Source organism: Pseudomonas sp. FP2294 (assembly GCF_030687625.1).
GTDB lineage: Bacteria > Pseudomonadota > Gammaproteobacteria > Pseudomonadales > Pseudomonadaceae > Aquipseudomonas > Aquipseudomonas shahriarae.
This window is the reverse complement of the sequence record NZ_CP117441.1, coordinates 4,402,589-4,459,147: the sequence shown is the minus strand read 5'-3', so window position 1 is coordinate 4,459,147 and position 56,559 is coordinate 4,402,589. Positions and strand designations below refer to the sequence as shown.

The window sequence follows — 56,559 nt, the reverse complement described above, 5'->3', positions numbered from 1 at the left end:
CCGTTTGCCCGCCGACTACCTGATCACCCCAGGCGAACTGGAAGCCCCGGTGCTGTTGCGCGGTATCCAGAAAGCCGTTGCCGGTGGTATCAAACTGATCCAGTTGCGTGCGCCCAATGGCTACGACCCCAAATACCGCGACCTGGCGGTGGACGCCGTAGGCCTGTGTGCTGGCAAGGCGCAATTGATGCTCAAGGGGCCGTTTGAATGGCTCGGTGATTTCCCGGCTGCTGGCTGGCACATGACCTCGGCGCAACTGCGCAAATACGCGAGCAAGGGCCGACCGTTGCCCAAGGACCGCTGGTTGGCGGCGTCTTGCCACAATGCCGAGGAACTGGCATTGGCCGAACTGATGGACGTGGATTTTGTCACTCTGTCGCCGGTGCAGCCGACCCAGACTCACCCTGATGCGCAGCCTCTGGGTTGGGAAGAGGCGGCGCAGTTGATCAAGGGCTTCAGCAAGCCGGTGTTTCTGTTGGGCGGGGTTGGGCCTGACGAGCGGGAGAAGGCCTGGGAGAGCGGGGCGCAGGGTGTGGCGGGGATTCGGGCGTTCTGGCCTGAGGTGTGAGTTGTCATTGCTGGCCCCATCGCAGGCAAGCCAGCTCCCACATTTGAATGTATTCACAAATCAAAATGTGGGAGCGGGCTTGCCCGCGATGAGGCCCAGTCAAACAATACAAAACCCGCAGAATTTCAGTGCGGCTTAGCCGCCTGCCACAAAATCCCCACATTTGAATGTATTCACAAATCAAAATGTGGGAGCGGGCTTGCCCGCGATGAGGCCCAGTCAAACAATACAAAACCCGCAGAATTTCAGTGCGGCTTAGCGGCCTGCCACAAAATCCCCACATTTGAATGTATTCACAAATCAAAATGTGGGAGCGGGCTTGCCCGCGATGAGGCCCTGCCAAACAATACAAAACCCCGCAGAGTCTCAGTGCGGCTTAGCCGCCGCCTGCCACAAAATCTCCGCAATCCCTTGCCTCCGGGCAATCACCCTTGCTGCCACAAACAGCAAATCCGATAGCCGATTGATATACGCCAATCCCACCCCTTCCAACGGCTCCAGCGCATTCAGTTGCTGGCAGCGCCGCTCGGCGCTACGGGCCAGGCTGCGGCACACGTGGGCCTGGGCAATCAGCGCCGAACCGCCGGGCAGGATGAAGTTCTCCAAAGGCCCGACTTCTTCATTCCAGCGATCAATCGCGGCTTCCAGGCGGTCCACCTCGCCCGCGTTGAGTGCCTTGTAGACCGGCATTGCCAACTCGCCACCGAGGTCAAACAATCGATGCTGGCAGGGTGTCAGTACCTCGATCACATCCTTCAGCGCGGGATGCTGGCCGCTTTGCTCCTCAAGGCCGGCCAACAGCAGGCCCAGTTGGCTGTTGAGGCTGTCCACTTCACCGATCGCCTCCACCCGGGGGTGATCCTTGGGCACGCGGCGGCCGTCACCCAGGCCGGTTTCGCCCTTGTCGCCGGTACGGGTGTAAATTTTCGACAGGCGAAAGCCCATGGTCAGTGCTCCAGTTGAGTCAGTTCGTGGTGGGCAAGCTGGCTACCGGCCAGTGGCAGGCGCAAGGTGAAACAGGTGCCCTGGCCCAGGGTGGAGTGAACCTCCATCTGGCCCTTGTGGTTGTTGGTGATGATGAAGTACGAGACCGACAGGCCCAGCCCCGTGCCCTGGCCGATTTCCTTGGTGGTGAAGAACGGTTCGAACGTGCGTTTGCGCACGTTCTCACTCATGCCGATGCCATTGTCTTCCACCTGGATCTCGGCCCAGGGTGGGTTGAGCCGGGTGCGCAGGATGATGCGCCCCGGCTCGCTGTCGTCTTCGCGCAGGTGGATGGCCTGGGCGGCGTTTTTCAGCAGGTTGAGCAGGACCTGCTCCAATTCGTTGGCGGTGCCCGGCACGGGGCCCAGCAAAGGGTCGAACTGGCGGATGATCGCCTGGCCCTTGAAGTCGAAGCCGATGGTCAGGTCGAAGTCGTTACCGGCAATTTCCACGGCCTGGTCAATCAGGGCCGGCAGGTCGCAAGGCGCCATCTGCCGGTTGCTGCGGCGGCTGAAACTGAGCATATGGGTGACGATTTTCGCTGCACGGGCCCCGGCTTGCTGGATGCCGTCGAGCAGCTGCGGCACTTCGCGGCTTTGCAGGTAGCGGTTGACCGTTTCCAGTTCCACGCCCACCTGCTCGGCATGCTCCTGGTTTTTCGGCAGGTCCGCCGACAGGCGTCGCCGAATGTTCTGCACGTTGTGCAGGATTGCCCCCAACGGGTTGTTGATTTCGTGGGCCATGCCTGCGGCGAGCCCTCCGACTGACAGCATTTTCTCCGATTGCACCATCATTTCTTCCAGGGACAGGCGCTGGGTGATGTCGTCGATACGGATCACCACCCCGCGCCCGGCGCCACCCATCAGCGGGTAAAAGGTCAGGGCATAGTGCTTGGGTTCGTCGTCCTTGATCCAGGTAACGCGCTCGATGCGCTCCACCGTGTGCTGCTCCACCGTGGCCTTGAGCTGGGGCAGATAGGGCTTGAGCGGTTCGAAGGCGAGGAAGATCGGCTGGTTCAGGGCTTCATCCAGGCGCGTGCCGGACAGGGCGCTGGCTTCCTGGTTCCATTGGGTGACGTAGAGCTGCTCGTCCAGGGCAATCAGGGCGGAGGGCATGGAGTCGATGATGCTGTTGAGATAGTTCTGAAAGCCGGTGAGTTTTTTCTCGATCTTGCTGCGAACCTGCACTTCCAGTTCCAGCTTGCGGTTGGTATGCCGGGTTTCCTCGGCCAGACCCTGGGCCTGGTCGTAGGCGGCCTGGGAGTCGTCCCGTGCGCGCTTGAGTTGCTGCTCCCGGGCTTCGATACGCGACAGCATGGTATTGAACGCTTCGGCCAGGCTGCCGATTTCGTCATGGTTGCCGCGACCGGCCCGCAGGGCGTAGTTCTCCTCGCGGGTGACCTGGCGCGACAACTCTTCCAACTCGTGGATGGGCCGGGTAATCAGGCGTTTGATCTGCCGGGCAATCACCATCCACAGCAGGATGCTGAAAATCAGGATGCCAAGGCTGGCGGTCAGGGTGCCGGTGTAGAAAGCGACTGGCAGTTCGCTGCTGGCCACCAGCAGCAGATGCCCTGAGGGCAGGCCGGGGCGGGGCAGGGTGATGACTTGATTGCTGCGAAACTCGGTAACCCGCCACGCCTCGATGTCGCGATAGTGCGCCGGCAGTTGCAGGCGATCACCGTGTTGCAGTTGCGCCAGGCGGCTGCCTTCGCCGTCATACAGGGCCGCCGCCCGCAGTGGCGAATAGCTGGTCAGCTCGTTGAGCAAGGCATCGGCGTTGGCGGGAGAGTCCAGGGCTTGCGCGGCGAGGGCGGGGTTGGAAACCAGCCGGCCAATTGCCTGCAAGGCTTGCGGGGCCATGCTTTCCTGGGAGATCCAATAGGCGGCGCTGATAAAGGTCAGGTTGGCCACCAGCAGCACGGTGGTCAGCAGTACCAGCAGGGCCGCCAGCAGTTTCTGCCCGACGGGGAGGTTTTCGAGACGCTGGCGCAGTGGCATCAGGTGGTTCGCAGGCAAGGATCCAGTTGGCAGGGTAGCGCGTGCCTCAGTCGCTGGGCAATCCGTGTGCGTCCAGGTAGGCGGCCAGGCGTACCTGCAGTTGTTGCAGATGCGGCAGGCTCAAACGATGGCGCAAGGCCGCCTGGCAGGCATGGCCGAGCAGATAGCTGATCTCGGTGCGCCGCCCGTTGGCCACATCCTGGTACATCGACGAGAAGTTGGCCGCTGTCGCCTGGATCACCCGCTCCACTTCGGCCTGCAGATTCTCGGCCGCCGCGGGCTGGCCGCAGCACGTCAGCAGCTCGCCGAGCTCGGCACACAAGGTCGCCACCTCACAGTGATGCGCCTGCAATCCGCCATTGCGGCATTGATAGAGCACCGTCAGTGGATTGATCGCACAGTTGAGTGCCAGTTTTCGCCAGAGCCGCGTGAGGATGTCGGTGCTCCACTGGTGGGGAATGCCGGCAGCGTGCAGGTCGTCCAGCCACAGCGGCGCCGTGGGATGGCTGGCGTCACCGAGCCAGGTGAAGCCCTGGCCGGCAAATACCACGCTGCCATCACTTTGCCGAAACGCACCCTCGGTGCTGGAGGCGAAGATACAGCGTGCCTGGGGCAATAGGGCGGCAACCGCATCCTGGCTGCCCAAGCCGTTCTGCAGCAGGATTACCTCGGCATTGGGTGTCAGGCGTCGTGCCAGCTGTGCGACAGCGCCAGGAGCATCGTAGGCTTTACACGCGACCAGCAGGCGATCAATTGGCTCGGGGCTGTCGGATGTTTGTGCAACCACCGGATAAGTCTGGGCATGCCCTTGTTCGACCAGGGTCAGCCCGGGAGATGCCTGATAGCGGGTCAGGCGCGCCTGATCGCGCAGGATCAGCGTGACGGGCAGGCCCGCGCGGGCCAGGCGTGTGGCCCATAATGTGCCGAGACTGCCTGCGCCGAGGACATGCCAGGTGGTGGACATCAATTTTGCTCCGTAAGCCGCTGGGTGAGCCAAGCAGCTCAGGGTAAAGAGTCGTTATAATGCCCCGGCATTTTACCCGCAAGCCAGGCGCGCTCCATCTTTACTGAGCCGCGCCCCTTTTTTATTGGAGAAACTACATGCCGTCGTTCGACGTGGTATCTGAACTGGACAAGCACGAAGTCACCAACGCCGTCGAGAACGCCGTCAAGGAGCTGGACCGTCGTTATGACTTGAAAGGCAAAGGCAGCTTTGAGTTCAAGGAAAAAGAACTGACGGTCAACCTGACCGCTGAAGCCGATTTCCAGCTGGAAGCGATGATCGAGATCCTCAAGCTGGCCCTGGTCAAGCGCAAGATTGATGTGCAGTGCCTCGAAGTCAAGGATGCCTACGCTTCGGGCAAGTTGATGAAGCAGGAAGCCGTGCTCAAGGAAGGTATCGACAAGGAGCTGGCGAAGAAAATCGTCGCTCACGTCAAGGACGCCAAGCTCAAGGTCCAGGCCGCGATCCAGGGCGAGCAGGTGCGTATCACCGGCAAGAAGCGTGACGATTTGCAGGATGCGATTGCCGCCCTGCGCGCCAAGACCTTTGATATGCCGCTGCAGTTCAACAACTTCCGCGACTGACCCGGTTCTCGGGAACCCGTGAGGGATTTCGACGTCCCACGCCACAGAACCTGCAGAAACGATTGAGCCCTACGGGGCTCAATTGCTGTGGCGACCTTTATATGCAGTGCTAAACAGGAGAATCTAGATGGACTTGAATGCTGAAGTGGATCAATTGATCAAGGCTTCCCAAGCCTGGGTCCCGATGATCATGGAGTACGGCAGCCGGGTATTGCTGGCGGTGCTGACCCTGGCCATTGGCTGGTGGTTGATCAACAAGTTGACCCACAAGGTAGGGCGCCTGCTGGCCCTGCGCAATGCCGACCTGGCGCTGCAGGGCTTTGTGACCAGCCTGGCGAACATCGTGCTCAAAGTGATGCTGATCGTCAGCGTCGCCTCGATGATCGGTGTCGAAACCACCTCGTTCGTCGCCGCGATCGGTGCCGCGACCCTGGCTATTGGCCTGGCGTTGCAAGGCAGCCTGGCTAACTTTGCCGGTGGCGTGCTGATCCTGCTGTTCCGCCCGTTCCGCATCGGTGACTGGATCGAAGCCCAGGGCACAGCGGGTACCGTCGATAGCATCCAGATCTTCCACACGGTGATCCGCACCGGCGACAACAAGACGGTCATCGTGCCTAACGGCATCTTGTCCAACGGCATCATCACCAACACCAACCGCCAACCGACCCGCAAGGTGGTGTTTGACGTAGGTGTCGACTACGAAGCCGACCTGCAAAAGGCCCGTGAAGTGCTGCTGGAACTGGCCAAGGACCCACGGGTTCTGGCGGACCCGGAGCCGGTTGCCGTGATTTCGACCCTGGGCGACAGTTCGATCACTGTTTCCCTGCGCGTATGGACCAAGACTGCAGATTATTGGGATGTGATGTTCATGTTTAATGAACTGGCGCGGGATCGTTTGAAAGCTGTAGGGATAGATATCCCATTCCCGCAGCGCGTTATTCGCATGATGCAGGAAGCACCTGCCAAGTAATAACGGGAGCAGGGATCGAACTTGGCTGAATGGTCAGGTTTAATCGCAGTAACAAACTAGATAGCTAGCTTGCTAGTTATTTAAGCAGTAGAAATATTAGTGCAATAAAAAGCCGCTCACTGATTAACAGTGAGCGGCTTTTTAATGAGGGGCCGAAGCCCCTGGGCATCTTCGATTACAAGATGTTCAGCGGGTATTGCGCGATCAGACGCAGTTCGTCGATCGACGAAGAACCGTAGTAAACGCCATCAGACGAGCGATAAGTCGCTTGGCGAATACGCAGGCTCAGGTCTTTGGCCGGGCCGCTCTGGATCACGTATTTGGCTTCGAGGTCGCGTTCCCACTCTTTGCCGTTCGAGGTCAGGGCGGTGTTGGCGCCGCTACCGGTGACGTACGAAGCCAGGAAGCTCAGGCCAGGTACACCGAAGGTGGCCATGTCGAGGTCGTAACGGGCCTTGAAGGATTTCTCGCCTTCGGCGTTGAAGTCGGAACGGGCGACGGAGTTGGCCAGGAACACTGTGCCGCCACCGTCAATGCCGTAGCCGTAGTCGCCGTCACCGGTAACCTTCTGGGCAGCCAGGGTGAAGGTGTGTGCACCGATGGTGTAGGCACCCTGCAAGCTGAACGCACGGTTGTCGAGTTTGGTCACGTCGTCTTTGAAAGCGCGTTGCAGGCCGGCACCGTCGCTCTTGGTGTCGTAGATGTTGAAGTCTACAGCCACCGACTGGTCGTCGCTCAGGGCATGGGTCCAGTTGACGTTGGCGTAGTATTTGCGCCAGTAGTCTTCGACTTTCGAGTAGTAGAGGCTGGTGGTGAACTCAGGCGTCCAACCGTAGGTACCACCCACGAAATTGGCTTGCTTGATGCCCCGGGAGGTTTCAGGGAAGTCGATGATACTGTCCCTGTAGGTTTGCGCCTGGGCAACGCTGGAAGTGAAGTGACCGGCTTCAAGCTTGAGGTCTTTGATCTCGTTGCTGACGATCGAGATACCTTGCGGCAGCTCCGGCAGCAAGCGACTGTCGTCGGACGCGAAGACCGGCGCAGTGGTGTACTGGTCGCCGACTTTCAGCACGGTATTGGAGAGACGGAACTTGATGGCGCCGCCGCCCTTGGAGTACTCATCCTCTGAGCGGCCATCCGAGCCTTCCGGGAACAAACCAGTGCCATTCCGGCCTCTGCCGCTGTCCAGTTTCACGCCCAGCAGGCCGATTACGTCAACACCCACACCGATGGTGCCCTGGGTGAAACCCGACTGGTACAAACCGTTGAAGCCCAGGCCGCTTTCCCGGGTGTAGCTTTTACCCGACGTGTTGTTGCGGTTATCCCGGCTGAAGTACAGGGCACGGGTGTTGATGCTGAAGGTGCTGTCTTCGACAAAACCTTTGGCATCATCTTGGGCGGACGCCATTGCGAACTGTGAGGTGCCTGCTGAGACAGCGAGGGCGATCATGCTCCACTTCATCACGCGCATCGTGATTTGCTCCTTTGGTTTTAGGAAGAGTACTGCCGTCCCACCTGTATTTTTGTCTGGGCGGCTCTTTCTTTTTTGTGACAACGCAAACTTATAGCACGCTGGCAATAGTTGGCGATACTTGCACATCTGTCCTTTCAGCTTCTTTACGAGGCTGTCGTAAATTGCTAGATCCATGTCGCAAATCTACAGTCTGTTTGTCACCAGACTGACAACTTCAATACTGTCTTTAATACCCTGAGCAGGGGTGCAAAGTACCCTGTTCAAAGTTTTAAAACTTCCTGTAGGTGTATTGACTCACTGTTGTTTTTATCGTGAAACACTGCCTTCCTGGCAAGTGCCGTTGTCGACGATATGGGAGTGAATGCAACAAGCGTGCTCAAACTGCCGGGCGGATGTCATTTTTTCGTGAAAAATGTGTTGGATCTGTGAAAAGCGCCTGGAAACGGGGCTTTTGCGTGGTTTTTTTTGGAATTCGTGGCGCCAGTTGTGCGGGATTTCGAACGCGCAATAATACGTTTCTGTCAGAAATGTTACCGGTCCACCCTGTGGGGTGGGTAATCGGCGGATAAGCCCTGCCCGATGTAGGGCATAAAAGACTCATTTTGGTGCATCTGCCGATTGCCGCAGGTGTCGCGCGGATTGCCCCGTGAAGCAGTCGCCATTCGCAGGTATGCTGGGCGCCTGAAACTGACTAGCCGAACGGAGTGACTGCGGTGTTCGCCTTGGATCCACGTCTGCAAAACGACACCTTGCCCATCGGGGAATTCCCCCTGTGCCGGCTGCTGCTGTCCAATGACTCTAACTACCTCTGGCTTATCCTGGTGCCGCGCATTGCCGGCATCAGCGAAGTGTTCCAGCTCGACGCTGGCGACCAGTCCCGGTTGTGGCGCGAAACCACCACGTTGGCACAGTTGCTCAATGACGGGTTCGGCGCCGATAAAATGAACATCGGTGCGCTGGGTAACGTGGTCAACCAGTTACATGTGCACGTGATTGTGCGCAAACGCGACGATGCGGCTTGGCCTGCACCGGTCTGGGGCAAGCATCCGGCAGTGCCTTATAGCGACGATCAGGTGGCGCTGATTCGTACCCGCCTGCGGGAGCTGCTGCCGCCCGAATTCATTTTTGCCCAGGACTGAACCATGGACCTGCAAGACCGCGTGATGGACCTTGAGAGCCGCCTGGCTTTCCAGGACGACACCATCGAGACATTGAATGACATCCTGGTCGCCCAGCAGCGGGCGGTAGAGCGTCTGCAATTGCAGATGGCGGCCTTGCTCAAGCGTCAGGAAGAAATGGGCGGGCAGTTCGAGTCTTCCGAGGAAGAAGCGCCACCGCCTCATTATTGAGGGCTCGGGAAAAGTCCCGGCGATAAAAAACCGCGATGCAGTGTCAGCTGCATCGCGGTTTTTTTTGGGGCGTGCTCTGGGTTCAGCGACGCGGCAGGGCGGCGATCACGTCTTCAGCTTGCAGGCCTTTGTCGCGGTTCATCACGGAGAACTCCACGCGCTGGCCTTCCACCAGGACGCGATGGCCTTCGCCGCGGATGGCCCGGAAGTGGACGAAGATATCGTCGCCCGAGTCCCGGGAAATAAAGCCGAAGCCTTTGGATGTGTTGAACCACTTGACGGTCCCGGTATCCCGGTTGGTCATGTCGTAGTTTTGCGAGCTGGCCGGGGCAGACGAACGGTAGAAGCTGATGGCCAGGTGAAGAACGATCGCGACCACCGCAATGGCCAGGCTGAGCAGGATGGCTGGATGGCCGCCGACTTCAGGCATAGGGGCCAGGAGGGTGAGGGTTTGTACCACGACAGCCAGCACCAGCAGGGCGCTGACCAGGTTTTGCAGTTGATGGCGTGTGCCTTTGTTCCAGTAGGGAATCACTGGCGCCAGCGTCAGGTTGAGAAGGCCGAACAGAGCCAGGTACAGCGCGTCGTGTTGTTGCAGGTACGGCAGGCTTTCTGGTTGCAGGCTCGGGATAAAGGACAGCAGCAAAGCTGCAGCGCCCGTTAGCAGGTGGACGATTTTCAACATTTTGATTAACTCACGTTAAGACGGATCACGAAGGAAGAGCTGACTGGCACGGTTCGCTTCTGAACAATGGGAGGCGTTGGGCACGTGCGCGATTATTCAGCCTATGCCGCTTGCCGCAGGAAATAGCGGCGGCGACACGCAGCCTATTTAACAGCAAAGCCTGTGCCTTCTCAAATCAAGCGTTTCAGGGCGTTGCAAAGATCATCGCATTTGTGCGGCAAACCCTTGTCCTAGACAGGTGTGGGTGTTTTTAACCGTGCCAGGCCTTGCCGCCCGTGGTCGAGCGCGATGCAAAGGGGCGATTTGCCGCAGGCCACCTGCGGCAGTAGGGCTGCGCAAGGCGAGGACTCTTGCTAGAGTGGGTAAGCACCTGATCAATGAATTTTCATCAATTGAAGGGAATAGACATGGCAATCGATATCGGTATCAGCGAAGAAGATCGTAAATCCATTGTTGACGGACTTTCACGGCTGCTTTCAGATACCTATGTACTTTATCTGAAAACCCATAACTTTCATTGGAACGTCACGGGGCCACAGTTTCGTACATTGCACTTGATGTTTGAAGAGCAATATAACGAACTGGCGCTGGCGGTTGACTCCATTGCCGAACGTATTCGTGCCCTGGGCTTTCCTGCGCCGGGTGCCTACTCTATCTATGCCCGTCTGTCTTCGATCAAGGAAGAAGAAGGCGTGCCCAGTGCTGAAAACATGATCAAGCAACTTGTCGATGGGCAGGAAGCTGTTACCCGCACCGCACGTGGGATCTTCCCGTTACTTGATAAAGTCAGCGATGAGCCGACTGCGGACTTGCTGACCCAGCGTATGCACATCCACGAAAAGACCGCCTGGATGCTGCGTTCGCTGCTCGAAGGCAAATAAGCACCGCAGGCCAGTGGTGCCTGGCAGGCGCCACTGGCTTCAGCTGATTGCTTCCTGATACCTGCGTTGGCTTGTCCTACGCACAACAACTCTCCGTCTTCTGGCTGCACTTGCCTGCTTGATGTTTTATAGGCTCAACGGCCAATAACAGCCGTTTGTTCAAGAGCCGTTTGGCAAGGGAGTGTCAGGTGTATGTCGCGTAGTACGGGTAAAGGTGTGCTGGAAACTTCCGGCGTCTACAAGATAAAGATCGACCCTTTCGTCAAAGGGTTCGATATGGCATTGGCACGGCCACTGTCGCGCTCTGTCCGGTTGAATGGTTTTTCAACATGCCTGCGGCTTGAAGAAGTGTATTGGAATATTCTTGGCGAAATCGCCAGGATCAATACCTGTTCGGTCAGTGCGTTGCTGTCCTACGTGGATCGCGAGGTGCACTTGCGTTATGGCGGGGTGAAGAATTTCAGCGGTCTGGTCCGGGTCGTGTGTGTGGTTCATGCGTTGAAAGGGCAGGCTTCAGCCGTCAATCAGGCGGGCCTTATATAGCCGGGTTAGCCGAGACCGGAGCCGCAGGGGTGTTTCTATATAGTGCGTTGCACGTTGCCACGGCTGCACAGCCTCGATTTAACGGATATAATCTCGCCCTTTGCTGCGCAACCGGCTCTACCCGGGCGCAGCGCAGCAATGACGTGATCGCCGAGACATCCCATGCCCATGTACGATTACCAATGCGCTTCCTGTGGTCACCAGTTGGAAGCCATTCAGAAGATCAGCGACGCGCCGTTGGTCGATTGCCCTGCTTGCCAGGCGCCAGAGCTGAAAAAGATGCTGTCCATGCCGGGTTTTCGCCTGAGCGGTAGCGGCTGGTACGAGACCGACTTCAAGACCGGCGCCAAGAAGAATCTGGCGGGCGGCGACAAAGCAGACTGAGTTGAACTCTACGCGCGAGCTCCTGCATTATCCGTGGCCTGACTTAAAAGGTGCGGTGTCCGAGCAGGAACTCCACCGAATTTCGAATTACGAGAAGTGAAACCACTACCATGATGCGCAGCCACTATTGCGGCCAACTGAACGAGACCCTGGAAGGTCAGGAAATCACCCTTTGCGGATGGGTTCACCGTCGCCGCGACCATGGCGGGGTGATTTTCCTCGATATCCGTGATCGTGATGGTCTGGCCCAGGTGGTATTCGACCCGGATCGCGCCGAGAGCTTCGCCGCCGCCGACCGCGTGCGCAGCGAGTACGTCGTGAAAATCACCGGCAAGGTCCGCCTGCGTCCGGCCGGTGCCACCAACGCCAACATGGCGTCGGGCATGATCGAAGTCCTGGGCTACGAGCTGGAAGTGCTGAACGAGTCGGAAACCCCGCCGTTCCCACTCAACGAGTTCTCTGACGTTGGCGAAGAAACCCGCCTGCGTTATCGCTTCCTCGACCTGCGTCGCCCGGAAATGGCCGAGAAGCTGCGCCTGCGTTCGCGCATGACCACCAGCATCCGTCGCTTCCTGGACGAGAACGGCTTCCTCGACGTCGAGACGCCGATCCTGACCCGCGCTACGCCAGAAGGCGCACGTGACTACCTGGTGCCAAGCCGTACCCACGCCGGTAGCTTCTTCGCCTTGCCGCAATCGCCACAGTTGTTCAAGCAACTGCTGATGGTCGCCGGCTTCGACCGTTACTACCAGATCGCCAAGTGCTTCCGCGACGAAGACCTGCGCGCCGACCGCCAGCCGGAATTCACCCAGATCGACATCGAGACCAGTTTCCTCGATGAAAAAGAGATCATGGGCCTGACCGAAGAAATGATCCGCAACCTGTTCAAGGAAGTGCTGGGTCTGGAATTCGGCGAGTTCCCGCACATGACCTTCGAAGAGGCCATGCGCCGCTACGGTTCCGACAAGCCAGACCTGCGTAACCCGCTGGAACTGGTTGACGTTGCCGACCAGCTCAAGGAAGTCGACTTCAAGGTGTTCAGCGGCCCGGCCAACGACCCGAAATGCCGCATCGCCGCACTGCGTGTGCCAGGCGGCGCGAGCATGCCGCGCAAGCAGATCGACGACTACACCAAGTTCGTGGGTATCTACGGTGCCAAGGGCCTGGCGTACATCAAGGTCAACGAGCGCGCCAAGGGTGTTGAAGGCCTGCAGTCGCCAATCGTCAAGAACATCCCGGAAGACAAGCTCAATGTGATCCTCGATCGCGTTGGCGCAGTCGATGGCGATATCGTGTTCTTCGGTGCCGACAAGGCCAAGATCGTCAGCGAAGCCCTGGGCGCGCTGCGGATCAAGCTGGGTCACGACCTCGACCTGCTGACCTGCAAGTGGGCCCCGATGTGGGTTGTCGACTTCCCGATGTTCGAAGAAAACGACGACGGCAGCTTCAGCGCCCTGCACCACCCGTTCACCGCACCCAAGTGCACGCCACAGGAGCTGGAAGCCAACCCGGCCGGCGCGTTGTCCCGTGCCTACGACATGGTGCTCAACGGTACTGAGTTGGGCGGCGGTTCGATCCGTATCCACCGCAAGGAGATGCAACAGTCGGTGTTCCGCCTGCTGGGCATCAACGAAGCGGAACAGGAGGAGAAGTTCGGCTTCCTGCTCGATGCCCTGAAATACGGTGCTCCACCCCACGGTGGCCTGGCCTTCGGCCTTGACCGCCTGGTGATGCTGATGACCGGTGCCCAGTCGATCCGTGAAGTGATTGCCTTCCCGAAAACCCAGAGTGCTGCGGACGTCATGACCCAGGCTCCAGGTGTGGTGGATGCCAAGGCACTGCGCGAGCTGCACATCCGTCTGCGCGAGGCGCCGAAGGCTGAGTAAGGCTGCGGCGTGAAAGCGCGATAACGTTGTACGCAGTCAAAAAGGCGCATCTTCGGATGCGCCTTTGCGTTTAAAAGAGGGAAATCTCGCCTGGGGCGGGATTGAAAGGTTTCTAGAGAATTTCGGAGTTGTGTTATGGCTGGCCATTCCAAGTGGGCGAACATCAAGCACCGCAAAGAGCGTCAGGATGCCAAAAAAGGCAAGATCTTCACCAAGTGGATTCGTGAACTGACGGTTGCTGCCCGCCAGGGTGGCGGTGATCCGGGCTCCAACCCGCGCCTGCGCCTGGCGCTGGACAAGGCCCTGGGCGCCAACATGAGTCGCGACATCATCGACCGTGCCGTGGCCCGTGGCGCCGGTGCGGCGGATACCGACGACATGGTCGAGCTGACCTACGAAGGCTACGGCCCGGGCGGCGTCGCGGTGATGGTCGAGTGCATGACCGACAACCGCAACCGTACTGCGGCAGCCGTGCGCCATGCGTTCAGCAAGTGTGGCGGTAACCTCGGCACGGATGGCTCGGTGGCCTATCTGTTCGAGCGCAAGGGGCAGATTACCTTTGCGCCGGGTACGGATGAAGATGCGCTGATGGAAGCCGCGATGGAGGCGGATGCCGACGACGTGGTGACCAACGAAGACGGCTCCATCGACGTGTTTACCTCGTTTGCCGGCTTCTACGCGGTGCGTAACGCCCTGGAAGCCGCTGGTTTCAAGGGCACCGACGCGGAAATCGTCATGCTGCCGACCACCAGTGCCGAACTGGACCTGGACGGCGCGCAGAAGGTGCTCAAGATGCTGGATATGCTTGAAGACCTGGATGATGTGCAGAACGTCTACTCCAACGCCGACATTCCAGAAGACGTGGCCGCACAGCTAGTCTGAAGGCTGGTGTAGACCAAAATGTGGGAGCGGGTTTGCTCGCGAAAGCGGTCTGTCAGTCAGTCCATGCGTTGACTGAAACACCGCTTCCGCGAGCAAGCCCGCTCCCACATTGGATCTTCGCTGTATCAAAAAATGTGTTTACCCAACCTGCAGGCGTTATGACTTTAATCCTAGGTATCGACCCCGGTTCACGCATCACCGGCTTTGGCGTGGTGCAGCAGACCCCGCGTGGCTGCGTCTACGTGGCGTCGGGTTGTATCCGCACCGGCGCCGGCGAGTTGGCCGAGCGTTTGCAAATCGTCTATCGCGGCGTGCGTGAAGTGATCCAGACCTACGGGCCGGTGACCATGGGCATTGAAAAGGTGTTCATGGCCAAAAATGCCGACTCGGCCTTGAAGCTGGGCCAGGCGCGGGGCGCAGCCATTGTTGCCGGGGCGGAGGAGGGCATGGAAATCGCCGAATACACTGCGACCCAGGTCAAGCAGGCGGTGGTCGGTACCGGCGCGGCGAATAAAGAGCAGGTGCAGATGATGGTCATGCATATGCTCAAACTCACCTCCAAGCCACAGATCGACGCCTCTGACGCCCTGGCCATTGCCATTTGCCATGCCCATACCCGTTCCAGCCTGCTGCCCCATGGCCTTGGCACGGCACGCAGTCGTGGCGGGCGCCTGCGTCTCTGATAGCATCAGCGCAATCGTTATGGTCGGGCCTCGATCTGACCTCAAGCTTTAAGGATCTGAACCGTGATTGGACGCTTGCGCGGCACCCTGGCTGAGAAACAGCCGCCGCACCTGATTCTGGATGTAAACGGGCTGGGGTATGAGCTGGAAGTGCCCATGACCACCCTGTACCGCCTACCGTCGGTCGGTGAGCCGATAACCTTGCACACCCATCTGGTGGTGCGCGAAGACGCGCAACTACTCTATGGTTTCATCGGCAAGCGTGACCGTGACTTCTTCCGTGAGCTGATCCGCCTCAATGGTGTGGGCCCGAAACTGGCCCTGGCCTTGATGTCGAGCCTGGAAGTGGACGAACTGGTACGTGCCGTTTCGGCCCAGGACACCTCGGCGCTGACCAAGGTGCCAGGGGTCGGTAAGAAAACCGCTGAGCGCCTGTTGGTGGAGCTCAAGGACCGCTTCAAAGCCTGGGAAGTGGCGCCCAGCATGTTTGCCCTGGTGCCGAACCAGCCGGATATGCCGGCGGCCCAGGTCGCCAGTGCCGAAAGCGATGCCGTCAATGCGCTGATCTCCCTGGGCTACAAGCCGCAGGAAGCCAGCAAGGCAGTGTCGGCCATCAAGGACAAGAACCTGAGCGCTGAAGACATGATCCGCCGAGCCCTGAAGGGAATGATTTAAGTGATTGAAGCTGATCGTCTGATTGCGGCCACCGGCCCTCGCGACCGTGAAGAGGTCCAGGACCGGGCCATCCGCCCCCTGAGCCTTGCCGACTACATCGGCCAGCCCACTGTGCGTGAGCAGATGGAGCTGTTCATCCAGGCGGCGCGCGGGCGTGCCGAATCCCTGGACCATACGTTGATCTTCGGTCCGCCGGGGCTGGGCAAGACCACCCTGGCCAATATCATCGCCCAGGAAATGGGGGTGTCGATCAAGAGCACCTCCGGTCCGGTGCTGGAGCGCCCCGGCGACCTGGCTGCGTTGCTGACCAACCTTGAACCCCATGATGTGCTGTTCATCGACGAAATCCACCGGCTGTCGCCCATCGTCGAAGAAGTGCTGTACCCGGCCATGGAAGATTTCCAGCTGGATATCATGATTGGCGAAGGGCCGGCGGCGCGCTCGATCAAGCTCGACCTGCCGCCCTTCACTCTGGTCGGCGCCACCACCCGTGCCGGCATGCTGACCAATCCGTTACGAGACCGTTTCGGCATTGTTCAACGTCTAGAGTTTTATAGCACTGCCGATCTGGCGACGATTGTCAGTCGTTCGGCAGGGATTCTCGGCTTGCCGCTGGACCCTGAGGGTGCCTTCGAGATTGCCCGTCGGGCGCGTGGCACGCCGCGGATCGCCAACCGCTTACTGCGGCGGGTGCGCGATTTTGCCGAAGTGCGGGCCAAGGGGCATATCACCAAGGCCGTGGCCGACCTGGCGCTGAACCTGCTGGATGTCGATGAACATGGCTTTGACCACCAGGACCGGCGCCTGCTGTTGACCATGATCGAGAAGTTCGATGGCGGGCCAGTGGGCGTGGACAGCCTGGCGGCGGCGATCAGTGAGGAGCGCCATACCATCGAAGATGTGCTGGAGCCGTACCTGATTCAACAGGGTTACATCATGCGCACGCCGAGGGGCCGCGTGGTCACGCGCCATGCGTATTTGCACTTTGGGTTAAACATTCCGTCACGATTGGGGGAGATGCCTGTGGTAGACGAATTCCTCGATGCAGTGGACGATTAAAAAGGTATGGCGGGTCGATTTATTCGACGTTTGTGCTGTCCTAGTGGCTGGCGTCGTCATTCTTTCGTTAGAAATGCTGCAGAGAATGAAAAACAGTTGCCTGGCCGGATTGGCAACCTGAGGAGTAAGCACTAGAGTATGCGCGCGCAAAACGGGGATCAGTCGTTCGCACATCGCTGTCGCGTTTATTACGAGGACACCGATGCGGGCGGCATCGTGTATTACGTCAATTATCTAAAGTTCATGGAGCGGGCTCGAACCGAGCGGCTACGGGAGCTGGGCTTTGCCCAATCCCAGCTGGCAGGGGAGGACCTGTTATTTGTCGTGCATTCCAGCGAGGCCCGTTACTACGCGCCGGCGCGACTGGACGATGAATTGCTGGTCAGCGCGGAAGTAATCGAATTGAACCGTGTCAGCCTGCGCTTTAAACAGCAGGTCAGGCGGGCAACGGATGCAACGCTGCTCTGTGAGGGGCAGTTCCTGGTGGCGTGTGTGCGCACCAACAGTTTGAAACCCAGGGCCATTCCCGAAACTCTACGTGCGGCCTTTGCCAACGTGAGCGGCGCGGGTCAACAATCAAAGCAGGAGATTTAGCGTGGAACCTACCGTCGTCGACCATTCCTCCATGTGGAGCCTGGTCAGCAATGCCAGTGTCGTGGTTCAACTGGTCATGCTGACCCTGGTAGCCGCATCGGTTACCTCATGGGTCATGATTTTTCAGCGCAGCAACCTGCTGCGTGCCGGTCGACGTGCCCTGGAGAGCTTCGAAGAGCGCTTCTGGTCGGGTATCGACCTGTCCAAGCTGTATCGCCAGGCGGGCAGCAACCCGGACCCGGATTCGGGCGTCGAGCAGATCTTCCGCGCTGGCTTCAAGGAATTCTCCCGCCTGCGCCAGCAGTCCGGCGTTGACCCGGAAGCCGTCATGGAAGGCGTGGCCCGTGCGATGCGCGTAGCGATCTCCCGTGAGGAAGAAAAACTCGAGCAGAGCCTGCCATTTCTGGCCACCGTCGGTTCGGTCAGCCCGTATATCGGCCTGTTCGGTACCGTATGGGGCATCATGAACTCCTTCCGTGGCCTGGCAACGGCCCAGCAAGCGACCCTGGCCACCGTGGCCCCGGGTATCGCCGAAGCGCTGATCGCCACTGCCATCGGCCTGTTCGCTGCAATCCCCGCAGTAATCGCCTACAACCGTTTCGCCGCCACCAGCGAAACCCTGATTGGCCGTTACTACACCTTCGCCGATGAATTCCAGGCGATCCTGCACCGTAAAGTGCACACCAGCGAAGAATAAGCAGGTAATTCCCAATGGCTTTAATCGCTCGAGCTCGCAAAAAGCGCAAGCCGGTCGCCGAGATGAACGTAGTGCCTTACATCGACGTGATGCTGGTGCTGCTGGTGATCTTCATGGTGACCGCGCCGATGCTCAATCAGGGGGTGAAAGTTGATCTGCCCAAGGTTTCCAGCGAAGCCTTGCCGCAGGACAACAACACCCAGGTCCTGACCATTTCGATCAAGGCTGACAAGACCTATTACTGGAACCTTGGCAGCGAAGTCGATACCCAGAAGCAGCAGGACAAGGCCATGACCTTGCCGCAAATGACCGACGCCGTGACCAAAATCATCCGCGCCGGCAACGAAGGCGGCAAGCACACCCAGGTGTTCATCCGCGGTGACAAGTCGGTCGACTATGGCTCCGTCATGGGCGCCATGGGCGGGCTGCAGAAAGCCGGGGTCGGTAATGTTGGCTTGATTACCGAGGCGCCCTGATGCAGCAACAGCGAGAGCCGTCCGCCTCGGAAAGCTTCTTCTGGCCTAGCGTCTGGGCAATAGCCCTGCACGTTCTGGTGTTTGGCATGCTGTTTGTCAGCTTTGCCATGACCCCGGAGCTGCCGCCAGCCAAGCCGATCGTGCAGGCGACCCTGTATCAGCTGAAATCGAAAAGTCAGGCCACCACCCAGACCAATCAGAAGATTGCGGGTGAGGCCCAGAAGTCGGCTGCGCGCCAGACTGAAGTCGAACAGATGGAACAGAAGAAGGTCGAGCAGGAAGCGGTGAAGGCTGCTGCGGAACAAAAGAAAGACGAGGCGGCTCAAAAGGCCGAGGAATCGAAAAAGGCTGACGAAGCGAAGAAGGCCGACGAGGCGAAAAAGGCTGATGAAGCCAAGAAAGCCGAGAAAGCTGCCGAAGCCAAAAAAGCCGAAGAGAAACAATTGGCTGATATAGCCAAGAAGAAATCTGAAGAAGAAGCCAAGAAAGCGGCTGAAGAAGAGGCCAAGAAAAAGGCCGCTGAAGAAGCCAAGAAGAAGATAGTCGAAGACGCGAAGAAGAAAGCCGCCGAAGACGCCAAGAAAAAAGCTGCAGCAGACGAGGCGAAGAAGAAAATCGCCGACGACGCGAAGAAGAAAGCTGCCGCCGACGCCTCCAAGAAAAAGGCCCAGGAAGCAGCGCGCAAATCCGCCGAAGATAAAAAGGCCCAGGCCCTGGCAGATTTGCTTTCCGACACGCCGCAACGTCAACAGGCCTTGGCCGATGAACGTGGTGATGAAGTCGCAGGCAGTTTCGACGATCTGATTCGCGCGCGCGCAGCGGAAGGCTGGACACGTCCACCTTCGGCACGCAAAGGCATGACAGTCGTGCTGCAGATCGGCATGTTGCCGGACGGTACGGTGACTTCGGTCAGCGTGGCCAAGTCCAGTGGCGATGGTTCGTTCGACAGTTCGGCGGTTGCAGCGGTCAAGAATATTGGCCGGCTGACCGAGATGCAGGGAATGAAACCAAGCGACTTCGCTCCCTATCGTTCATTCAAGATGACATTCACACCTGAGGATCTAGCCTTGTGAGAAACCTTCTTCGAGGAATGCTTGTCGTTATTTGCTGCATGGCAGGGATAGCGGCGGCGGATGAAAAGAACATCCTGGTAACCAGCGGTAGCGATCGGGCCACTCCGATTGCGGTTGTACCGTTTGGCTGGCAGGGCGGCAGCGTGCTGCCGGACGATATGGCGGAAATCATTGGTAATGACCTGCGCAACTCGGGTTACTACGCGCCAATTCCGAAACAGAACATGATCAGCCAGCCGACCCAAGGTAGCGAAGTGATCTACCGTGACTGGAAAGCCCTGGGCGCCCAGTACCTGATGGTCGGTAGCATTGTTCCAGCAGGCGGTCGCTTGCAGGTGCAATACGCCCTGTTCAACGTGGCCACCGAGCAGCAAGTGCTGACCGGTAGCGTATCGGGCAGCGTCGACCAACTGCGGGACATGGCGCACTACATCGCCGACCAATCGTTCGAGAAACTGGTCGGTATCAAAGGTGCGTTCTCCACCCGCATCCTGTACGTGACGGCTGAGCGTTTCTCGGTGAACAACACCCGCTACACCCTGCAACGTTCGGACTACGACGGTGCCCGTGCAGTGACTCTGTTGCAATCGCGCGAGCCAATCCTGTCGCCGCGTTTTGCCCCGGATGGCAAGCGTATCGCCTACGTGTCGTTTGAACAGAAGCGTCCGCGCATCTTCGTTCAGCACATTGATACCGGTCGCCGTGAGCAGATCACCAACTTCGAGGGCCTGAACGGCGCGCCAGCCTGGTCGCCGGATGGCAATCGCCTGGCATTCGTGCTGTCCAAGGACGGTAACCCGGATATCTACGTGATGAACCTCGGTTCGCGCCAGATCACCCGCGTCACTTCCGGTCCTGGCATCAACACCGAACCGTTCTGGGGCAAGGATGGTTCGACCATCTACTTCACTTCAGACCGTGGCGGCAAACCGCAGATCTATAAGAGCAGTGTTGGCGGTGGCGGTGCGGAGCGTGTGACCTTTATCGGTAACTACAACGCCAATCCGAAGCTTTCGGCTGATGAAAAGACCCTGGTAATGATCCATCGCCAGGATGGTTTCACTAATTTCAAGGTGGCGGCCCAGGATTTGCAGCGCGGAAGCGTAAAAATCCTCACAGATAGCACTCTTGATGAGTCGCCTACTGTTGCGCCCAACGGCACCATGGTAATCTACGCCACCCGCCAGCAGGGCCGGGGAGTCTTGATGCTCGTGTCCATTAATGGACGCGTAAGGCTCCCGCTTCCTACCGCACAAGGCGAAGTCAGAGAACCATCCTGGTCCCCTTACCTGAACTGACGCGGCGCTACAAAAAGAAGTACTTAACACACTGGGGTTCATTAGGAGTTTCACGATGGAAATGCTGAAGTTTGGTAAGTTTGCTGCTCTGGCTCTGGCTCTGTCCGTAGCCGTTGGTTGCTCGTCTAAAGGCGGCGACAATGCCGGTGAAGGCGCAGCTGTTGATCCAAACGCTGGTTACGGCGCTAACACTGGTGCAGTTGACGGCTCCCTGAGCGAAGAAGCTGCTCTGCGCGCAATCACCACTTTCTACTTCGAATACGACAGTTCGGACCTGAAGCCAGAAGCCATGCGCGCTCTGGACGTTCACGCGAAAGACCTGAAAGGTAACGGCGCTCGCGTTGTTCTGGAAGGCAACACCGACGAACGTGGTACTCGTGAGTACAACATGGCACTGGGCGAGCGTCGTGCGAAAGCCGTTCAGCGCTACCTGGTACTGCAAGGTGTTTCCCCAGCTCAGCTGGAACTGGTTTCCTACGGTGAAGAGCGTCCAGTTGCTACCGGCAACGACGAGCAATCCTGGGCTCAAAACCGTCGCGTCGAACTGCGTAAGTAATTCGTCATGCGAACGTGCCGTCGTGTAGTAACCGTATTGGCTCTCAGCCTCGCACCGCTTGCGGTGTGGGCTGCGGTTCCCGTGGAAGATAGCAACTCTGGCTATAACAATAGTGGGAGTAGTTATCCACCAGCAGGTTATGGCACGAACGGCGCCTATGCAGGGGGAGCGGTTACTGCCGCTCCCTCGGCACAGGGCGAGCTGTTCAACCAGCTGCAACGCATGCAGGATCAATTGGCACAGCAACAAGGTGCGATTGAGGTTCTGCAAAATGAAGTGAACCGCCTGAAGCAAGAAGGCCTGGAGCGATACCAGGATCTTGATCGGCGTATAGGAACCGGCGTTACACCTGCCGCGACTCCTGAGAATTCTTCTGCCGGTGGCGCTGCAAGCGCCGCCGGTGGTGCAGCCGCCCAGGCCCCAGCGGCCAGCAGTGAACCGGCTGATCCGGCCAAGGAAAAGCTGTATTACGATGCAGCCTTCGACCTGATCAAAGCCAAGGATTTCGACAGGGCCAGCAAAGCGTTCACCGCTTTCCTGGGACGTTATCCAAACAGCCAGTACGCGGGCAACGCCCAGTACTGGTTGGGTGAGGTCAACCTGGCCAAGGGTGATTTGCAAGGTGCAGGCCAGGCGTTTGCCAAGGTCAGCCAGCTTTACCCCAAGCATGCCAAGGTGCCTGATTCGTTGTACAAACTGGCTGACGTAGAGCGCCGCCTGGGTCATACCGACAAGGTCAAAGGCATTCTGCAGCAAGTAGTGGCCCAATATCCTGGGACCTCTGCTGCCCAGTTGGCTCAGCGCGATTTGCAGCGTTTGTAAGCAGTGCTGTCCCGCTTGGAAGAAACCCGCGCCTGTCGCGGGTTTTTTCGTTAGAATCCACGCCCTTTTATGAAATACGCTTTTTGGGGTTCACGCTTTGCCGGGATCCCATGAAGTGCCTGACGGAGGCGGACAGCCTGTTTAGCTGTTACGCCCGTGGCGACTATGCAAGACACATTACGCATCACCGAAGTTTTTTACTCGTTACAGGGTGAAACGCGCACTGCCGGCCTGCCCACAGTATTTGTGCGCCTCACTGGCTGCCCGCTGCGCTGCCAGTACTGTGACAGCGCCTACGCCTTCAGCGGCGGCACCATTCGTACCCTCGACGACATCCTGGAGCAGGTTGCAGGCTTCCGGCCGCGCTACGTCTGCGTGACAGGCGGCGAGCCCCTGGCCCAGCCCAATGCCATTCCTTTGCTCAAGCAACTGTGTGACGCCGGTTACGAAGTGTCGCTGGAAACCAGTGGTGCCCTGGACATTTCCGCGGTCGATCCTCGCGTCAGCCGAGTGGTTGACTTGAAAACCCCGGACTCCAAGGAGGCGCATCGCAACCGTTATGAGAACATCGAGCTGCTGACGGCCAACGACCAGGTCAAGTTCGTCATTTGTTCGCGGGACGACTATGACTGGGCCAACTCCAAGCTGATCCAGTACGGCCTGGACCGACGCGCCGGCGAGGTGTTGTTCTCTCCAAGCCACCATGACTTGAACGCTCGCGACCTCGCTGATTGGGTGGTTGCGGACAACCTGCCGGTGCGCCTGCAATTGCAGCTGCATAAATACCTTTGGAATGACGAGCCGGGACGCTGAAATGACTGAACAAACGACTGATCAAAAACGTGCGGTAATCCTGCTGTCCGGCGGCCTTGACTCCGCCACCGTGGTGGCGATGGCCCGTGCCGAGGGTTACAGCTGCTACACCATGAGCTTCGACTACGGCCAGCGTTCCCATGCCGAGTTGCACGCCGCCGCCCGGGTTGCCCGCGACCTCGGTGTGGTGGAGCACAAGGTAATCGGCCTGAACCTCAATGGCATTGGCGGCTCGGCCTTGACCGACAACACCATCGACGTGCCTGAGGCGCCCACAGAGGGCATTCCGGTCACCTATGTGCCGGCCCGTAACACCGTGTTCCTCTCGCTGGCCCTGGGCTGGGCAGAAGTGCTCAACGCCCGTGACATCTTTATCGGCGTCAACGCCGTGGACTACTCCGGCTACCCGGACTGCCGCCCAGAGTTCGTCGAATCGTTCGAGCGTATGGCCAACCTGGCGACCAAGGCCGGCGTAGAAGGCCACGGCTTCCGTATCCAGGCGCCGCTGCAAAACCTGAGCAAGGCGGATATCGTGAAGGCGGGTGTAAGGCTGGGTGTCGACTACTCGCTGACTGTTTCCTGCTACCAGGCGGACAATGATGGTCGTGCCTGTAGGAAATGTGACAGCTGCCGCCTGCGCGCTGAAGGCTTCCAAGCGGCCGGAATTACTGACCCAACGCGTTATTTCTGATTTATTTAAAATAAGGTGTTGAATAATCCTTAGAAATCAGTATTATACGCGCCACCACACAGCGGGTCGTTAGCTCAGTTGGTAGAGCAGTTGGCTTTTAACCAATTGGTCGTAGGTTCGAATCCCACACGACCCACCATTTTTGGCGGTTTAGAAAATCCGGAAGGCCCACGCAAGTGAGGATTTCCGGGTTTTTTTTTTGCCTGGTGCAAAAGCACGCGCAGGGCTCTCTGGCAGCGTGACGTGCTGCTTGCCGGTTAGACAGGCAGCCGTCTGCGGCGACCATTCATTTCGTGGGTGGGTTGATGTCGATCGGCTGAAGATGGGCTTCGGCTGCCCCTGAACCGCGCCGCAACCCTAGGCTCAAAGCTGCTTGGCTCCATTCATCCAAGGGCTGTAGTCCACCTCCACGTAACCCTGGGGCAGGCCTTGAGGGTAGTTGGCAAACCCCTGCATCTGTCGCAAGTCCAGTCGTTTGCACTGCGTGACAAGGCGCTGCTGCAACGCGCTATCTACCTTGAAGCCTTGTGAGCGGTACGGGCTTTGATTCAGGTTGACCATGCACTCACTCACTTTGCCCTGGGCATCGGCGATGAAGTGGAAGCTCGCGACGCCAATACTCTGGGGGTCATGCCCGACAAACAATTGTTCACGGAAGAAGCGGATCTGCCGGTAGAGGTCGATGCGCTTTTTCTGCAGTTGTTGCTGTTCTTCCGAAAGCCCAATCAGAGGGGTGAACACCATGGGGGCGATAATCTTTTGGGTGTCCTTGGCATCGGCGAAGACCTTGGGCGAGACTTCGGGAAACAAGGTGGTCCAGCACAGTTCGGTGACCAGTTTGGCCAGCTTTGCCTGGCGCAGGTTGTTCTGGCCCTCGTTGGGCAGCAGGGTTCCGCGTTGGGCTGAGCAGTCCACTACGTGGTTCTGCGCATCGACGGTCAGGATCATATTCATCACCCCCGTCAGTTCCTGTTCATTGGCGGCCAGGGCATAGCCGCGCAATATCGTTTGGAACGTAGTGACGAATTTTTCGTCTTTTTGTTGCAGCTGTGCTGCCGCTGAGGCTGCCGCCTGTTCGGGGGTGTGGCTCTGGCAGCCGGACAGTGACAGCAGGCTTGCACCGAACAAGGCCAGGAGCCAGCGGGACGAAGAAGGCGCGTTGAATTCCATTTCTTGGGGGCTCGTGCACAAAGAGATTGGGAAGAGGTAGACGGGAACCATTCTCACCCATCAGGCGGTAAAGTGCGATTCGAAATACAAAAACCACACTGCTGATGGTTTTGGTTGTAATCGCTGACGTTTATCCAGCGCTGGTTTGCTCTGCAGACTCATGTTGTCTATATTTGAATCTATAGATTAATTCCGAGGTGGCAACCATGAGCCTAGCCCTTCAAGCACAGCCCTTCACCCGGGAGCAATGTGTCGCCGGACTCCGGGCGGCCGTGGGCATCCTGGAAAAATGGCAGGCCAGCAGCGACCAGGCCTGTCGCATCCTGCGTATCTCGCGCAGCACTTATACCCGTGCGCGGCAGCGCGATGCCGCGTGGTCGGTGAGCCTGGATGCCGACCAGATGCAGCGCATCAGCTTTGTGCTGAACATCCACGCCACGCTGCGCATGGTGTTCGATAACCCCGAGAACGTGTACGGCTTTGCGGCGATGGCCAACGACAACGCGTTTTTCAACGGGCGCTCGCCCCTCGAGGTTATGGCCCAGGGCGATATGATTTCCCTGTACGAGACCTTCCGCCGTATTGACGTGTTGCGTGGTGCGCAATGGTGAAGGTGAGCCAGTTGGGCGATTTGCCCAGCGGGCTGTTGCACGCCCATCGCCTGGTCAATTCCAAATTCCCGCCGATTGCGTTGTTTGACGATGTGGCGGATGCCGACGAGTTTGAGGCGCTCTATCAGATCCAGGCCCTGACCAACCCACGACTGGGTAATGAGGTCGGTCGGATCGAGCTGATACCCCGTAGGGAAATCCCCTTCGGGATCGTGGGATGTTCCTACGCCATTGCCCCGTTCACCCACGTCAATCCGGGCGGATCGCGTTTCAGCGCGGGTGATTTTGGCGTGCTGTACCTGGCGGCCACGGTCGAGACGGCACTGGCAGAAGTGCGTTATCACCAGAACCAGTATTGGTCCGGAGTTCATGGCCTTAACTATGAGCGCTTTGTTTTTCGTGGGCTGTCTTGCACCTTTGCCGGCGACGCCATGAAGGATGCGACGTCGGTGCCGATGAGCGATCCGATCTACGACCCTGACGACTACAGCCACGCCCAGCGCTTGGGGGGCGCGCTAAAGAAGGCCGGTTGTCCCGGCCTTCGTTACCTGTCGGTGCGCTCAGAAGGCGATCACTGCTGGGCGTTGCTGACACCCAGGCCGGTGTCGTCGATTGTCCAGGCCGCCCATTACGAGATGGTCTGGAATGGACAGATCACCAGTGTCAGCAAAATCAGCGAAGCCTGAGGCTGGCGGGTCAGATCTGCCCGCGCACCAGGATTGACTCATCAATCTGCGCAATCGACGTAACCCCGGTCAGGGTCATGGCCACGCGCATTTCCTTGGCAAAGATATCCAGCAGATTCTCTACACCGCGCTGGCCATCGGCAGCCAGCGCATAGGCAGGCGCTCGTCCCAGCAATACGCCACGGGCGCCGAGGGCGAGCATGCGCACCACGTCCAGCCCCGAACGCACCCCGGAGTCCACCAGCACCGTGAGGTCGCTGCCAACCGCCTGGGCAATCTCAGGCAGAGCCTTGGCGGTGGACAACACGCCATCGAGCTGGCGGCCGCCGTGGTTGGACACGACGATGCCGTCGGCGCCGAAACTCACCGCGTCCTTGGCGTCCTGTGGGTCGAGGATGCCCTTGATGATCATCGGGCCCTTCCAGAACTCGCGGATCCACTCCAGGTCTTTCCAGCTGATGGAAGGGTCGAAGTTGGTAGCGAGCCAGCCGATGTAGTCTTCAAGGTGGGTCGGTTTGCCCAGGTATTTGGAGATATTGCCCAGGTCGTGGGGGCGGCCCATCAGCCCTACATCAAGAGCCCAGGCCGGTTTGGTCACGGCCTGCAACATGCGCCGCTGGGCGGCGTACGGGCCGGACATGCCGGAATGGGCATCACGGTAGCGGGCGCCGGGGGTGGGCATGTCGACGGTAAACACCAGGGTTTTCACCCCGGCGGCTTGCGCACGCTCCAGGGCGTTTTTCATGAAGCCGCGGTCTTTCAGCACATACAGTTGAAACCAGATCGACTGCGCCGTCTGCGACGCTACTTCCTCGATCGGGCACACCGACACGGTCGACAGGCAAAACGGCACCCCTTTATTGGCCGCCGCGTTGGCCACCTGGACTTCCCCGCGTCGGGCAAACATGCCGGTCAGGCCTACCGGGCTCATGACCACCGGCATCGCCAGCGGTTGGTCGAACAGCGTGGTCTCCAGGCTCAGGCTCTCGACGTTGCGCAGGACACGCTGGCGCAGGCTGATGTCTGCCAGGTCCGAACTGTTGGCCTTGAGGGTGTGCTCGGCGTACGCGCCACCGTCAATATAGTCGAACAGGAAACGCGGCAGTTTGCGGCGTGCGGCTTCGCGGTAATCCGATGCGGACGAAATGATCATGAACAGTGAGGCCCCGGAATAAAGAAAACGGTGGGTGGAGGATAGTCAAAGGCATTTCATGGTAAAAACAACTTTTACAACTTCATTCAAGTCGCAAATGGAATAGTCATGAACCTGCGAACGCTGCGAGCCTTTGTCGAAGTGGTGCGCCAAGGCAGTTTCTCACAGGCGGCCGAGATGGTTTCGCTTACCCAATCGAGCGTCAGCAAAGCGGTCAAGACCCTTGAAGAAGAGTTGGGCACGCCGTTGTTCAGTCGTATCGGCCATAAGAGCGAACTGACAGCAGCCGGTGAAATTGCCTACCGCCGCGCCCTGGTGTTGCTCGCCGAGCGCAGTGACTTGGTCGCCGAGATCAACGACCTGCTGGGGCTCAAGCGTGGCGTATTGCGCATTGGCTTGCCGCCGGTGGGCAGTGGTGAATTGTTTGCGGCGATGTTTGCAGTGTACCGCCAGCGTTACCCACAGATAGAGATTGAGCTGATCGAGCACGGCAGCAAGAAGCTGGGCGAGTGCCTGCAAGCGGGGGAGGTGGATGTGGCTGCGCTACTGGTGCCGGTGGAGGGCGAGTTTGAGTATCAGGACGTGCGCGTCGAGCCGCTGATGGTCGTCCTGCCCAGCAGCCATCCATTGGCCGGGCGTGAGAGTGTGGATTTTTCCGACCTGTCCGACTCGCCATTCATACTGTTCGAAGCCGGTTTTGCCTTGAACCGCATCATTCTTTCCGCCTGCGAGCGTCGCGGTGTATCGCCGAAGGTTTCGGTGCGCAGCGCCCAGATCGACTTTATCGTCGACCTGGTGGGCGCGGGCCTGGGAGTCGCCTTCCTGCCGCGCATGCTGGCCTACAAACACTTGCATGCCGGCATTGCCCTGATTGCCCTGGATGAGCCTCAGACCGACTGGCATATTGCTTTGACCTGGCGGCGCAATGCTCATCTGCCGCCGGCTGCACGAGCCTGGTTGGACCTGGCCAGGGAAATGGGCAATGTCCCTGCGCCCTAAACGATGCCAATGTCGCGGGATATCACCCGTATGCTCCCGCCGGGTAGGCGTTTTGCGGCATATTAGGCTTTTGAATCCATTCGATATTCTGTAGCCTTGCGCAGCTTCACCTTAACCCGTGCTTGATGAACACAATCACTTCGTCCGGCGGCGCCCGAAGGGCTCCGGAGCCGGTGGTACACTCGACTTTCGCGCAACTGCGCCTGCAGGTCTTGCGAACATGACGCAAATTTCCGAACGCCTTCTGGTCCAAGCCCACCTCGATGCCAAGCAGCCCAAGGTGCTCAGTGCCGAGCAAGAGGCAAGCTTACGTTCTGCCATTGCTGCCGAGCTCAAGGCTCAAGACGCGGTGCTGGTGGCGCACTTCTATTGTGACCCGGTGATTCAGGCCCTGGCCGAAGAAACCGGTGGCTGTGTTTCCGACTCCTTGGAAATGGCCCGCTTCGGCGCCGCCCACCCGGCCAAGACCGTACTGGTCGCCGGCGTGCGCTTTATGGGCGAGACAGCGAAAATCCTCACCCCCGAAAAGCGCATCCTGATGCCGACCCTGGAAGCCACATGCTCTCTGGACCTGGGTTGCCCGGTGGAAGAGTTCTCGGCGTTCTGTGATCAGCATCCGGAACGCACCGTGGTGGTGTATGCCAACACCTCGGCGGCGGTCAAGGCCCGTGCCGATTGGGTGGTGACCTCCAGTTGCGCCCTGGAAATCGTCGAAAGCCTGATGGATAACGGCGAGACCATTATCTGGGGCCCGGACAAGCACCTGGGCACCTATATCCAGCGCCAGACCGGTGCCGACATGCTGCTGTGGGACGGTGCCTGCATCGTCCACGAGGAGTTCAAGTCCAAGCAGTTGGAAGACATGAAGGCGCTGTACCCGGACGCAGCGATCCTGGTACACCCGGAGTCACCGACCTCGGTCATCGAGTTGGCCGATGCGGTGGGTTCCACCAGCCAGTTGATTGCGGCGGCGCAGCGCTTGCCGAACAAGACGTTTATCGTCGCCACTGACCGCGGCATTTTCTACAAGATGCAGCAGTTGTGCCCGGACAAGGTGTTTGTCGAAGCGCCAACCGCCGGCAACGGCGCGGCGTGCCGCAGTTGTGCGCACTGCCCGTGGATGGCGATGAATACCCTGGAGCGCACGTTGCAATGCCTGCGGGAAGGCAGCAACGAGATCTTTGTCGAGCCGTCCTTGATCCCCCATGCCGTGCGCCCACTCAAGCGCATGCTGGACTTTACCCAGGCGGCCCGCCTGAAGCTGGCGGGCAACGCCTGATCCACGGCTGATGCAGCAAAAAATGTGGGAGCGGGCTTGCCCGCGATAGCGGTGGATCAGTCTGCACATGTAGTGACTGACACACCGCCATCGCGGGCAAGCCCGCTCCCACATTTAGATTTCATTGGCCTGGGGCTATTTCTTTTTCTTCGGGATCCGCACCAATTGCGTGTCCGAATAGATGTCATGCCAGGCCCGCTGTTTCTTGTCCACCAGCGACCAGATAAACCCCAGCCCCGCGCACAACCACGACGCAATCGACACCACAAAACGCAACAGCGCCTGCCACAGGCTGATGCGCGAGCCGTCCGCATTCTGCACACGTACGCCCCACACCTGCATGCCCAGGGTCTGTCCGGAATGGGTCCAGAACTTGGCGAAGAAGCCAAACAGCACAAAAAACAGAATCGTCGACAGCAACGGATCACCGTCCAGGGCGCCGGACTCCGAGAGCGTGCGCATCTTCGCTTCACCGACAAAGGCAATCCACACCAGCTTATAGAGGAAGGCGGTGACGATCAGCAGGGCGGTACACAACAGGAAGTCATAGAACATCGCTGCCAGACGACGGCCCAGGCCAACGGCGGGGAATTCGCCTTGGGGGCTTAGCAGGTGTTTCGACATGGCTCGGCTCTCTGGAGGAAAAAAGCCATTTTACGGACAAACGCACATAAAAAAGCCTCTGATGTCACCATCAGAGGCTTTTTGTCGCAGTAAGGATCAGGCTTCTGCTTGTACTTCGTCAGCCTGCATGCCTTTCTGGCCCTGCACGGCGATGAAGGTCACTTTCTGGCCTTCTTTCAGGCTCTTGAAACCGTTGCCCTGGATAGCGCGGAAATGCACGAACAGATCCGCACCGCTTTCTGGAGTGATAAAACCAAAACCTTTCTCGTCGTTAAACCACTTGACGGTACCGCTCTGACGTTCAGCCATTTTCTTATTTCCTTGACGCTAAAAATTAATGACAGCCCCTTTCACCTGAAAGAGTACTGGGCTGGGTTGCAGGAAAGTAAGAGACGTCGAACGGGTTGTAGCAAACTTTGGCTACTGCCCAGGTCCAGGTTCAAAGCGACCCATGCAAACACAGTGGGCAAACTCTACGACAACTAACACAGAAAAAACAAGCCCTCTGCAAGCCACGTATTTACTCGCCTTCATGACACTTCGGTCAACATTGCGGCACTGTGTTATTCGATAGCGTGGGTCACTTGTTATAGGTTAATCGATATAATATTGACTATCGTCAGTGCACTATTTTATGGCGGTTGCGTTACAGATTAGTGCAAATGAACACAACCGCGTTACTTATAGGAACAGTCGATCAGCCACGGTAGTAACGTTGTGGCACGAATGGCATTTTACTTACACGAAGTGGCACCTTTTTCCCACGCACTAATGCAGAGACTTCGCTCTCCAGCGCGGTAAAGGCCGTGTCGAGGTAGCCCATGGCGAGCGGGCCGCCGAGGCTCGGGCCAAAGCCGCCGCTGCACACACGGCCGATCACGGTGCCGTGTTCATCGACAATCTCGGCGCCTTCACGGACCGGGGTGCGTTCCTGGGGCAGCAGGCCAACGCGTTTGCGGCTGACGCCGGTTTGCTGCTGGGTGAAAATCCGATCTGCCCCCGGGAAGCCCCCGGCACGCGCGCCATCGGCGCGACGGGCCTTGGAAATCGCCCACAGCAGGCTGGCTTCAATCGGCGTGGTCTCGGTGTTCATATCGTGGCCATAGAGGCACAGCCCGGCTTCCAGGCGCAGGGAGTCGCGGGCGCCGAGGCCGATAGCTTCGACTTCAGTTTCGGCCAGCAGGCTACGGGCCAGGCTTTCGGCACTGGCCGCAGGCACCGAGATCTCAAAACCGTCTTCGCCGGTATAGCCGGAACGGCTGACGTAGCACTCGACCCCCAGCAGGCGCAGGGGCGCGAACTGCATAAAGGTCATCTTGGTCACTTCCGGCGCCAGGCGCGCCAGTACTTTCACCGCTGCCGGGCCTTGCAGGGCCAGCAGGGCGCGCTCTTCAAACAGTGGCTCGATCTGGCATTGCTCGCCCAGATGCTGGCGCAGGTGCGCCAGGTCCTGATCCTTGCAGGCGGCGTTGACCACCAGAAACAGCTCGTCGTTACCCAGGTTGGCGACCATCAGGTCATCGAGGATGCCGCCCTGGTCGTTAGTGAACATGGCGTAGCGCTGCATGCCCACGGGCAGGTCGATGATATCCACCGGCACCAGGGTTTCCAGGGCCTTGGCGGCGTTGGACCCGGTCAGGCGGATCTGGCCCATGTGCGACACATCAAACAACCCGGCCTGTTCACGGGTGTGCTGGTGTTCTTTCATCACGCCCAGGGGGTATTGCACCGGCATGTCATAACCGGCGAACGGCACCATGCGTGCGCCCAGTTCAAGGTGCAGGGCGTGCAGCGGGGTTTTCAACAGGGTTTCGGTGGACATATTCAGCTCCTGAAAAACGTGCTGGCGCGTTTATAAGCATCAGCACTCGATAATGTTGACGGCCAAACCGCCACGGGCGGTTTCCTTGTATTTGCTTTTCATATCGGCGCCGGTCTGGCGCATGGTGCGGATCACCTTGTCGAGGGACACGAAGTGCTGCCCATCACCGCGCAAGGCCATGCGCACCGCATTGATCGCCTTCACCGAACCCATGGCATTGCGCTCGATGCAGGGCACCTGCACCAGGCCGCCAATCGGGTCGCAGGTCAGGCCGAGGTTATGCTCCATGCCGATTTCGGCGGCGTTCTCCACCTGGGAGACGGTGCCGCCCAGCACTTCACACAAGGCTCCGGCGGCCATGGAACAGGCCACGCCCACTTCGCCCTGGCAGCCGACCTCAGCCCCGGAGATCGAGGCGTTTTCTTTGTAGAGGATGCCGATGGCCGCGGCGGTCAGCAGGAAGCGCACCACCCCGTCCTCATTGGCGCCGGGGATAAAGCGCATGTAGTAATGCAACACCGCCGGCACAATCCCGGCGGCACCGTTGGTGGGCGCCGTGACCACGCGCCCGCCGTTGGCGTTTTCTTCGTTGACCGCCAGGGCATACAGGTTGACCCAATCCAGCACCGACAGCGGGTCGCGCAGCGCCGATTCCGGGTTCTTGCACAACTGGCGATGCAGCGCGGCCGCACGGCGCTTGACCTTCAAGCCACCGGGTAGGATGCCTTCATTGCGACAGCCGGCCGCCACGCAGTCCTGCATGACCTGCCAGATCTTCAGCAGGCCGCTGCGGGTCTCGGCTTCCGGGCGCCAGGCGCTTTCGTTGGTCAGCATCACCTGGCTGATGGACAGCCCGTAGGTGGTGCAATGGCCAAGCAAATCCTTGGCGTGCTTGAAAGGGAAGGTCAGGGGCGTGGCGTCTTCGACGATCCGGTCGGCGCCGGCCGCGTCTTCATCCACCACAAAACCACCGCCCACCGAGTAGTACTCACGGCTGCGGATCTGGATGCCGGCTGCGTCAAACGCACGAAAGATCATGCCGTTGGGGTGGTAGGCGAGGGGTTTGCGAATCATCGCCAGGTGTTCTTTCTCGTTGAACGCAATGCTGTGTTCACCGAGCAGGTTCAAGCGAGCGTCGCCGCGCATCTGCACCAGGCGCGCGGCCACGGTTTCGGTGTCGACGGTGTCCGGGTGTTCGCCTTCCAGGCCCAGCAGCACGGCCTTGTCACTGCCGTGGCCTTTGCCGGTGGCGCCGAGTGAACCGTAGAGTTCCACCTTGACGCAGGTGGTGGCGTGCAACAGGTCGTCCCGCTTGAGGCCCTCGGCGAAGCGGGCGGCGGCACGCATCGGGCCAACGGTGTGGGAACTGGAGGGGCCGATGCCAATCTTGAACAGGTCGAACACGCTTAAAGACATGAGTTGTTCTCCGGTTTCTTATTATTGGAAGCAAGCTGTTCTGCGCAATGCGATCACTGTGGGAGCCGGGCTTGTGTAGGCGCTGGCTTGCCTGCGATGCAGACACCTCGGTCTATCAGTAGCTCCGAGGTGAGGCTATCGCAGGCAAGCCAGCTCCTACACTGACTGCGTCTCTTCAGTCAGATCACGCGTAGCTCTCGATCGACGGGCACGCACACACCAGATTGCGATCGCCAAACACGTTGTCGACCCGGCCGACCGGCGGCCAGTACTTGCCTTCGATCAACGACGCTACCGGATACACCGCCTGTTCACGGCTGTACGGGTGGCTCCATTCACCGACGATTTCAGCTGCCGTGTGCGGCGCGTTTTTCAGCGGGTTGTCGTCCTTGTCCAGCGTGCCGTTTTCCACCGCGCGGATTTCCTCGCGGATAGCGATCATGGCGTCGCAGAAGCGGTCCAGTTCTTCCTTGGATTCGCTTTCGGTCGGCTCGATCATCAAGGTGCCGGCCACCGGGAACGACATGGTCGGGGCATGGAAACCAAAGTCGATCAGGCGCTTGGCCACGTCATCCACGCTGATGCCGCTGCTGTCCTTGAGCGGGCGCAGGTCTAGGATGCACTCGTGCGCCACCAGGCCGTTGCTGCCGGTGTACAGCACCGGGTAGTGCTCTTCCAGGCGACGGGAAATGTAGTTGGCATTGAGGATCGCCAGCTGCGAAGCGCGCTTGAGGCCTGCACCGCCCATCATGCTGATGTACATCCAGGTGATCGGCAGGATGCTCGCACTGCCAAATGGCGCCGCGCAGACTGCGCCTTCCTTGCGCTGCATGGCCGCGTGGCCGGGCAGGAATGGCGTGAGGTGCGACTTGACGCCAATCGGGCCAACGCCCGGGCCGCCACCGCCGTGGGGGATGCAGAAGGTCTTGTGCAGGTTCAGGTGCGACACGTCGCCGCCGAACTTGCCCGGGGCGCACAGGCCGACCATGGCGTTCATGTTGGCGCCATCGATATACACCTGGCCGCCGTTGTCATGGATGATCCCGCAGATTTCGCGGATGCCTTCCTCGAACACGCCATGGGTCGACGGGTAGGTGATCATCAGCGCGGCGAGGTGCTCGCGGTGCTCGATGGCCTTGGCGCGCAGGTCTTCGATGTCCACGTTGCCACGGGCATCGCACGCGGTGACGACTACGCGCATGCCGGCCATGTTGGCGGTGGCCGGGTTGGTGCCGTGGGCCGACGAAGGAATCAGGCAGATATCGCGGCGTTCTTCACCACGGCTCTGGTGATAGGCACGGATCGCCAAGAGGCCCGCGTACTCGCCCTGGGAACCGGCGTTCGGCTGCAGGGAGATGGCGTCGTAGCCGGTGGCCGCGCAGAGCATGGCTTCCAGTTCAGTGGTCAGTTGCAGGTAGCCGGCGCTTTGCTCGGCCGGGGCGAACGGGTGCAGGGCCCCGAACTCGGCCCAGGTCACCGGGATCATTTCACTGGCGGCGTTGAGCTTCATGGTGCACGAGCCCAGCGGGATCATGGTGCGGTCCAGCGCCAGGTCCTTGTCGGCCAGCTTGCGCAGGTAGCGCATCAGCTCGGTTTCCGAGTGATAGCGGTTGAACACCGGGTGGCTGAGGATCGGCGATTGGCGCAGCAGCGCGGCCGGCAGAGTGCTGTCGACGCTGGCGGCGAGGGCGGCGAAGTCCGGCAGGGCTTTACCGCCTGCGAACACGCTCCACAGGGTTTCGATATCGGCCTGGGTGGTGGTTTCATCCACCGACAGGCCCAGGCGTGCCGCGTCCACGACGCGCAGGTTGATGCGCTGGGCACGGGCCTGGTCGTGCAGGGCCGCAGTGTTGGCGCCGGTGGCCAGGGTCAGGGTGTCGAAGAACGTCTCTTGTTCAACCTTGAAGCCCAGGGCACCCAGGCCTTTGGCGAGGATTGCGGCCAGGTGATGAATGCGCGTGGCGATCTGCACCAGGCCTTTGGGGCCGTGGTACACCGCGTACATGCTGGCAATGTTGGCCAGCAGTACCTGGGCGGTGCAGATGTTGCTGGTGGCCTTTTCGCGGCGGATATGTTGCTCGCGGGTCTGCATGGCCAGGCGCAGGGCCGGCTTGCCGAAACGGTCTACGGACACACCGACCAGACGCCCCGGCATGTCACGCTTGAACGCGTCCTTGGTGGAGAAGTAAGCGGCGTGCGGGCCACCAAAGCCCAGCGGCACGCCGAAGCGCTGCGCACTGCCGATGGCCACGTCGGCACCGAACTCACCCGGTGGGGTCAGCAGGGTCAGGGCCAGCAGGTCGGCGGCCACGGCCACCAGTGCGTTGGCGGCGTGGAAGCGCTCGGTCAATTCACGGTAGTCGAACACATCACCGTTGCTGGCCGGGTATTGCAGCAGGGCGCCGAAGAACGGGCTGACATCCGTCAGTTCACGCTCGTCGCCCACTACCACCTCGATGCCCAGCGGCTCGGCACGGGTGCGCAGCACGTCGAGGGTCTGCGGGTGGCTGTGCACGGAGGCAAAGAACTGGTTGCTGCCCTTGTTCTTGCTCAGACGCTTGCAGAAGGTCATGGCCTCGGCGGCGGCAGTGGCTTCGTCGAGCAGGGATGCGTTGGCGATCGGCAGGCCGGTAAGGTCACTGATCAGGGTCTGGAAGTTCAGCAGCGCTTCCAGGCGGCCTTGGGAGATCTCGGGCTGGTAAGGCGTGTAGGCGGTGTACCAGGCCGGGTTTTCCAGGAGGTTGCGCAGGATCGGCGACGGCGTGTGGCAGTTGTAATAGCCCTGGCCGATGTAGGTCTTGAACAGTTGGTTCTTGGCGGCGATGGCCTTGATCGAGGCCAGTGCATCGGCCTCGCTCAGGCCGTCGCTCAGGCCCAGCACGGCGGTGCCCTTGATGCTTTCCGGGATCACGCTGGCGCTCAAGGCTTCCAGGGAGTCAAAACCCAGGGTCGCGAGCATCTGTTGCTCGTCGTCCTGGCGCGGGCCGATGTGGCGGGCGATAAATTCGTTGGCGGTGCTCAGGTTGATACTCATGGCGCGCTCCTCAAGCTTCAGCGTTGGCTTTGATCAGGCGGTCGTACGCATCCTGATCCAACAGCTTAGCTACTGCATCGGCGTCAGCCGGTTTAAAGCGGAAGAACCAGCCTTCGCCCGTCGGGTCTTCGTTGACCAGTTCCGGGCTTTCGCTGAGCTGGTCGTTGACTTCCAGCACTTCGCCGGTCAGGGGCATGTACACGCCGCTGGCGGCCTTGACCGATTCCACAGTGGAGGCTTCGGCGCCCTGCTCGTAGGCCTGCAGCTCCGGCAGTTGCACGTAAACCACATCACCCAGGGCGTTTTGCGCGAACGCGGTAATACCTACGGTGACGCTGCCGTCAGCTTCGGCACGCAGCCATTCGTGATCTTCAGTAAAACGCAATTCGCTCATGGAAACTCCTCAGGGCCAGAATCGTCTGGTGGACGGGATTGGAATGGGAGAGTCCTTAGCAAAAATGCGGCCAATATAAATTTATTGTTATTAATCAACTGTTTATAGATATGTGGTGGTGAGTGAGGGACGCGCGCTGTAGCGAAATCGCTACGGATCGACAGTGGAAAAAAAGCCTATTTGGATCAAAGCCTTGCATGGCGAAGGCGGGCCAGACGTGTATTGAAAACGTTCCGCTGTAGCGTTTTCGATACGGCTGCGCGAGATGTATGTAGCGCACGGGCCGGCAGGGGGCGGCTTATTTTGCCGTTATCCAATGATTAGGACGCGCGGCATGAGCCATTCAATAGCGGCATTTCAGGGCACTTCCCAGCTAAACGCATCCCGCGACTTTCTCCGGCGCCTGTTTGCCCAGCGCCCGACGTTGACGCAAGTGGCCGAGTCCATGGTCCAGGACTGGATCGCCGACGGGTTCGCGGCCTCCCGTTTACGGGCCAACATCACCTGGATCGGCGTGAGGCAGCCCGCTCAAGCCGGCGCTGACAGCTATACCCAGCTCACGACCCTGGGTGATGCCTTGATCAGGCGCTGCATGAGCAGCGAAGTGCTGAACTACGTGGCCGGTCATCACTACCTGTTGGTCAGTTCCATAAGCCATGGCCTCGTGCCGATAACCGATGTGGTGTCGGTCGATGATATTGAGTTCATGCTCAACGCCCTGGCCCCCCAGTTGCTCGCCGGTTTTAACGCAAGGCTGGTGGCCTACTGGAACGCGCCTGCCCCCGGCGATGCAGGGCTTAGTCGCTGGGGCGCAGTCGGCACGCAGTTGCGTGAGTGTTTGCTCAGCGCCCGGCAGACTCCGCCCCTGACACCGCAGCAAGCAAGCGCGCTGCTGGGGCTGGGGGACGGGCCGCAGGAACTGTGGGGCCATCAGGTGGACCGGCAAGCGCTGGGCGGGGCCGATGTGCTGCGGATCTATCAAGTCTATGCCGGCCAGGAGGGGCGGCCCGGCGAGTGGCTGCCGTTGTTGGTCTTGCAGCGTCAGGTCGCGCAGCAACAGGTCAACCTGGTTTATGTTCCCGCGATAAGCCTGCTCAAACTGACTGCGTTGGACGAGTTGGGCAGCCTGCTGCCACGCTACATGAGCCACTACACCCCTGGACTGCTCGTCAATTGGGTGCTCAAGGAGCCGCAAGGTGATGTGTTCGATGCACAGGCCCAGACCTTGCTGGAGCGCCAGTTAAGGGCGTTGCAGCAGCTCAATTGGTCGGCCCTGCCCGGCGTCGACAGCTACAAGCGCCTGTTCAGCCAACTCACCGCACCCGAGGTGTGGTTCGAGGGCGACTATCTCCAGCAGCCCCACGAAGAGCAGTTGCCGCTGTGGTTGCAGGTCGCCAGCGGGGCCGACCGGAACACCTACGGCCAATGGCTGGAGCGTCTGGCAGACCTGCAAAAACGCACGGGCGGTGCATCGTTTCTCGACGGGCTGGAGCCGATTGACGTGTATGCCCGCCATGCGCTGCAACGCCAGATGCACCTGGATTTCCCGCAAGAAGCCGCGATCAATCCGGATGATTACCTGCTGACGTTTGAACGCACCCAAGGCGCCACGGTGGGCTGGACGCAGCGCACCACCAAGTCCTTGACCTCATGGTCGTTGGAAAACCCCTTTGCAACCCCCTATGCCAGTGTGCAGATCGCCCATCAGGCGGCGCCGGGGCAGGAGGTTGCCGGGTGGATCAGGCCGGCGTACCTGGAAAAACTGATTGAGACGGTCGATGTGGGGCGGCATTACCCCGCGCTACTCAAGCGGGCGCTGGTGTCGGACCCGGCAGAGTCTGCACGGCGCCGACGCTTGTTTGTCGAGCAGATGGCCTTGCAGCTTCCATTGCGCGCCCTTGAGAACAGCCTGCGCCAACGCAACGGGTTTACCCCGCCCGGCGCAGAGGTGGTGCAAGCCTTGCTGCAGAGCGACCCGCTCAAGCGGGCGGTCGGTAACCAGGTGATCATCGCCCGGCCCTTGGCTTTTCTGACGCATGCCGGGGGAACGGTGCATAAAGCCAGCAACCTGTTTGTCATCGGTCCGCGGGATAACAGCCCGTTGCCCCATATTCTGTACCGGCCTGATCAGGCCGAGGTGCTGCTCCAGCAGTTCGCCAGCCGCCAGGCGCTGCTCGACGAGATCACTCGAACGGGCAGTGACCTGCAGGCGGTGGTGCTTGAGCAACTGTCTGAAAACAGCCGCGCATTGTTTGCCAACGGCGGGTTTTCAAGCCCCCATGTCCAGCGCTTTCTACAGGGGGACGAATACAGCGAGCACGCTGCGGCGAGCCCTGCATTGCTCAGCGACGAGCCAGTACCTGGGGTGTTTCTTGAGACGGTATTTGATGAAAACGCCAGGAGCCTTTGGCAGTCCGCCGAAAAACGCGCCACCTCTATCGAGGCGCTGCGTTGGACGCTGTTCAAGAATAATCTCTGGCAGATCTTCAATGCCCTGCTGCCCCTGCTCAGGGGATCGGTGTCAGTGGCGGGGTGGTTGTCCCAGGTGTATGTCAGCTTTCGCACGGTGCTGGCTTTGCCGGCCGCAGCCAGTCAGGAAGACACCGCCGGTGCCCTGGTCGATTTGCTCGGCAGCCTGGCCGGCCTGCTGTTGAGCCCGGTGGTCAGTCTTGATCAGCGTTTGCGGTTGAGTGAGACCCGGTCACTGTCTACTGGCGCGATCGAAACCACGGCGGTCAGGCATGTCCAGCAGACGCCCTCGACCTTTGCCTGGCAGCGTTCACTGGCCGATGTCACGGGCATGGACTTTTCCTGGGCCAACGCGCGGTTGCGCCTTGATCCCGCGCAACAGGCACAGCTTGAGACCTTCCGCTGGTCCCCGGGGCCGGGCGAGCAGTGGCCGGGAACGCCCACGGTCAGCTCGCCAGACAGCCCTATACGCGGCCGGGTCGCGGTGCGGCGCCCCGGCGGCACGGTCAGCCATGAAGATTACCTGTTGATTGACAGCCAGCTGTATGGGGGCAAGCAGGTGGATGGGCGTTGGCGCATCGTGGACCTGAGAACCCCCCTGCGCGCCGGTCCCTGGCTCAGGAAAGATTCACGCGGGGTGTGGAAAGTCGACCTGGGCCTGCAATTGCTCGGTGGCCATCCCAAGCTGTCGGCTGCCAGCCGCCGCGCCAATATCCAGCGTCAGAACCAGATGTTTGAACGTCATTATCAAGAGATGACGGAACGCCTGATGGAGGCTGAAAAAGCCGCAGCGGCCGCTGAAGAGCGCTTTGAACACGCCCGCGGCGGCGATCAGCAAAAACTCTTTGATCCATCCCTGCAAGCGCTGCGGGCCAGCTATCTGGCCGCCCTGGAGAAACAAAGCCGGGCGCAGTTCAACCGGCTGGACGCGTTGATCGCAAAAAATGCCAACAAACCCGTGGAGCGGTTCGAGCCGGAAAAGATTCTGCAGTTGGAGGACCTTGTCCAGACCCTGCGTGTGCAGATGGTGATGCTGATCGCAAACCGCTCGAACGAGGTGTTTCCCGGTGAGCGTCGCAGCCAGTTGGGTGAGCAGTTGGAGCATGAAGACGTAGCCGTTGTTCAGGCTGCGCACCACACGCTCGTCGAGTCGATGCAGACAATTATTGGCTACAACGAGCAACTGATCGACTTGAGCATCCTGGAGCGAAACAACTATGCCAGGCTGGCCCAAGTACCCGGGTATGACTCGCGGCCTGAAGCCTTGCTTCCCTCCACACTTGGCACGCCGCTGGACTGGAAGTCGCTGCAGTTGAAGGCATTGGGCGGGGTGATAGTGCGCAGGCCGCCGAAGCCCGAGGAATATGAGGATTTCATCCGGATCGGCTCGTTGGTCGATGAGGCGACCCAATCGGTGCAGTCACAAAAAAACCTGCAGGAGGCAGGCCCCCTGAGTGTGCAACAGCGCATCGACGGCTATGACGCGATTTTGCTCGACTATGACAACACCCAAGCGTCCCTGCGTGAGTACGGCGACATGGATTCCGACCTGCTCTATGAGGGCAGCATCGAGCGCTTGAATCGCATGCTCAACGCCTTGGAGCATGAAGCGCGCGGTTCCCTGGCGGCGCTGCTGCGTGAGCGCGAGCAGACTCCTGCACGCGCGCCCGGGCCCGCGCTTGGCTCTGGCAAGCGCCTGATCCGTGACCGCAAGAGCCGCTATCTGGTGGGCCAGGTTCGGGCGCGTACGCCGCAGATGAACGAGCACATTGTCGATGTCATCAACCCGGTCGATCAGAGTGTGGTGGCGAGCTTTCGGCAGGCACCTGGCAGTGATGAGTTTGAGGCAATCACCCAGGCCAGTACGCCGCCAGTGCGCCCGGTGCGTTCCCTGGAAAGGCTCAGGGACGATGGGCGCAAGCTGCTGGCGCGCCAGTCGACTGTGCTTGAGCAGACGCGTAACGAAGCGCGCCTCTCCAGCCAGCCCGCCAGCGTCGAGGCCCGGTTGTTACGGCATGCCGGGAAAATCAATGGGGTGGCCGATAAGATCCGCAAGGCCCTGGGGCAGGAGCAAAGCCAAACGCAGGAGCCCCTGCTCAAGGAACTGGGTCAGGCCTCCAGCCGCCTGGCGGAGCACGGCAGGCTGATCCGTATCGAGATGGTCAAGCGCCTGGCGCCTGATGAAGAGGGGATTGCTTACCTCAAGAGCCAGAATGAGGTGCAAATCCTACCGATAGAGGGGCGCATAGCGCTTAAACGGGAGAATGATTTCCTGCAGGAATACCTGGTCAAGGACACTGGCGGCAAGGTATTGGCCTACGCCCATTTTCATTACCGCACACGCGAGGCGGCCAACGCGCCATACAGCGCCGGCCATTTGAAACGGCCGGAACAACGCTTTATGAGCTTTCGCAGTCTGGCCGACAAGACCGACAGCGATGTGATTGCGATCTACTATTCGCGGATCAGTCCAGCCATGGCCCAGCAGCTGTTTTTCAGCGCGACGGGGGCGGTGATCCAGCGTGGACGCAGGGTCCTGTGGTGATCAGGGTTTGCCGGGGATGCCGTATTTGCGCAACCGATGGGCGATAGCGGTGTGAGACGTCTGTAGACGGTTGGCCAACTGACGTGTCGAGGGGTAGGTGCTGTAGAGCTTTTCGAGCAGGCTGCGCTCAAAGTCCTCGACGGCCTGCTCCAGGCTGTTCACTTCGCCGTCGCTCTGGCGGGCGACCGAGGTGCCGGCAATATCCAGGTCGCCAATGTCCACCAGGTTGCTTTCGCAAATGGCGGCGGCGCGGAAGATCACGTTCTGCAACTGGCGCACATTACCCGGCCAGCGGTTGCCCAGCAGCGCCGGGTAGGTGCCCGGTGCCAGGCGGCAGACCGGGCGCTGGATCTGCGCGCAGGCCTGCTGCATGAAGTAGCGGGCCAGCAGCAGGATGTCCTGGCCACGTTCGCGCAGGGGCGGCACTTCCACATTCAGCACATTGAGGCGGTAGAACAGGTCTTCGCGGAAGGTGCCTTCGCTGACCATCTTTTCCAGGTCGCGGTGGGTGGCGCTGAGGATGCGCACATTGACCTTGACCTCGCGGTCGCCGCCGACCCGGCGAAAGCTGCCGTCATTGAGAAAACGCAGCAGCTTGGCCTGCAAGTACGGCGACATCTCGCCGATCTCATCGAGAAACACCGTGCCCTGGTTGGCCAGTTCCATCAGCCCTGGCTTGCCGCCGCGCTGGGCGCCGGTAAAGGCGCCGGGGGCGTAGCCGAACAGCTCGCTTTCGGCGAGGTTTTCCGGCAGCGCCGCGCAGTTCAGCGCCAGGAACGGTGAGCTGTGGCGTGCGCTGATGGCATGGCAGGCGCGGGCCACCAGCTCTTTGCCGGTGCCGGTCTCGCCCTGGATCAACAGCGGGGCGTCGAGGGCCGCCACCCGTTGCGCACGGGTCTTGAGGGTGCGGATGGCCACGGACTCGCCCAGCAACGCATCGAAGCCTTCGGCATGGTCATGGTGCAGCGCCGAGAGCCGCTCGCCGATGCGATTGGGTTGGTACAACGTCAGCAGCGCGCCGGCATCGGTAATCGGCGTGGCATCCAGCAGCAAGGTCTGGCCGTTGACGCTGATCTCGCGCAGGGGCAGGCGAAAGCCATGTTCGAGCAAGGCCTCCAGCAGCGCCGGATCGTCAAACAGCTCGGCGATACTTTCGCCAGCCGGCTCGCGGCCATAGAGGGCGATCAGCGCCGGGTTGGCCAGCAGCACCTTGCCGGCGCTGTCCAGGGCCAGGACCGGGTCGGTCATGGCCGCCAGCAGGGCGTCGAGTTGCAGGTGGCGGCGCTGGCCGGGAAGGATATCCACCACCGTCACCGCCTGTACGCCATGGACGCTGAACAGCGCGTCGCGCAACTCTTCCAGCACCTCCACGCTCAGGGTCGGTGCGTCGATGTAGACGTTGGGCGGGATCATCTCCACCGCATCCAGGTTGAGATTGCGCCCACCGAGCAGGGCCAGGACTTCCTGGGTAATGCCGACGCGGTCGATGAAGCTGACGTGGATACGCATGGGGCGGACTTTGATTCTGCAATGCGGAGGGTGGCCAGTATGCCTGAGCGACGGTGGAGATCAAAAATGTGGGAGTTGGCTTGCCTGCGATAGCCTCATCGAGGTGTGACTGATACATCGAGGTGCCTTCATCGCAGGCAAGCCAGCTCCCACACAAGCTGGCTCCCACATTTGATCTGTTTTGGCCGTGGAGCAGGGGTTATTCCAGGTGTTCAGGCTTGATCGGATCGCCCGGCTTTACATCCAGCTGGTGGCGCACATCCTCGAACATCAAGTCGTACTGTTTATGCATGCCTCCGTTGAGGACCGCGGTTTTCGGCATGCCGTATTTCTGCGCAATGTTCATGGCATGGCGGGCAAAGTCGAAGGCCTGGTCCTTGGGCAGGAAGAATTCTTCCTTGAGCTCTTTGCCCTGCACCGAACCATGCATCTTGAAGAGCATTCCCTTGCCTTCCTTTGGATCCTGGCTGACTTCATAGTCGATGCACAGGTCGTAGCTGTGGTCCTGGGCATTCAAGGCGTGGCGTTCAACATGCAAGTGACCGGGTTCAAAAATGGCCATAGGCGTCTCTCCCTAACAAGGCATTGGAGAAGGGCGGCTGCAACAGCCGCCCGGGGTGTATTTATAAGTAGGTGATGCCAGGTTTTGCCGTGCTGATACGGGTACCGGCGGTGCCCTGGACGATCGCTTCGATGTCCGAGAGTGAACCGATCACTGCGGTTTTGCCAGTGTTGCGGGCGAACTCGCAGGCGGCCTGGACCTTGGGCCCCATGGAGCCGGCGGCGAAGCCGAGTGTTTCCATGTCGTCGGGGTGGGCCTGGGCGATAGCCTTTTGCGTCGGCTTGCCGAAGTCGATAAAGGCGGCGTTGACGTCGGTGGCGATCACCAGCAGGTCGGCTTCCAGTTGCTGGGCCAGCAGCGAGGAGCACAGGTCTTTGTCGATCACGGCCTCGATGCCCTTGAGCTTGCCGTTCTCGTCATACATGGTCGGGATGCCGCCGCCGCCGGCACAGATCACGATGCTGCTCTTTTCCAGCAGCCACTTGATCGGGCGGATCTCAAAGATGCGTTTGGGCCGTGGGCTGGCCACCACCCGGCGGTATTTATCGCCATCGGGGGCAATCGCCCAGCCTTTTTCGGCGGCCAGTTTTTCCGCTTCGGCTTTGGAGTAGACCGGGCCGATCGGCTTGGTCGGGTTCTGGAAGGCCGGGTCGTTGGCGTCCACTTCAACCTGGGTCAGCAGGGTGGCGAATGGCACCTCAAAGTCCAGCAGGTTGCCCAGTTCCTGTTCGATGATGTAGCCGATCATGCCTTCGGTTTCGGCACCCAGCACGTCCAGCGGGTAGGGCGAAACCTGGGTGTAGGCGGCGGCTTGCAGGGACAGCAGGCCGACTTGCGGCCCATTGCCGTGGGCGATCACCAACTCGTTGCCGGGATGGATCTTGGCAATCTGTTCGGTGGCGATCCGGATATTGGCGCGTTGGTTGTCCGCAGTCATGGGTTCACCACGGCGGAGCAGGGCGTTACCGCCCAGAGCAACGACGATACGCATAGCGGTTGTCCTTTTAGAGTGCGGCTTTGTGAACACCGGACAAAATGTCGGAGTTGGCTTTATGTGGGAGCTGGCTTGCCTGCGATGGCATCACCTCAATATGCCTGGCAGACCGAGGTGACTGCATCGCGGGCAAGGCCGCATAAAGCCCGCTCCCACATTGACCGTGTTACATCAGTGGGAGCGGTGTTGGGTTACAAGTCAGCCAGCGTCGAAACCAGGATCGCCTTGATGGTGTGCATGCGGTTTTCCGCTTGCTCGAAGGCGATGCAGGCTGGGGACTCGAACACGTCGTCGGTCACTTCGATGCCGTTGGCCAGGTGCGGATACTGCTCGGCAATCTGTTTGCCGATCTTGGTATCGCTGTTATGGAACGCCGGCAGGCAGTGCATGAACTTGGTGCGTGGGTTGCCGGTGGCTTTCATCAGTTGGGCATTGACCTGGTACGGCAGCAGTTGCTCGATACGCTCGGCCCAGGCTTCCACTGGCTCGCCCATGGAGACCCAGACGTCAGTGTGGATAAAGTCCACGCCCTTGACCGCCGCTTTCGGGTCTTCGGTGAGGGTAATGCGTGCACCGCTTTCTTCCGCGTATTTTTTGCAGCGACCGACCAGGTCATCGTGGGGCCACAGGGCTTTGGGTGCGCAGATGCGTACGTCCATGCCCAGTTTGGCGCCGACCAGCAGCAGCGAGTTGCCCATGTTGTTACGGGCGTCGCCCAGGTAGGCGTAGCTGATGTCGTGGATCGGCTTGTCAGCGTGTTCACGCATGGTCAGCACGTCGGCGATCATCTGGGTTGGGTGGTACTCGTCGGTCAGGCCGTTGAACACCGGTACCCCGGCAAATTTCGCCAGTTCTTCGACGATTTCCTGCTTGAAGCCACGGTATTCGATGGCGTCGTACATGCGCCCGAGTACGCGGGCGGTGTCTTTCATGCTTTCTTTGTGGCCGATCTGCGACGAGTTCGGGTCGATATAGGTGACGTTGGCGCCCTGGTCATAGGCTGCGACTTCGAAGGCACATCGGGTGCGGGTCGAGGTTTTCTCGAAGATCAGCGCGATGTTGTTGCCTTTGAGGTGCTGCTGCTCGGTGCCGGTGTACTTGGCGCGCTTGAGGTCGCGGGACAGGTCCAGCAGGTAGCGCAGCTCGCGCGGGGTGTGGTGTTCCAGGCTCAGCAGGTTACGGTTGTGGATGTTGAACGCCATGATGATTCTCCTTGGATTCGGTAATCGGCCCGGTCGGCATCGGGTAGGTGCCGACCGGGGAGACGGTCGTTTAGTAGTCGATAGGATCGCGGATGATTGGGCAGGTCATGCAGTGGCCACCGCCACGGCCGCGACCCAGTTCACCGGCACTGATAGTGATGACTTCCACACCGGCCTTGCGCAGCAGGGTGTTGGTGTAGGTGTTGCGGTCGTAACCGATCACCACGCCAGGCTCTACCGCTACCACGTTGTTGCCGTCATCCCACTGTTCGCGTTCGGCGGCGAAGCTGTTGCCGCCGGTTTCCACTACGCGCAGGGTCTTGAGGCCAAGGGCTGCGGCCACGGTGTCGAGGAAGTTGGTTTTCTCCCGTTGGATATCAATGCCGTGGGGCTTGCTTTCGTCAGGGCGCAGGGTGAAAGGAACGATCTGGCTTACCACTTCGGGGAAGACGGTGACCAGGTCGCGGTCGCAGAAGCTGAACACGGTGTCCAGGTGCATCGCGGCGCGGGATTTCGGCAGGCCGGCCACGATGACTTTTTCCACGGCCTTGTTCTTGAACAGGTTGCGCGCCAGTTGGCCGATGGCCTGGTGGGACGAGCGCTCGCCCATACCGATCAAGACCACGCCGTTGCCAATCGGCATCACGTCGCCGCCTTCCAGGGTGGCTGCACCGTGTTGCAGGTCAGGGTCGCCGTACCAGATCTGGAAGTCGGCGTTGGTGAACTCGGGGTGGAACTTGTAGATGGCGGTGGTCAGCAGGGTTTCCTGACGTCGCGCCGGCCAGTACATCGGGTTGAGCGTTACGCCACCGTAGATCCAGCAGGTGGTGTCGCGGGTGAACTGGGTGTTGGGCAGCGGCGGCAGGATAAAGCTTGAGTGGCCGAGGAAGTCGCGGAACATCTCGATGGTCTTGCCACCAAAGCTGCTCGGCAGGTCGTCGGCCGACACGCCACCGATCAGGAACTCGGCGATCTTGCGCGGCTCCAGGCTGCGCAGCCAGGAACCGACTTCATCGGCCAGGCCCAGGCCAACTGTATCGGCAGTGATCTTGCGCTCCAGGATCCAGTCCAGGGCTGCGGGGATGGCAACAATGTCGGTCAGCAGGTTGTGCATTTCCAGCACATCAATATCGCGTTCGCGCATCTTGGTGACGAAGTCGAAATGGTCCCGCTTGGCCTGGGCAACCCAGAGCACGTCATCGAACAACAGTTCGTCGCAATTGTTGGGGGTCAGCCGCTGATGGGCCAGACCTGGGGAACACACCATGACTTTGCGCAGTTTGCCGGCTTCGGAATGTACGCCGTACTTAACTTTTTCCGTGGTCATTACAGATCCTCCAGTGAACATAAAGATTCAGGTGTTACAGGGTCAGGAAGCCGTCGTAGAGCCCATAGGCCGCCACTAGGGCGCCAATGACCACTGCGGCGAAAATCAGCTTCTCGACGTTGGTGAAAATCGGTTTGCCCAGTTCACGCTTGGCCTTGGCGAACAGGATCGCGCCAGGGGCGTAGAGCAGGGCGGACAGCAGCAGGTACTTGGTGCCACCGGCATACAACAGCCAGACCGCGTAGATCAGAGCGACGGCGCCGATAAACAGGTCTTTCTTGCGCTCGGCCAGGGCCGCCTCGTAGGTCTCGCCGCGCACTGCCAGCAGCAGCGCGTAGGCCGCCGACCACAGGTAGGGCACGAGGATCATCGAGGTGGCGAGGTAGATCAGCGACAGGTAGGTACTGGCGGAAAACAGGGTGATCACCAGGAAGACCTGGACCATGGCGTTGGTCAGCCACAGGGCGTTGACCGGCACATGGTTGGCGTTTTCCTTACGCAGGAACTCCGGCATGGTGTGGTCTTTGGCAGCGGCGAACATGATCTCTGCACACAGCAGCACCCACGACAGCAGCGCACCCAGCAGCGAGATGATCAAGCCGACGCTGATCAGCACCGCGCCCCAGTGGCCGACCACATGCTCCAGCACGGCGGCCATCGACGGGTTCTGCAGCTTGGCCAGTTCCGGTTGGGTCATGATGCCCAGGGACAGCACGTTCACCAGCATCAGGAACAGCAGCACGGTGATAAAGCCGATGACGGTGGCCTTGCCCACGTCCGAGCGTTTTTCGGCACGGGACGAGAAGATGCTCGCGCCTTCGATACCGATAAATACCCAGACGGTGACCAGCATCATGTTGCGCACCTGGTTCATTACGCTGCCCAGGTCGGGGTTTTTCAGGCCCCAGATATCAGCGGTGAAGATGTCCAGCTTGAACGCGAACAGCGCGATCAATACAAATAGCACCAGCGGTACGATCTTGGCGACGGTGGTCACCAGGTTGATAAACGCCGCCTCCTTGATCCCGCGCAATACCAGAAAATGCACGGCCCACAACAGCACCGAGGCGCCGATCACCGCCGCCGGGGTGTTGCCTTCGCCGAAGATGGGGAAGAAGTAGCCCAGGGTGCTGAACAGCAACACGAAGTAGCCGACGTTGCCCAGCCAGGCACTGATCCAGTAGCCCCAGGCTGACGAGAAACCCATGTAGTCGCCAAAACCGGCCTTGGCGTAGGCGTACACGCCGCCGTCCAGGTCAGGTTTGCGATTGGCCAGAGTCTGGAATACAAAGGCCAGGGTCAACATACCCACGGCAGTGATAACCCAACCAATCAACACCGCACCGACATCGGCGCTGGCGGCCATATTTTGCGGCAACGAGAAGATCCCGCCGCCAATCATTGAGCCCACAACAAGAGCAACAAGGGCGCCTAATCGAAGTTTTCCGGGAGATTCAGACATTGCGTGACTCCAATGCAGGAGAAGAGAGACCACAGAATAAAACTGTGCGCTGTTCAAATAGCTGACTTAGATCACTTCATTGGCACATTCCATTGTGAATTAAAGACTTATGAATAAATGCTACAGGCGTATAATTGCCCGGATATGCTCATTTCAGAGCATCTCTCCGTTCGGGTTAATCCTTTTGTGCGCAAGACGTGGACGCTTGAAGCTAGCCCGTTTTCGCAGATGTGCAAACTTTTTCAGAGGCTTTGCCAAATACCTCCCATGGATAAAAGACAAGCCGTATTTAAATTCTAAATTTACCTAAACTCGATTAATTGAAATGTCATTAAGTTATGAGGCGAGCAGTTTTATTCGCTATAGCTAATAAACATTGATTGATTTCGATAAATTAGCCGAGTGCAGCGCTCAATAACTGTTTTATCTGCAGGAGTTTCTATGTCGCAACCGGCACAAAAGCTGCGTCTCAGTGCTCTGGTGGCATTGGTGGTGGGCTCGATGATTGGCGGCGGAATCTTCTCGTTGCCGCAGAACATGGCTGCGCGGGCCGAGGTGGGGGCGATCCTGATCGGTTGGGGGATCACTGCCGTGGGTATGTTGACCCTCGCGTTCGTGTTCCAGACCCTGGCCAACCGCAAGCCCAACCTCGACTCCGGGGTGTATGCCTACGCCAAGGCGGGGTTTGGCGACTACATGGGCTTCTCGTCGGCCTGGGGCTACTGGATCAGTGCCTGGATGGGCAACGTCGGCTATTTCGTGTTGCTGTTCAGCACCCTGGGCTATTTTTTCCCGGTGTTCGGCCAAGGCAACACGCCGGTGGCGATCGGTTGCGCGTCGTTGCTGCTGTGGGCTGTGCATTTTCTGGTGATGCGCGGGATCAAGGAGGCAGCGTTTATCAACCAGGTCACCACCGTGGCCAAGATCGTACCGCTGCTGATGTTTATCGTGATCGCCGCCGTGGCCTTCAAGGCGGATGTATTCACCCGGGATATCTGGGGCCTGGGCAACCCGCAGTTCGGTGGGGTGATGGACCAGGTGCGCAATATGATGCTGGTCACCGTGTTTGTGTTTATCGGTATCGAAGGGGCCAGCGTGTACTCGGCGCGCGCGGAAAAACGCTCGGACGTGGGCCGCGCCACGGTGATCGGGTTTGTCGGAGTGCTGGCCCTGCTGGTGCTGGTCAACGTGCTGTCCCTGGGGATCATGAGCCAGCCCGAGTTGGCCAACTTGCAGAACCCCTCACTGGCGGGCGTGCTGGAACATATCGTCGGCCCCTGGGGCGCAATGTTGATCAGCATCGGCCTGGCGGTGTCGCTGCTGGGGGCGTTGCTGTCATGGGCCTTGCTGTGTGCCGAGATTCTCTACGCCACTGCCCATGACAAGACCATGCCGGCCTTCCTGAAAAAGGAAAATGCCAACCGCGTGCCGGTCAATGCGTTGTGGCTGACCAATGTGATGATCCAGCTGTTCCTGGTGATCACGCTGTTTTCGGCCAGCACTTACACCACGTTGATCTACCTGGCGTCGTCGATGATCCTCGTGCCGTATTTATGGTCGGCGGCCTATGCCGTGTTGTTGTGCGGGCGCGGAGAAACCTACGAAGAAGCCCATGGCCAGCGGCTCAAGGACCTGCTGGTCGGCGTGATTGCCCTGGGCTATGCGGTGTGGCTGCTGTATGCCGGGGGCTTGAAATACCTGCTGCTGTCGGCGTTGCTGTATGCACCTGGGGTGATTCTGTTTGCCCAGGCCAAGCGCGAGCAGGGCCAGCCGCTGTTTACCTTGCTGGAAAAGGGGATTTTCAGTTGCGTGATTGCCGGGGCGAGCCTGGCGGCGTATGGGTTGTATAGCGGAGTGCTGACCCTGTGAGCATGACGCCTGGTTGATTGTGCTGGGGAGGGCCTTATCGCGGGCAAGCCCGCTCCCGCAGTTGATCGTGTACCCGGTCAACTGTGGGAGCCGGGCTTGCCCGCGATGACCATTTCAAGGTCACCACCGTGCCCGATGCGCGCCCAATTCCCCAGCCGGCAAATCCCACTGCAGTGGTGTCCCGGCAAGAGTGACCGGCGCCAGCAACCGATGCGCCGGCCCCCAGGCCGTCTGCTCCACCAGCAGCCCCTGATCACTCGGTTCTTCTTCACGCAACGCTGGCTGCTTCACGTCTTGTCCCGCCTCGATCAACAATTTCGCCGTACGCGCCAGCGACAGCCGGGCCGACCCCCCATGCTCGCTGCTTAAACGCTCGGCCAAGGCCCGTATCGCACTGGCCGCCATCAGGTAACCGGTGGCATGGTCCAGCGCCTGCACCGGCAGCGGCACGGGTTTATCCGCCTGCTTCCATTGCATGCCGGCGTGGGCGATACCGCTGCTCATCTGCACCAGGCTGTCGAAGCCCCGGCGATTGCGCCACGGGCCGCTCCAGCCGTAGGCGTTGAGGCTGACGTCGATCAGGCCGGGGGCGAGTTGCTGCAGTGCGCTCGCGTTGTAACCCAGTTGCTCCAGTGCATCGGCCCGATAACCGTGAAACAGAATGTCGGCATCCTTGAGCAAACCTTCGAATAATTGCCGGTCGTCGGTGTTTTTAAGGTCCAGGCGCGCGCAGCGTTTGCCCAGGGTCATTTCCGGCACGACCCCTGGTTCGTTCCAGGTGGGGGAGTCGATGCGTAATACGTCGGCGCCAAGCCCTGCGAGAAAACGGCTGGCCACAGGACCGGCCAGAACGCGGGTCAGGTCCAGTACCTTGACCCCCGCCAACGGGCGCGCCACGTTGCCCAGCCAGGTGGTGTTGCCGGCTGCCTCGAAGCGCTCCCATGCCACCAACGGTTCCTGATTGACCGCCAACCCTTGGGGATGAGCCTGCCAGTGCTGCCAGGTGCGCATCTGCGCGGCGCAGCCGGCCTCATCGACAAACGCCTGCTCAAGCTCGGCGGCGTTCCAGGAGGCGACCCTGAGCGCCATCGCCGCCCGATCCGCGACCTGCCCCAGTACACGCTCGGCAGCTGCGCGGTGGTGGGGGGCGTTGGTGTGCAGACGAATCCAGCCGTCAGCGCAGGCGTAGTCACCGGCAATCGGATCCCACAGCGGCGGTACGCTCCAGCCCAGTGGGCGCAGGGAGCTGGAGAACCAGAAGGAGGCCAGGCGCGGGTCGACGCTGACCAGGGGCAGGCGCCCGGTGTGTTGTTCCAGCAGCCGGGCTATGGCCTGGCCGGCAGCCCCGATGCTGGCGCAGGCCAGCTCGGTGACAGCGAAGGTTGACGGCAGGGCGCCGGCTGCAGTGGTCGCCAGCGGCGTGGGCGGCAGATCGATTGCACGCTGGATCGAGGTGAGCAGATCAGTCATCAAAGGCCCTCCATAAGAGAGGGGCCATCATAGAAGATCTTCAGGGGTGTGCTGCAATCCCCGGCTGCAAGGGCAAGTCCAGGGTGGCGATAAATCCGCCCTCCGGGTGATTGGCCAGGCTCAAGCTGCCGCCATGACGTTCGGCGGCCCGACGGGCGATGGCCAGGCCCAGCCCATGACCTTGGGCGGTTTGCCCGGGGGCGCGGTAAAACGGCTCGCCCAGTTTTTGCAGGTGTTCGGCCTCCACGCCCGGGCCGTGGTCGCGCACGCTGATCACAATGCGTTCGCCTTGGCGCAGGGCCTGGACTTCTATCGGCTGGGTGGGAGGGTTGAAGCGCTGGGCATTACGCAACAGGTTGTCCAGCGCCCGCTCGATCATATGGGGCCAGCCCTTGAGTTGCAGCGCCGGCTCGGCTTGCAGTTGCACCAGCTGCTCCGGGGCGCCGAGCTGGGCGTCCTTTTGCAGGGTCTTGAGCAGGGCGTTGAGGTCGATGTCTTCGGCGCTGGCGTTGTCGGCGTCGACCCGCGCCAGCACCAGGATCTCGCTGATCAAGGCTTCCAGGCGATCACATTCCAGGGTCAGGCGCGGCCAGAGCTTCTCCCGGGCTTCGGGCGTGGCCCGTTCCGCCAGGGCCAGGGCGATCCGCAGGCGCGCCAGGGGCGAGCGCAGTTCGTGGGACACATCGCGCAGCAATTGCCGCTGGCTGCCGATCAGGCTTTGCAGGCGAGCGCCCATGCGGTTGAAGTCGGTGGCCAGTACGCCAAATTCATCACGTCGGTCGGCCAGGCGCGCCAGGCTGTTTTGCTGGTACGTGGTCTGGCCCAGGTCATGCACTGCACCGCGCAGACGGCTGAGGGGGCGAGTGATGGACAGGGTCACCAGCAGGCTGAACAGGGTCAGCACCACCAACGCAATCGCCAGGGCACTCAAGGGCCAGAGCAGGCTGCTGCGGTGCCAGGCATCCAGCTCCGGCAGGGCGATGCGGTAGATCAGCAGGTAGGTATCGCCGGTTTTTTCACTGGTGTACTCGGCCGTCAGGCGGCGCCACGGTAGCCGGCCCTCGTGGCTCTCATGCTGGCGGGCTTCAAAGGCGGCGGCGCGGCGCGGGAAGGTGCCACGCACCACCGGGTCGCCGCTCTCGTTGAGCACCTGCACATCGACGTGGTACTGGCGTTTGCGCTGTTGCAACAAATCCTGGGCGGCGTCCTCGCCCTGGGTTTCATAACGCTGGGTCCATTCTTCGGCCAGGTTGTTGAGGCCGGGATGGCGGCTGAGAATCCAGGCGTCCTGGTTGAGCATATGCCCAAGCAGGACCGACAGCCCGGCAACCAGGGCGATAGCCAGCCAGAAACTGGCAAGGATGCGCCAGAAGAGTGAACGCACAGGAAACCCTCAAACAGGAAAAGCCCAGCGGCACGGGCCACTGGGCTGGGAGGTTGCTAACGCATTATTGCGCTTTTTGCGGTTGTTGCGCTTTCCAGGCCTGGAACTGCTGCCACTCGGCTTGACGCTCGGCGCGTTTCTTCGCCATTTCGTCGAACTTCTTCTGCTGGTCAGGCTTGAGCAAGGCGCGGATATCCGCCTGGGTTTTCTGCTTGGCGGCGGCCATTTCGTCCTTCATGGCCTTCTGGTCAGCGGCCGGGAGTTTGTCCAGGTACTTCTTGACCAGTTGTTGGCGGCCTTCCCGTTGTTCGCCCATCAGTTTGCCGATCTGCTGGCGCTGCTCGCGGGTCAGGTCCAGTTGGCTGAACGGGCCGCCTTTGCCGCGCATGCCGTGTTCACTGCCGTGGCCCGGGCCACCCATCATGTGGCCTTCAGGGCCGCCCATCGGGCCATGGCCTTCTGGCATGGCCATGGCGACGGTCGGCAGGGCTGCGGCGAACATCAGAGCGATAAGGGTCTTGCGCATGGTGTTTCTCCTTGTCTCGGTTCCGGTGAGTCCGGATGTGAGTAGATTACGAAGATCAAGGTCAGCGGCGGTCAGGGAAGGGTAAAGCTTGGGTAAAGACGGATTGGGTGGGGGCTTACAAACCTGTAGGCGCCGGGTTGCCGGCTCCTGCTGGGGATGTCAGAGGCTGTAGTAGTAGCCACGGCTGCGCAATGCAACGATCCGCGGGCGGCCGTCGGCATGCGGGCCGATTTTCTTGCGCAGGTTGCTGACGTGCATGTCCAGGCTGCGGTCATACAAGGTCAGCTTGCGCCCCAGGGCGATCTGCGCCAGCTCCTGCTTGTCCAGGGGCTCGCCCGGCTGGCGCAGCAAGGCTTCCAGCAGGCGGCTTTCGGACAGGGTGAGGGTCAGTTCCTGATGGTCGATGATCACCACACCACGCACTGGGCTGAAGCACAGGTCGCCCAGTTCCAGCTGGGTCGACACCGCCGTCGGGTGGCTGCGGCGCAGTACCGCCCGCAGGCGGGCGGTCAGTTCGCGGGGGTCGCAGGGCTTGGCCAGGTAGTCATCGGCACCCAGTTCCAGGCCGAGGATCCGGTCCAGGGGCTCGCCCCGGGCCGAGAGCATCAGTACCGGCAGCTCCGGGTGGTCGGCGCGCAATTGCTTGAGCAACTCCAGGCCGCTGCCGTCGGGCAGCATCACATCCAGCACCACCGCCGCCGGCGCGGCTTCGGCCAGGGCTTTGCGCGCGCTCACGCCGTCATGGCAAGCGCGCACCTGGAAACCTTCCTGGCTCAACCAACTGGTCAGCAGCTCACAAAGCTCCTGGTCATCATCTATCAGTAACAGCTCGCTCATGACTCACTCAATTTAGCCATTGTCGACGGCGCCGATGCCCGCCACTGGCGAAGATACCGCACAGCAGGGCGACCAGCGCAACTCCCGCACCAATCACAAACCATTGCTGCTGGTCGGTGAGCCAGCGTGGCAGGGCGCCACCTTGTGCTTCCTTGAGTTGCTGGGCCAGGCGCTGATTGTCCTGGCGCAGCCGGCTCAGTTGCGCACTCTCGCGGGCAGCATCGGCAGTCTGCAATTGTTTGCTCAGCTCTTCGCGCAGGCGTTCGCTTTCTTTCAAGCGTTGCTGCAACTCGGTGATCTGGCTGCCGGCACTCAAGGACAGGGGCGTGGAACTGCCGGTGTTCGAGGTTTCTTCAGCCTGGGCCGTAGCCCCGATCGTTAACACTGCCAACAGACACAACTGACGTAAGCGCATCGGAACTCCTGATTCCACACGAATATTCAGAACGTTGTCGGCAGGTTACCGAGAATAATGAGCGATTAGGCGTTTGCCGAGCCCAATAGGTTCAGCACCACCGGGATCAGGGCAGGACTTGTTTGAACGGTTTGACCACGACATCGGCATAGGCGCCGGCCGCCACATACGGATCGGCCTTGGCCCAGGCCTGGGCATCGGCCAGGGAGGCGAACTCGGCGATGATCAGGCTGCCGGTGAAGCCAGCGTCCCCCGGATCATTGCTGTCGACCGCCGGGTGCGGGCCGGCGATCATCAAGCGCCCCTCGGCCTGCAGCGCCTTGAGGCGGTCCACGTGGGCCGGGCGAACGGACAGGCGTTTTTCCAGGGAGTTGGCGACGTCGGTGGCGATGATGGCGTAGAGCATGTCAGTCCTCGGTTTTTGGCGTGGTGGGGTCGGTGTCATGCAGATGGCGCGACAGGTAGATACCCTGGGCAACCAGGAACACCACGGTCATGCCCAGGCTGCCGAACACCTTGAAGTCGACCCAGTAGCTCTGGAAGGTAAAGGCCACGAACAGGTTGGCCGCGCCACAGAACAGGAAAAACCCGATCCAGGCGATATTCAGGCGGGTCCAGATCGGCTCCGGCAGGCTCAGGGCGTGGCCCATGATCCGCTTGATCAACAGGCGATCACCAATGAAGTGGCTACCGATAAAGGCCAGGGCAAACAGCCAGTTGACCACCGGGGCTTTCCATTTCAGGAAGGTCTCGCTGTGGAAGGCCAGGGTCAGGCCGCCAAAGACCAGGCAGGCGATCAGGGTCAGCCACTGGCTTTTTTCCAGCTTGCGCTGGGAGATGAAGATCGCGCCGTAGACCACCAGGGAGCTGATGATCAGCACCGCCGTGGCGCTGTAGATGCCGCCGAACGACAGCTCATGGCCGCCGATATCAAGGACCCGTGGATCGGTTTTGAAAACGATGAAGAACAGCAACAGCGGGATGAAGTCGATGAATTGTTTCACAGTAAGAGCCAGAAGCTGGATGTGGCGGCATAATAACAAACATCCTTGGTAGCGAAAGCGCCAGCTGACTTGAGGTTACACACTTCCGTGAATGTTGATTTGCACTGCCACAGCACGGCCTCCGACGGCGCCCTGGCGCCCGCGGTACTGGTTGCGCGTGCGTTTG

General features: G+C 60.2%; 55 protein-coding genes and 1 tRNA gene (2 of these 56 only partly in view). 30 read left to right on the top strand and 26 right to left on the bottom strand.

Annotated features, from left to right (window positions below):
* Window positions 1–568, top strand: the 3' portion of a protein-coding gene (locus PSH73_RS19995) for a Nudix family hydrolase (RefSeq protein WP_057960533.1). 377 nt of this gene lie to the left of the window's left edge; 568 of the gene's 945 nt are visible here — the last part of the coding sequence; the start codon falls outside the window, past its left edge; its stop codon occupies window positions 566–568.
* Between the two features lie 366 nt (window positions 569–934).
* On the opposite strand, the gene PSH73_RS19990 is transcribed toward PSH73_RS19995, so the two are convergent.
* The 3 genes from PSH73_RS19990 to PSH73_RS19980 are packed head-to-tail and all read right to left on the bottom strand — an operon-like array spanning window position 935 to window position 4,516.
* A complete protein-coding gene (locus PSH73_RS19990) occupies window positions 935–1,513 on the bottom strand; it encodes a cob(I)yrinic acid a,c-diamide adenosyltransferase (protein ID WP_057960532.1) in 579 nt (192 codons plus the stop codon).
* A 2-nt stretch (window positions 1,514–1,515) separates the two neighbouring features.
* Entirely contained in the window at window positions 1,516–3,552 is a 2,037-nt protein-coding gene (locus PSH73_RS19985) for a HAMP domain-containing sensor histidine kinase (protein ID WP_120734014.1), read from the bottom strand.
* A gap of 46 nt (window positions 3,553–3,598) precedes the next feature.
* Window positions 3,599–4,516, bottom strand: coding sequence for a putative 2-dehydropantoate 2-reductase (locus PSH73_RS19980; RefSeq protein ID WP_198792072.1), 918 nt, complete (start codon window positions 4,514–4,516; stop codon window positions 3,599–3,601).
* Between the two features lie 137 nt (window positions 4,517–4,653).
* On the opposite strand from PSH73_RS19980, the gene PSH73_RS19975 reads away from it, so the two are divergent.
* Together PSH73_RS19975 and PSH73_RS19970 are read left to right on the top strand one after the other, a co-directional pair.
* Window positions 4,654–5,139, top strand: coding sequence for a YajQ family cyclic di-GMP-binding protein (locus PSH73_RS19975; protein WP_057440144.1), 486 nt, complete (start codon window positions 4,654–4,656; stop codon window positions 5,137–5,139).
* A gap of 127 nt (window positions 5,140–5,266) precedes the next feature.
* The gene (locus PSH73_RS19970; protein ID WP_057960529.1) at window positions 5,267–6,109 is read left to right on the top strand and encodes a mechanosensitive ion channel family protein; all 843 of its coding nucleotides are present in this window, start codon (window positions 5,267–5,269) and stop codon (window positions 6,107–6,109) included.
* 175 nt (window positions 6,110–6,284) lie between these two features.
* On the opposite strand, the gene PSH73_RS19965 is transcribed toward PSH73_RS19970, so the two are convergent.
* Window positions 6,285–7,580 (bottom strand): OprD family porin, encoded by a 1,296-nt coding sequence (locus PSH73_RS19965; protein WP_057960526.1) that lies wholly within the window; start codon window positions 7,578–7,580, stop codon window positions 6,285–6,287.
* A gap of 716 nt (window positions 7,581–8,296) precedes the next feature.
* Between PSH73_RS19965 and PSH73_RS19960 the strand changes: the two genes are divergently transcribed.
* Both PSH73_RS19960 and PSH73_RS19955 read left to right on the top strand, forming a co-directional pair.
* Window positions 8,297–8,722: an HIT domain-containing protein gene (locus PSH73_RS19960; protein ID WP_057960525.1), complete on the top strand. Its 426-nt coding sequence runs from the start codon at window positions 8,297–8,299 to the stop codon at window positions 8,720–8,722.
* A gap of 3 nt (window positions 8,723–8,725) precedes the next feature.
* The gene (locus PSH73_RS19955; protein ID WP_029300323.1) at window positions 8,726–8,932 is read left to right on the top strand and encodes a SlyX family protein; all 207 of its coding nucleotides are present in this window, start codon (window positions 8,726–8,728) and stop codon (window positions 8,930–8,932) included.
* 82 nt (window positions 8,933–9,014) lie between these two features.
* Here PSH73_RS19955 and PSH73_RS19950 read toward each other — a convergent pair whose 3' ends face one another.
* Window positions 9,015–9,617 (bottom strand): cold-shock protein, encoded by a 603-nt coding sequence (locus PSH73_RS19950; protein WP_057441381.1) that lies wholly within the window; start codon window positions 9,615–9,617, stop codon window positions 9,015–9,017.
* A gap of 407 nt (window positions 9,618–10,024) precedes the next feature.
* Here PSH73_RS19950 and PSH73_RS19945 point away from each other — a divergent pair, with 407 nt between their 5' ends.
* The 18 genes from PSH73_RS19945 to PSH73_RS19860 all read left to right on the top strand — a co-directional run bounded on the left by PSH73_RS19945 (window position 10,025) and on the right by PSH73_RS19860 (window position 23,769).
* Complete coding sequence (locus PSH73_RS19945; protein WP_305461238.1) at window positions 10,025–10,498, top strand: Dps family protein; 474 nt, start codon at window positions 10,025–10,027, stop codon at window positions 10,496–10,498.
* 192 nt (window positions 10,499–10,690) lie between these two features.
* Window positions 10,691–11,041, top strand: coding sequence for a ribbon-helix-helix domain-containing protein (locus tag PSH73_RS19940; protein ID WP_057441379.1), 351 nt, complete (start codon window positions 10,691–10,693; stop codon window positions 11,039–11,041).
* Window positions 11,042–11,203: 162 nt separating this feature from the next.
* Window positions 11,204–11,425, top strand: a complete 222-nt coding sequence (locus PSH73_RS19935; RefSeq protein WP_057441377.1) for an FmdB family zinc ribbon protein — start codon at window positions 11,204–11,206, stop codon at window positions 11,423–11,425.
* A 110-nt stretch (window positions 11,426–11,535) separates the two neighbouring features.
* Complete coding sequence (aspS, locus tag PSH73_RS19930; protein WP_057960524.1) at window positions 11,536–13,311, top strand: aspartate--tRNA ligase; 1,776 nt, start codon at window positions 11,536–11,538, stop codon at window positions 13,309–13,311.
* Window positions 13,312–13,446: 135 nt separating this feature from the next.
* Window positions 13,447–14,193: a YebC/PmpR family DNA-binding transcriptional regulator gene (locus tag PSH73_RS19925; RefSeq protein ID WP_038442836.1), complete on the top strand. Its 747-nt coding sequence runs from the start codon at window positions 13,447–13,449 to the stop codon at window positions 14,191–14,193.
* A 158-nt stretch (window positions 14,194–14,351) separates the two neighbouring features.
* Entirely contained in the window at window positions 14,352–14,876 is a 525-nt protein-coding gene (gene ruvC, locus PSH73_RS19920) for a crossover junction endodeoxyribonuclease RuvC (protein WP_016975450.1), read from the top strand.
* A 63-nt stretch (window positions 14,877–14,939) separates the two neighbouring features.
* On the top strand, window positions 14,940–15,551 hold the full coding sequence (gene ruvA / locus PSH73_RS19915) for a Holliday junction branch migration protein RuvA (RefSeq protein WP_057441376.1): 612 nt from the start codon (window positions 14,940–14,942) through the stop codon (window positions 15,549–15,551).
* The gene (gene ruvB, locus PSH73_RS19910) at window positions 15,552–16,610 is read left to right on the top strand and encodes a Holliday junction branch migration DNA helicase RuvB (protein ID WP_029300308.1); all 1,059 of its coding nucleotides are present in this window, start codon (window positions 15,552–15,554) and stop codon (window positions 16,608–16,610) included.
* Between the two features lie 138 nt (window positions 16,611–16,748).
* The gene (ybgC, locus tag PSH73_RS19905; RefSeq protein ID WP_057441374.1) at window positions 16,749–17,204 is read left to right on the top strand and encodes a tol-pal system-associated acyl-CoA thioesterase; all 456 of its coding nucleotides are present in this window, start codon (window positions 16,749–16,751) and stop codon (window positions 17,202–17,204) included.
* A gap of 1 nt (window position 17,205) precedes the next feature.
* On the top strand, window positions 17,206–17,901 hold the full coding sequence (tolQ, locus tag PSH73_RS19900; RefSeq protein ID WP_029300305.1) for a protein TolQ: 696 nt from the start codon (window positions 17,206–17,208) through the stop codon (window positions 17,899–17,901).
* 23 nt (window positions 17,902–17,924) lie between these two features.
* Window positions 17,925–18,377 carry a protein TolR gene (tolR, locus tag PSH73_RS19895; protein WP_162473200.1) on the top strand — a complete coding sequence of 151 codons (453 nt, stop codon included), beginning with the start codon at window positions 17,925–17,927 and terminating at the stop codon, window positions 18,375–18,377.
* The gene (tolA, locus tag PSH73_RS19890; RefSeq protein ID WP_057960523.1) at window positions 18,377–19,450 is read left to right on the top strand and encodes a cell envelope integrity protein TolA; all 1,074 of its coding nucleotides are present in this window, start codon (window positions 18,377–18,379) and stop codon (window positions 19,448–19,450) included. The genes tolR and tolA overlap by 1 nt, the downstream gene beginning before the upstream one ends.
* Before the next feature lie 17 nt (window positions 19,451–19,467).
* Window positions 19,468–20,748: a Tol-Pal system beta propeller repeat protein TolB gene (gene tolB / locus PSH73_RS19885; protein ID WP_154220440.1), complete on the top strand. Its 1,281-nt coding sequence runs from the start codon at window positions 19,468–19,470 to the stop codon at window positions 20,746–20,748.
* Between the two features lie 55 nt (window positions 20,749–20,803).
* Entirely contained in the window at window positions 20,804–21,304 is a 501-nt protein-coding gene (gene pal, locus PSH73_RS19880) for a peptidoglycan-associated lipoprotein Pal (RefSeq protein WP_029300299.1), read from the top strand.
* 6 nt (window positions 21,305–21,310) lie between these two features.
* Window positions 21,311–22,126: a tol-pal system protein YbgF gene (ybgF, locus tag PSH73_RS19875; protein ID WP_057960522.1), complete on the top strand. Its 816-nt coding sequence runs from the start codon at window positions 21,311–21,313 to the stop codon at window positions 22,124–22,126.
* A gap of 165 nt (window positions 22,127–22,291) precedes the next feature.
* Complete coding sequence (gene queE / locus PSH73_RS19870; protein ID WP_057441364.1) at window positions 22,292–22,939, top strand: 7-carboxy-7-deazaguanine synthase QueE; 648 nt, start codon at window positions 22,292–22,294, stop codon at window positions 22,937–22,939.
* Window position 22,940: 1 nt separating this feature from the next.
* A complete protein-coding gene (gene queC / locus PSH73_RS19865; RefSeq protein WP_057960521.1) occupies window positions 22,941–23,630 on the top strand; it encodes a 7-cyano-7-deazaguanine synthase QueC in 690 nt (229 codons plus the stop codon).
* A 63-nt stretch (window positions 23,631–23,693) separates the two neighbouring features.
* Window positions 23,694–23,769 (top strand) — tRNA-Lys (locus PSH73_RS19860).
* Window positions 23,770–23,993: 224 nt separating this feature from the next.
* Here the strand turns inward: PSH73_RS19860 and PSH73_RS19855 are convergent.
* Entirely contained in the window at window positions 23,994–24,851 is an 858-nt protein-coding gene (locus tag PSH73_RS19855; RefSeq protein ID WP_305461235.1) for a hypothetical protein, read from the bottom strand.
* Window positions 24,852–25,006: 155 nt separating this feature from the next.
* Between PSH73_RS19855 and PSH73_RS19850 the strand changes: the two genes are divergently transcribed.
* The gene (locus tag PSH73_RS19850) at window positions 25,007–25,411 is read left to right on the top strand and encodes an antitoxin Xre-like helix-turn-helix domain-containing protein (RefSeq protein WP_057440007.1); all 405 of its coding nucleotides are present in this window, start codon (window positions 25,007–25,009) and stop codon (window positions 25,409–25,411) included.
* The gene (locus PSH73_RS19845) at window positions 25,405–26,097 is read left to right on the top strand and encodes an RES family NAD+ phosphorylase (RefSeq protein ID WP_057960519.1); all 693 of its coding nucleotides are present in this window, start codon (window positions 25,405–25,407) and stop codon (window positions 26,095–26,097) included. Before PSH73_RS19850 ends, PSH73_RS19845 begins: the two co-directional genes overlap by 7 nt.
* A 10-nt stretch (window positions 26,098–26,107) precedes the next feature.
* Here the strand turns inward: PSH73_RS19845 and lldD are convergent, their stop codons facing one another.
* Entirely contained in the window at window positions 26,108–27,250 is a 1,143-nt protein-coding gene (gene lldD / locus PSH73_RS19840) for an FMN-dependent L-lactate dehydrogenase LldD (protein WP_120734006.1), read from the bottom strand.
* Between the two features lie 108 nt (window positions 27,251–27,358).
* On the opposite strand from lldD, the gene PSH73_RS19835 reads away from it, so the two are divergent.
* Together PSH73_RS19835 and nadA are read left to right on the top strand one after the other, a co-directional pair.
* Window positions 27,359–28,249, top strand: coding sequence for a LysR family transcriptional regulator (locus PSH73_RS19835; RefSeq protein WP_057440005.1), 891 nt, complete (start codon window positions 27,359–27,361; stop codon window positions 28,247–28,249).
* A 220-nt stretch (window positions 28,250–28,469) separates the two neighbouring features.
* Complete coding sequence (gene nadA / locus PSH73_RS19830; protein WP_029300280.1) at window positions 28,470–29,528, top strand: quinolinate synthase NadA; 1,059 nt, start codon at window positions 28,470–28,472, stop codon at window positions 29,526–29,528.
* A gap of 135 nt (window positions 29,529–29,663) precedes the next feature.
* Here the strand turns inward: nadA and PSH73_RS19825 are convergent, their stop codons facing one another.
* The 6 genes from PSH73_RS19825 to gcvH form a co-directional block, all read right to left on the bottom strand.
* Window positions 29,664–30,152, bottom strand: coding sequence for an RDD family protein (locus tag PSH73_RS19825; RefSeq protein ID WP_029300279.1), 489 nt, complete (start codon window positions 30,150–30,152; stop codon window positions 29,664–29,666).
* A gap of 96 nt (window positions 30,153–30,248) precedes the next feature.
* Window positions 30,249–30,461, bottom strand: coding sequence for a cold-shock protein (locus PSH73_RS19820; RefSeq protein WP_029241865.1), 213 nt, complete (start codon window positions 30,459–30,461; stop codon window positions 30,249–30,251).
* Between the two features lie 388 nt (window positions 30,462–30,849).
* A complete protein-coding gene (gene gcvT / locus PSH73_RS19815) occupies window positions 30,850–31,974 on the bottom strand; it encodes a glycine cleavage system aminomethyltransferase GcvT (protein ID WP_057960517.1) in 1,125 nt (374 codons plus the stop codon).
* 39 nt (window positions 31,975–32,013) lie between these two features.
* A complete protein-coding gene (locus PSH73_RS19810; protein WP_057960516.1) occupies window positions 32,014–33,390 on the bottom strand; it encodes an L-serine ammonia-lyase in 1,377 nt (458 codons plus the stop codon).
* 184 nt (window positions 33,391–33,574) lie between these two features.
* Entirely contained in the window at window positions 33,575–36,424 is a 2,850-nt protein-coding gene (gene gcvP, locus PSH73_RS19805; RefSeq protein WP_115128821.1) for an aminomethyl-transferring glycine dehydrogenase, read from the bottom strand.
* Window positions 36,425–36,434: 10 nt separating this feature from the next.
* The gene (gene gcvH / locus PSH73_RS19800) at window positions 36,435–36,818 is read right to left on the bottom strand and encodes a glycine cleavage system protein GcvH (RefSeq protein ID WP_057440003.1); all 384 of its coding nucleotides are present in this window, start codon (window positions 36,816–36,818) and stop codon (window positions 36,435–36,437) included.
* A 334-nt stretch (window positions 36,819–37,152) separates the two neighbouring features.
* Here gcvH and PSH73_RS19795 point away from each other — a divergent pair, with 334 nt between their 5' ends.
* On the top strand, window positions 37,153–41,832 hold the full coding sequence (locus PSH73_RS19795; protein ID WP_305461233.1) for a hypothetical protein: 4,680 nt from the start codon (window positions 37,153–37,155) through the stop codon (window positions 41,830–41,832).
* Here PSH73_RS19795 and PSH73_RS19790 read toward each other — a convergent pair whose 3' ends face one another.
* The 6 genes from PSH73_RS19790 to arcD (PSH73_RS19765) all read right to left on the bottom strand — a co-directional run bounded on the left by PSH73_RS19790 (window position 41,833) and on the right by arcD (PSH73_RS19765) (window position 48,888).
* Entirely contained in the window at window positions 41,833–43,341 is a 1,509-nt protein-coding gene (locus PSH73_RS19790; RefSeq protein WP_057440001.1) for a sigma-54-dependent transcriptional regulator, read from the bottom strand.
* 199 nt (window positions 43,342–43,540) lie between these two features.
* Entirely contained in the window at window positions 43,541–43,903 is a 363-nt protein-coding gene (locus tag PSH73_RS19785; protein ID WP_057440000.1) for a DUF5064 family protein, read from the bottom strand.
* A 61-nt stretch (window positions 43,904–43,964) separates the two neighbouring features.
* Window positions 43,965–44,894, bottom strand: coding sequence for a carbamate kinase (gene arcC, locus PSH73_RS19780; RefSeq protein WP_057439999.1), 930 nt, complete (start codon window positions 44,892–44,894; stop codon window positions 43,965–43,967).
* Window positions 44,895–45,088: 194 nt separating this feature from the next.
* Entirely contained in the window at window positions 45,089–46,099 is a 1,011-nt protein-coding gene (locus tag PSH73_RS19775) for an ornithine carbamoyltransferase (protein ID WP_029296316.1), read from the bottom strand.
* Between the two features lie 70 nt (window positions 46,100–46,169).
* Complete coding sequence (gene arcA, locus PSH73_RS19770; protein WP_115128819.1) at window positions 46,170–47,426, bottom strand: arginine deiminase; 1,257 nt, start codon at window positions 47,424–47,426, stop codon at window positions 46,170–46,172.
* A 34-nt stretch (window positions 47,427–47,460) separates the two neighbouring features.
* A complete protein-coding gene (gene arcD, locus PSH73_RS19765) occupies window positions 47,461–48,888 on the bottom strand; it encodes an arginine-ornithine antiporter (protein ID WP_057439997.1) in 1,428 nt (475 codons plus the stop codon).
* A 441-nt stretch (window positions 48,889–49,329) separates the two neighbouring features.
* Here arcD (PSH73_RS19765) and arcD (PSH73_RS19760) point away from each other — a divergent pair, with 441 nt between their 5' ends.
* Complete coding sequence (arcD, locus tag PSH73_RS19760) at window positions 49,330–50,757, top strand: arginine-ornithine antiporter (protein ID WP_057960510.1); 1,428 nt, start codon at window positions 49,330–49,332, stop codon at window positions 50,755–50,757.
* Window positions 50,758–50,877: 120 nt separating this feature from the next.
* Here the strand turns inward: arcD (PSH73_RS19760) and PSH73_RS19755 are convergent, their stop codons facing one another.
* The 7 genes from PSH73_RS19755 to PSH73_RS19725 all read right to left on the bottom strand — a co-directional run bounded on the left by PSH73_RS19755 (window position 50,878) and on the right by PSH73_RS19725 (window position 56,393).
* Window positions 50,878–52,227: a CoA transferase gene (locus PSH73_RS19755; protein WP_305461231.1), complete on the bottom strand. Its 1,350-nt coding sequence runs from the start codon at window positions 52,225–52,227 to the stop codon at window positions 50,878–50,880.
* Between the two features lie 40 nt (window positions 52,228–52,267).
* Complete coding sequence (locus PSH73_RS19750; protein ID WP_057960508.1) at window positions 52,268–53,611, bottom strand: HAMP domain-containing sensor histidine kinase; 1,344 nt, start codon at window positions 53,609–53,611, stop codon at window positions 52,268–52,270.
* A gap of 64 nt (window positions 53,612–53,675) precedes the next feature.
* Window positions 53,676–54,137 carry an LTXXQ domain protein gene (locus PSH73_RS19745; protein WP_057960507.1) on the bottom strand — a complete coding sequence of 154 codons (462 nt, stop codon included), beginning with the start codon at window positions 54,135–54,137 and terminating at the stop codon, window positions 53,676–53,678.
* Between the two features lie 159 nt (window positions 54,138–54,296).
* A complete protein-coding gene (locus tag PSH73_RS19740) occupies window positions 54,297–54,974 on the bottom strand; it encodes a response regulator transcription factor (protein ID WP_057960506.1) in 678 nt (225 codons plus the stop codon).
* Between the two features lie 7 nt (window positions 54,975–54,981).
* Window positions 54,982–55,389, bottom strand: a complete 408-nt coding sequence (locus PSH73_RS19735) for a hypothetical protein (protein ID WP_057439993.1) — start codon at window positions 55,387–55,389, stop codon at window positions 54,982–54,984.
* Window positions 55,390–55,495: 106 nt separating this feature from the next.
* Window positions 55,496–55,795: a YciI family protein gene (locus PSH73_RS19730; RefSeq protein WP_169989581.1), complete on the bottom strand. Its 300-nt coding sequence runs from the start codon at window positions 55,793–55,795 to the stop codon at window positions 55,496–55,498.
* Between the two features lies 1 nt (window position 55,796).
* Window positions 55,797–56,393, bottom strand: coding sequence for a septation protein A (locus tag PSH73_RS19725; RefSeq protein ID WP_057960504.1), 597 nt, complete (start codon window positions 56,391–56,393; stop codon window positions 55,797–55,799).
* A gap of 87 nt (window positions 56,394–56,480) precedes the next feature.
* On the opposite strand from PSH73_RS19725, the gene PSH73_RS19720 reads away from it, so the two are divergent.
* Window positions 56,481–56,559: the 5' portion of a PHP domain-containing protein gene (locus tag PSH73_RS19720; protein ID WP_057960503.1), read on the top strand. It continues 785 nt past the right edge of the window; the window shows 79 of its 864 coding nt (coding positions 1–79); the start codon lies at window positions 56,481–56,483; its stop codon lies off the right edge, out of view.

Bases quoted from the DNA above. Each gene is read 5' to 3' on its own strand.
- PSH73_RS19855 (WP_305461235.1), bottom strand. From the start codon at position 24,851: ATGGTTCCCGTCTACCTCTTCCCAATCTCTTTGTGCACGAGCCCCCAA.
- arcD (WP_057439997.1), bottom strand. From the start codon at position 48,888: ATGTCTGAATCTCCCGGAAAACTTCGATTAGGCGCCCTTGTTGCTCTT.
- PSH73_RS19945 (WP_305461238.1), top strand. From the start codon at position 10,025: ATGGCAATCGATATCGGTATCAGCGAAGAAGATCGTAAATCCATTGTT.
- PSH73_RS19825 (WP_029300279.1), bottom strand. From the start codon at position 30,152: ATGTCGAAACACCTGCTAAGCCCCCAAGGCGAATTCCCCGCCGTTGGC.
- PSH73_RS19820 (WP_029241865.1), bottom strand. From the start codon at position 30,461: ATGGCTGAACGTCAGAGCGGTACCGTCAAGTGGTTTAACGACGAGAAA.
- PSH73_RS19970 (WP_057960529.1), top strand. From the start codon at position 5,267: ATGGACTTGAATGCTGAAGTGGATCAATTGATCAAGGCTTCCCAAGCC.
- PSH73_RS19745 (WP_057960507.1), bottom strand. From the start codon at position 54,137: ATGCGCAAGACCCTTATCGCTCTGATGTTCGCCGCAGCCCTGCCGACC.
- PSH73_RS19940 (WP_057441379.1), top strand. From the start codon at position 10,691: ATGTCGCGTAGTACGGGTAAAGGTGTGCTGGAAACTTCCGGCGTCTAC.
- gcvP (WP_115128821.1), bottom strand. From the start codon at position 36,424: ATGAGTATCAACCTGAGCACCGCCAACGAATTTATCGCCCGCCACATC.
- PSH73_RS19965 (WP_057960526.1), bottom strand. From the start codon at position 7,580: ATGCGCGTGATGAAGTGGAGCATGATCGCCCTCGCTGTCTCAGCAGGC.
- PSH73_RS19730 (WP_169989581.1), bottom strand. From the start codon at position 55,795: ATGCTCTACGCCATCATCGCCACCGACGTCGCCAACTCCCTGGAAAAA.
- tolB (WP_154220440.1), top strand. From the start codon at position 19,468: ATGCTTGTCGTTATTTGCTGCATGGCAGGGATAGCGGCGGCGGATGAA.
- gcvH (WP_057440003.1), bottom strand. From the start codon at position 36,818: ATGAGCGAATTGCGTTTTACTGAAGATCACGAATGGCTGCGTGCCGAA.
- PSH73_RS19850 (WP_057440007.1), top strand. From the start codon at position 25,007: ATGAGCCTAGCCCTTCAAGCACAGCCCTTCACCCGGGAGCAATGTGTC.
- aspS (WP_057960524.1), top strand. From the start codon at position 11,536: ATGATGCGCAGCCACTATTGCGGCCAACTGAACGAGACCCTGGAAGGT.
- PSH73_RS19795 (WP_305461233.1), top strand. From the start codon at position 37,153: ATGAGCCATTCAATAGCGGCATTTCAGGGCACTTCCCAGCTAAACGCA.
- ybgF (WP_057960522.1), top strand. From the start codon at position 21,311: ATGCGAACGTGCCGTCGTGTAGTAACCGTATTGGCTCTCAGCCTCGCA.
- arcA (WP_115128819.1), bottom strand. From the start codon at position 47,426: ATGACCACGGAAAAAGTTAAGTACGGCGTACATTCCGAAGCCGGCAAA.
- PSH73_RS19925 (WP_038442836.1), top strand. From the start codon at position 13,447: ATGGCTGGCCATTCCAAGTGGGCGAACATCAAGCACCGCAAAGAGCGT.
- arcD (WP_057960510.1), top strand. From the start codon at position 49,330: ATGTCGCAACCGGCACAAAAGCTGCGTCTCAGTGCTCTGGTGGCATTG.
- PSH73_RS19790 (WP_057440001.1), bottom strand. From the start codon at position 43,341: ATGCGTATCCACGTCAGCTTCATCGACCGCGTCGGCATTACCCAGGAA.
- ruvC (WP_016975450.1), top strand. From the start codon at position 14,352: ATGACTTTAATCCTAGGTATCGACCCCGGTTCACGCATCACCGGCTTT.
- PSH73_RS19740 (WP_057960506.1), bottom strand. From the start codon at position 54,974: ATGAGCGAGCTGTTACTGATAGATGATGACCAGGAGCTTTGTGAGCTG.
- PSH73_RS19810 (WP_057960516.1), bottom strand. From the start codon at position 33,390: ATGTCTTTAAGCGTGTTCGACCTGTTCAAGATTGGCATCGGCCCCTCC.
- PSH73_RS19785 (WP_057440000.1), bottom strand. From the start codon at position 43,903: ATGGCCATTTTTGAACCCGGTCACTTGCATGTTGAACGCCACGCCTTG.
- lldD (WP_120734006.1), bottom strand. From the start codon at position 27,250: ATGATCATTTCGTCCGCATCGGATTACCGCGAAGCCGCACGCCGCAAA.
- PSH73_RS19980 (WP_198792072.1), bottom strand. From the start codon at position 4,516: ATGTCCACCACCTGGCATGTCCTCGGCGCAGGCAGTCTCGGCACATTA.
- PSH73_RS19835 (WP_057440005.1), top strand. From the start codon at position 27,359: ATGAACCTGCGAACGCTGCGAGCCTTTGTCGAAGTGGTGCGCCAAGGC.
- PSH73_RS19845 (WP_057960519.1), top strand. From the start codon at position 25,405: ATGGTGAAGGTGAGCCAGTTGGGCGATTTGCCCAGCGGGCTGTTGCAC.
- queE (WP_057441364.1), top strand. From the start codon at position 22,292: ATGCAAGACACATTACGCATCACCGAAGTTTTTTACTCGTTACAGGGT.
- PSH73_RS19735 (WP_057439993.1), bottom strand. From the start codon at position 55,389: ATGCGCTTACGTCAGTTGTGTCTGTTGGCAGTGTTAACGATCGGGGCT.
- tolA (WP_057960523.1), top strand. From the start codon at position 18,377: ATGCAGCAACAGCGAGAGCCGTCCGCCTCGGAAAGCTTCTTCTGGCCT.
- PSH73_RS19955 (WP_029300323.1), top strand. From the start codon at position 8,726: ATGGACCTGCAAGACCGCGTGATGGACCTTGAGAGCCGCCTGGCTTTC.
- queC (WP_057960521.1), top strand. From the start codon at position 22,941: ATGACTGAACAAACGACTGATCAAAAACGTGCGGTAATCCTGCTGTCC.
- pal (WP_029300299.1), top strand. From the start codon at position 20,804: ATGGAAATGCTGAAGTTTGGTAAGTTTGCTGCTCTGGCTCTGGCTCTG.
- gcvT (WP_057960517.1), bottom strand. From the start codon at position 31,974: ATGTCCACCGAAACCCTGTTGAAAACCCCGCTGCACGCCCTGCACCTT.
- nadA (WP_029300280.1), top strand. From the start codon at position 28,470: ATGACGCAAATTTCCGAACGCCTTCTGGTCCAAGCCCACCTCGATGCC.
- PSH73_RS19775 (WP_029296316.1), bottom strand. From the start codon at position 46,099: ATGGCGTTCAACATCCACAACCGTAACCTGCTGAGCCTGGAACACCAC.
- arcC (WP_057439999.1), bottom strand. From the start codon at position 44,894: ATGCGTATCGTCGTTGCTCTGGGCGGTAACGCCCTGCTCCGCCGTGGT.
- PSH73_RS19975 (WP_057440144.1), top strand. From the start codon at position 4,654: ATGCCGTCGTTCGACGTGGTATCTGAACTGGACAAGCACGAAGTCACC.
- PSH73_RS19985 (WP_120734014.1), bottom strand. From the start codon at position 3,552: ATGCCACTGCGCCAGCGTCTCGAAAACCTCCCCGTCGGGCAGAAACTG.
- PSH73_RS19935 (WP_057441377.1), top strand. From the start codon at position 11,204: ATGCCCATGTACGATTACCAATGCGCTTCCTGTGGTCACCAGTTGGAA.
- ybgC (WP_057441374.1), top strand. From the start codon at position 16,749: ATGCGCGCGCAAAACGGGGATCAGTCGTTCGCACATCGCTGTCGCGTT.
- PSH73_RS19755 (WP_305461231.1), bottom strand. From the start codon at position 52,227: ATGACTGATCTGCTCACCTCGATCCAGCGTGCAATCGATCTGCCGCCC.
- PSH73_RS19950 (WP_057441381.1), bottom strand. From the start codon at position 9,617: ATGTTGAAAATCGTCCACCTGCTAACGGGCGCTGCAGCTTTGCTGCTG.
- PSH73_RS19990 (WP_057960532.1), bottom strand. From the start codon at position 1,513: ATGGGCTTTCGCCTGTCGAAAATTTACACCCGTACCGGCGACAAGGGC.